We start from the raw sequence: 57,671 nt of genomic DNA, 5'->3' as shown, positions 1-57,671 counted from the left end.
GACGAACTCCATGAGCCCCGGGCAGGACAGGGTCTCTATCTCAGCTACATGGCGAAAGCGCTCACAGAGCAGGTGGAGCTTTCCCAGACGAACCGTCATCGGCGTCGCCATGACTAAGACCTTCCCACCCGGATTCTCCATACAGGCAGGCTTAACCGCAGGCTCAATTCCCACGATCGGAAAATTCGGGTACATCTCTCTTAGCTTGCGAACCGCTGCGGAAGTCGCTGTGTTGCAGGCCACTGCGACAGCCTTGCATCCCCGATTCATCAGATGCTGAATATTTCTGATCGTCAGTTCCTGAATCTCCGGAAGCTCCCGCGTGCCATAAGGCGCATTCTTCGAATCGCCGAAATAGAGAAAGTCCTCCCTGGGCATGAGCTTGACCAGTTCCCTTAAGACGCTGATCCCCCCCATCCCCGAATCAAAGACTGCAATTGGCGCATTTTTCTCTCGAACCATAACATCTCCATCCGCACAGAAGCGTCTCTGTTTTAATGATCCATCAAGAAGACGCTCTTCGCACCTGACACCTGCAAGAAAAAGGCGCATCTCCCTGTGTCAGAAGATACGCCATGAGAGCGGGTGATGGGAATCGAACCCACGTATCCAGCTTGGAAGGCTGGTGTTCTACCATTGAACTACACCCGCATGTGCCCAGTTCCGGAATCGAACCAGAGACACGCGGATTTTCAGTCCGCTGCTCTACCAACTGAGCTAACTGGGCCCTGTGCTTGGCACATGCTCCATATTGTATGAGATGACTGACCCGGTGTCAATCAAAAGGGAACGGTTCCATTCTCAGCGGGCATACGGCTGGGATGGCAGGTCAGGTAGATCAGCTGGCGCCGGCCGGCGATCTGTCCGAGAAAGGCCAGCGCTCTTTTCACCTTGTCCTGATCAAGATTATTGAAGGGGTCATCTAAAATCACCATGGGCTGGTCCTTGGAGAAAATTGTGTCAACCAGGGCAAAACGCGCGGCAAGGGCAATCAGATCATGATAGCCTGCGGAGAGGAATTCTCCCCGCTTCTGCTGTTCCTTGTAGATCAACTTTGGATTCAGATCAATGTCCAGGGTGAAGCGCTCCGGCCGCTCTGCCATAGCCCTGCCTCCCAGGATCTCGAGATAGCCCTGCATATTGTCCTGCAGGGGACCCATATAGCGGGCCAGATAAGATTCTCTGGCCCTGTTCAGGTAATCTCTTGTCAGCTCCAGGATGCGGACATTATCCAGCATTACCGTCTCCTGCTCTCTTAAGTCGCGGGCCTCATCTCCGGCCTCCTCATAATCCTGCAGTTCCTCCAGCAGATTGGTCCAGTCATCCTTCAGCTCACTGATAACCTGAGTCAGTTCGACCACTGACGCGTCCAAAAGAGCCTGTTCTCTCTGCATCTCTTCTACGGACTGCCCTTCGCTGACTTGTATCACTTCCCCCTCTTCCTCGCTCACCTCCTTGCGCAGCTCTTCCACGCGATCGGTGAGGTCTGCCAGGCGGTCCATATTGCGGCGGATCTGGGCGATGCGCTCATGCCGGCTCTTCTCTGTCAGGGGGTAATCCGCCAGAAAATCACCGATAGATTTGCGCCATCCCATCACCTGTTCCTCCAGATTCTCCACCTGTCCCCTGGCAGTCACATAATCCCGGTAGGCCTGGGCATCCTCCTGAAGTCGCTGCAGCAGAGCCTCTTCATTAAATTCATGGTAGAGATCCATTTCATAAGAATCCGCATAGGGCTGCAGCTGCGTATAGAGCCGCATGGAGGCATTGGCCAGCTCCTCCACGGCCCCGGCCGAATTATCGATGGCCCTGGCCTCCGCGGCCGTCAATCGGTCAAAATTCTCCTTCTTGATCCGAATCTCGGTCAGATGCTGCTGCATGCTTTGCTCGTCCTCCGGAAAGAGAGACAGAAAATCAATGCAGATCTTGCGTGAGGCATCCCTTCGTTTGACTGCTTCCTGCCTCTCCTCCCTGGCCTGCTCAATCTCCTGATCCAAATCAGACAAAACCTGCTGATAAGCGCTCTGCCGTCTCCTCTGACCGCTGAAGCCGCCAACTGCGACGACAACTGCCGCCCCTACAAACACAAGCCCTAAGATCTGGCGGAGGAAGCCTCCATCGGATGCGTAGAGCGTCAAAAAGGCCCCCCCTCCCAGGACCAGAACCAGAGCAATCAGGCCTGTAACCAGGCTGAGACCGAAGCCCGACTCCGAGTGTCGATCCGCAATCTTCTCCTCTCTGCTCCGCTCCAGCTCCTCCGACTGTTTCGTCAACTCGCTGACCCGGCCGGTGCAGCTTGCAAGATTGTTGATTTCGCTGGAAATCAGATCCAGCTCCTCACGGCTGGGGTTCTTGACCAAAAAGTATTCGCGCAGCTCTGCCAATTGTTCCCGATCTTCCTCCGACATGACGGCATAGGACTGCTGTATGCGCAAGTCTTTCAGGTGTGCCGCCTCCCGGCTCCATGCCGCGAACTGCCCCGGCGTCGGTATTTCCTCCGGAAAGAGCTTCATGAGGTCCGTGACGTAAGCCTCCTTCGGCACTTTCGCCCGCAGCTCCTCCAGTTCCTTCCCCCGCACAGCCAGCTGGTGATCCGCATCCGTGACCTCTTCCATGGTCTCCGGACTTGGAATCCCCTTTGCAAAAAAGGTCTGATATTTCTCCAGCTCCTTCTCACTCTCTGCCAGCTGCTGCCGCTTCTGACGGAAAGCTCCCAGGGCCTGCTCTCTTTTTACCTGCTCTGTCACTCTGTCATTTAAGGCCTTCTTCTGTTCCTCCAGCTGATGCAGCTGACTCTTCTTCTCAAGCAGCCTCCCCTCAGCGGCGCGGGCAGCCTCCTGGGTCGCGGGAATCCGATCCGCCAGTTCCTGCTTGAGAGAGATCTTTTGCTGGAGAAGGCGCAGTCTGCCGGTATTGGTCTTGGAATTGCGATTGTAATCCCGGATCTGATTTTCGATACTGGCGATCGCCTCCTCGAAATGTGTGACGTCATCCCGGTTCACGCGGCTTCCCCTGCCCATATGCGCGTTCATCGAATCTGTAATTCCGGTATCCAGGGCATTTTGCGGGACGAAAATAGATTTCTCGAAGGATTCCCGGTCAACGGAAAAAAGCTCCTCCCCGATCTGATCGGAAAAATCGCTGGATTGCTGATTGGTGGAGAGATCAATCAAAGAAAAGCGGTCTGACTTGTCCGTGCGACCGAAGCTGCGCTCGATTCGGTACTCCTTTCCCCCCGTCGCAAAGACCAGGGATCCCCCGTAGCTTCCCCCGTCCCAGGGCTCATACTTCTGCCTCTCATGCAGTGTCTTCGTCCCCTTGGAATATTCCATCCCATAGAACATAGCCTTGAGGAAAACGCAAAATGTCGTCTTCCCCCAGCCATTTTCTTCCAGAATCGCATTGAGACCGGGCTTAAATATGAAGTTTCGATCCCGGATGGTTCCAAACCCGGCAATATAACAGGAAATCAACCTCATTCTTCAAGCTCCTCTCCGATCAACGCTTTCATTCCAAGGCGGGTTACCCTCTCCTTATCCTCCTCTGACAGGTCGCTCTTTCGCATGAGGCGGACAAACTCCCCCTTAATGGTGCGGTCATTGAGGTAGGATTCGAAATCAATCTGCGTTCTGGTCTGATCCACGGCCTTGATGAAAAAAAAGCGACTGACAAAACGCCTCAGGACCCGGTCCGTATCCAGCTCCAGATCCATACTGATATGACCGGTGAAGACCAGCTTGACCAGATCCTTCTCCGGGATATTCCTCAGGGCCCTGTCACTCTTGGACATAACCTGCAGCATGCTGTCCTCAGGCGCCAGCTCCACCACAATCTCATGCAGTTGCCTTCTGGCAAATGGAATAAAATCGCTCGTCAGTTTCCCATCCGAGATCTCAATGAGGACAAAGCCCTTGGGGCCGCACTCGTCAAAGCCTCTGCCCTCCAGGCAACCGCTGTAGCAGTAAATGCCGCGCTCATCCAGTTGTCCCTGACGAAAGCTGTGAATGTGCCCCAGCGCCAGATAGTCAATTCCCTTGCCCCGATAGGCCGGAAGAAGGACCTCCTCGGCAGGATTGGTCCCCTGATAGTCCTGGGTCTGTCCATGGAGCATAACGATATTGATCTTCCCGGGATCTAACTCCAGACGCGCTGGCATCGATCTGACATTTTCTGCGGACAGCTCTGCTCCGCTGATGACCAGATCTCCATATTCATAGCTTCTCCAGCCCTTGTCCGTAAAGATCTTAAGATTGGCCGGGATCTCCTCTTCATCCAGGCCTGCCAGGAAATCTGAATTGTCGTGGTTGCCCCGCAGATAGAAAAAATCAATATCGGGATGTGACTCCATCGGCTCCAGCACCCGGTTGCGTACGGCCCGCCGCAGATGCGCCCGGTCAAACATGTCCCCCGCGATCAGAATGGCTCGCGCCCCCTCTTTTTCGGCATAGTCCACCATGCCCTCATAAGAGGCAAAGAGCTCCTCTCTCCTCTGCCTGGCCTTCTCGCTGTCTAAATTGGTCTCCATCCTGGAATCCAGGTGGAGGTCTGAACAATGAATGATCTTCATAAAAAGTTCCCGGCACTGCCCGCCACATCAGTTCTTCGGTAAAGATATCCTATTTTAGCATAAGAGAGCAGACTGTGTTTATATCACGGTCCCGGCACTGCGTTTGAATTGCATCCCCGGTACTGTGCTTGAATCATGGTCCCGGCTCCCGGCGTGAATATCTTGCCGAAAATCTTACCGTGAAAATCCCTGAAGAATCCCTGACTTCCCCAACGAAACGAAAAACACACGCGCTACACGCCTTCCACAGTCATAGACGAGAGAAAAGCTGACCGCCTCCTGTCACACCTGCCCCGCGGCATAAATGTGAAACAAAACGGTCAGCTCTCCCTCTCCGGAATCTCAGCTGCTTTAGCTTCTGCCTGCCAATTTCCTCTCACTCCCCGAATACATCTGTGTACTCTCTGGCAAATTTGGCGATCCCGGCATCCGTCAGCGGATGACAAACCATCTGCATCAGAACCTTATAGGGCACCGTGGCGATATCCGCCCCCAGCAGAGCGCAGTCATGAACATGCATCGGTGTGCGAATCGACGCGGCGATGACCTGCGTCGCATAGCTGTAATTCTCGAAGATGGTCTGTATGTCTTCGATCAGGCGGACGCCCGGCTCGGAGATATCATCTAACCTCCCCAGGAAGGGGGAGACATAGGCCGCCCCTGCCTCGGCAGCTAAAAGAGCCTGGTTCGCCGTAAAGATCAGGGTACAATTGGTCGCAATCCCCTCGGAGGACAGGACACGGATCGCCTTAAGTCCCTCTGCCGTCATAGGAATCTTGACCACCATATTCTTATGAATCGCAGCAATCTCTCTGCCTTCTTGGATCATTCCCTCCGCATCCGTGGTCGTGGCCTTGACCTCACCGGAAATCGGCCCGTCCACGATCCCGCAGATCTCCCGCAGGGTTTCTCTGTAGTCCCTGCCCTCTTTGGCGATCAGAGAGGGGTTAGTCGTGACTCCGTGGATGATTCCCATTTCCTCAGCTCTTCTGATCTCGTCTACATTGGCGGTGTCGATAAAGAATTTCATGATCCCTCCTTTTACATGTCTTCTCCAGGGGTGAAGTTTGCTCGCATATTCCCCCTCAGGCACGGCATATGATTCTCCCCAGAACTCTCTTTGCTGCCTTGCTCCCTCGGATAAATCTCTGTCTGTGCATAATCCTGCCTGATCCTATTTTACCGCAGGCTTCATCCTGTATGCGAAGGGATTTTCTCCCGGATATGGGAGGTCTTTGGGATGATTATAATCCACTTCTCCGGCTGCAAGACCAAGATAGCGAAAGGCGGCAAAGAGCTCCCTGCCATAGTGGCCGAAGGCCACTGCCCCATGATGGGGATAGTTCTTGCCAATCAGAACATTGCGGTAGAAACGGCCCATTTCCTCAATGGCAAATACACCGATGCCGCCGAAGGATCTGGTGGCTATGGGGAGAACCTCTCCCTGAGCCACATAGGCTCTGAGCTTGTTGTCAGCTGTGGACTGCAAGCGGTAGAAGGTGATGTCTCCCGGCATGATATCCCCCTCAATGGTTCCGTCACACCACTCTTTTGGATGTGTGGACGCCATAATCCTCTGATAGGACAGATGGGGATTCACGACACGGGTCGAGCAGGTGTTGCCGCAGTGGAAGCCCATGAAGGTATCCGTATGCCGGTAGTCGAACTTGCCCTCAATGGACTCCCTGTACATATCCTTGGGGACAGAATTGTTGATATCGAGAAGAGTCACCTCCTGTTGGCTGACGCAAAGGCCGATATACTCGGACAGGGTTCCGTAAATGTCCACTTCGCAGGAGACGGGAATTCCCTGCCGCATAAGCCGGCTGTTGACATAGCAGGGGACGAAGCGAAACATATCTTGAAAGGCCGGCCAGCACTTGGTAGTTAAAGCGACAAACTCCCGGTAGCCCCTGTGATCATTAACCCAGTCTAAGAGGGTCAGCTCGTACTGAGCCAGCCTGGCCAGCATCTCGGGCTTCTGATCAGACCGGTAACCCATCTCCCGCGCCATATCGTCAGAGACGGACGCGATGCGCTGATCTCCCTCATGCTTTAAGAAGGCCTCGTAGAGATCCAGCTCTGACTCCTCTTCGATCTCGACGCCCAGATTATAGAGCTGCTTGATAGGAGCATTGCAGGCCAGGAAATTAGCCGGGCGGGGCCCGAAGGAGATAATCTTCAGATGCTCCAGTCCGTACTTGACGCGGGCAACAGGCAGAAAGTCATGAATCATGTCCGCGCAGTCCCCGGCATCTCCCACGGGATAATCGGGGATATAGGCCCGGATATTCCGCAGAGCCAGATTGTAAGAAGCATTGAGCATGCCGCAGTATGCGTCCCCCCGCCCGGATTCCATCAGCCGGTCCTGGGATTCCTCCGCGGCCGCGCAAAACATCACAGGTCCGTCGAAATGCCTGGCCAGAAGGGTCTCGGAAATCTCCGGCCCAAAATTGCCCAGATAGACGCAGAGGGCATTACAGCCATGTACCTTGACGTCATCTAAGGCCTTGACCATGTCGGTCTCGGATTCCACGATGGTGATCGGACACTCGTAAATGTCCTCCGCGTCATATTTCGTCGCATAGGCCTTTGCCAGAGCCCTGCGCCGGTTGACTGCCAGGGGCGCCGGAAAACAGTCACGGCTGACTGCTACCAGTCCCAGCTTGATCTTCGGAATGTTGTTCATCGTCTTCTCTCCTTTGCTTGACTGACCGCGCGCCTGCCTCAGTGGCCGCATGCCGTTTTCACACGGCGGGCCAGGCGCCCGTCCTACCATAGATGTCTTATCCTGTTAACAACTCATTTATCACAACTCATTTATCCCACAAGTGCCCGAAAGGTCCCCTTCAAGGCGGGATAAATCCCGGAGAATTTTTCATACTGCCTCTGGTACTTAGCCGCCAGATCCGGATCCGGCGCAATGGTCTTCTTAACTCTGACAATGGCACGGGCCGCCTCTTTGGGGTCAGGATATTCTCCGCAGGCGACAGCCGCCAGCATGGCCGCGCCGAGTGACGGCCCTTCTTCCGTCTCCAGAAGGTCTAATTTGAGGTTTAAAACATTGGCCAGGATCTTCTGCCAGAGACCGGATTTCGCTCCTCCGCCCACAAGCCTTGAGCGGTCGATGACCATCCCCTGTTTCCTCGCCGTCTCCAGCATGTCCCTGCAGGCAAAGGCCACTCCCTCCAGAACTGCCTGGGTCAAGTCTGCCTGTCCGCTATCCATGGTCATACCCACAAAACAGGCTCTGGCATAGGGATCATTGAGAGGGGAGCGCTCCCCCATCAAATAGGGCAGATAGAAAACCGGATTCTCTCCCAGGCGCTTCTCGTCGACCCGACTCTGCACTCCGGCATAGTCAGTCTCTCCCAGAATCTCCTCCATCCACCACTTGTTGCAGGAGGCCGCCGAGAGCATGCAGCCCATCAGATGGTAACGGCCGGAAGCGTCACAAAAGGAGTGAAGAGCATTGCTTTCATCCAGGTGAAAATGGTCTGAAGAGATAAAAAGGGTACCGGATGTCCCCAGGGAGAGATTGCACTTTCCCTCTCCAACCGTTCCCGTGGCAAGAGCGGATGCTGCATTATCTCCGGCGCCCGCTGCCACTCTCACATTCTCGGACAGTCCCAACTCCTTTGCGATATCCGGCCTGATTTTCCCGATGCAGTCATAAGACTCATAGAGTCTTGGAAGCATGTTCTCCCTGATTCCGCAGATGGCAAGCATCTCTTTTGACCAGGTTCGGTTCCTCACATCCAAAAGGAGCGTGCCGGAAGCATCCGATACATCCGTCGCGTGAACACCGGTCATCCGATAGACCAGATAGTCCTTTGGCAGCATAATCCTGTGGATTCTGGCGAAGTTCTCCGGCTCGCGCTTCTTCATCCAGAGAATCTTCGGGGCGGTAAAGCCGGCGAAGGCAATGTTGCCCGTGTGCCCAGACAGAAAATCCCGGCCCACCTCCTCATTGAGATACTCCGTCTCCTCTGTGGTCCTGGAATCGTTCCAGAGAATCGCCGGTCGAATCACCTGATCTTCACGGTCCAGAACGGCCAGCCCGTGCATCTGTCCGCCGAAGCTGATCCCGCCGACAAGTCCCCTGTCGTAATCCCGCAGCAGATCTCTGATCCCCTCTCTGGTCTGCTGCCACCAGTCCTCCGGCTTCTGCTCTGACCAGGATGGGCGGGGAAAGGAAATCGGATATTCACGGGACACCATATTGAGGATTCTGCCGTCTTCCTCCATGAGAAGAAGCTTGACCGCGGATGTCCCCAAATCAACTCCTATATAGTACATGGCTTTCTCTCTCTCATAATTCATAAATCGCGGAAAGCGTGCACGTGCACGATCTGTTTTTATCTTATGCCTCCTCGCCCCGATTCACAAGCAACATTTTTGCCAATATTTCCCTCTTCTTTTCTAGCATATTGCCCAATTCACTTTCCATCGCTCAATTTACTCCCCACCGCCCGATTCACCTCCCGTCGCTCAATTTACCTCCCATTGCCCAGTTTACCTCCCGTCGCTCAATTTACCTCCCATTGCCCAATTTACTTCCCATTACCCAATTTACTTCCCACCGCCCATTCACCTCCCGTCGCTCAATTTACTTCCCTCCGCCCGATTCATTCCCTATCTCCCAGGACTTCCCCTAGTTTTTCCAAGCCTTCCCAAGTTTATTTAAGATGGGAAGCGTGCACATGCACGCATTGACTTCTCTTCGACGTCGTGCAACAATGTACGCATAAGCACGGTGCACGGTCGATTATGGCGCGGTTGAATCGCGGTGCGCAGTCGAATTCAGATCAAATAAGAAAAAGAGGAAAGACACATGGCAACGATGAAGGAAATCGCAGAGCTCGCAGGGGTCTCCCGCGGAACTGTCGACCGGGTTTTAAACCGCAGGGGCTCTGTCAGCCCTCTGACCAAAAAGAAGATTCTTGAGATTGTGGAGATGTTAGACTACAAGCCCAATAAGGCCGGCATCGCCCTGTCCGTCCAAAAGAAGAGCCTGACCATCGGCGTCATCCTCTTTGGCGCGGGAAACGCCTTCTTTGACGATGTCATTGAAGGCGTTGAGAGCAAGCTGGGAGATCTGAGTATCTATGGAATTCATCTGATCACCAGGCGCATTCCCTTCGGCCTTGACGAGGAATTGGGCGCCATTGATCAGCTGCTGGCAGACGGAATCAACGGCCTGGTTCTCTCTCCCTACAACGACGACAGCATCCGGGCTAAGATTGACCGGCTCTGGGACGAGGGAATTCCTGTGGTAACTACAAATACCGACATTCCTGAGTCCCGGCGGATCGCCTATGTGGGATCAGACTTCTATAGCTGCGGGCAGACGGCTGCTGCCCTCTTCCACCGCTTTGCCCCCCGTCCGCTCAAACTAGCCATTGTCACCGGCTCTGACCGGATCCTCTGCCATAAAGATCGCATCCGCGGTTTTCTCGACTACTGCAGGGATCTCAAGCCCTCGATTGAGATTGCCGAAGTGATCGAAGCCCATGACGACGATTACGAGAGCTACGAGGCTGTGACGCAGCTCCTTGCCAGATATCCCGATTTAGACGGTCTCTACTACACTGCCAGCGGCATGTACGGGGGCTGCCGGGGACTCATGCATGCGCGCAAAATGCAGTCCTCTCCCGATGACTCCGATCTCTGCATTCGAAACAAGAAGGGAAACCCCTTCCTTGTGATTGGCTTTGACTCCGTCCCCTCCACCAGAGAAATGCTTCAAAAGGGACTGATCACCGCGACCATCACCCAGCAGCCCCAGCTGCAGGGTTCCCTCTCTGTCAGCATTCTTCAGGACTATCTGGTCAGCGGGAAGCTGCCCGACCGGGAAATTTATCACACGGAGTTATCTGTAAAATTAAGAGAAAATCTATGAATATATTCGCAATCAATGACAGACGATCAATGGTCTGTTCCCCAGTGACATAGCTTCAAAAACCCCAGGCTCAGATCAAATGCCAATTTTGCTTTCCGTTTTTTCTGGCCTGGATCATATAGAAACGCATGAAATGAATTCCTGTCATCACCGTCGTAACTGTCCCAATAACAATGACAAGGGTCGGTGTTCCCGACATGAGCAGAGCAAATATGGATCCCAGAGCAAATAATACCGCCTGTGTCATGCAGAAAGATTTCGTATAACGTAAATAATCTTTGTTGTAGCGTCCGTTGGCCAGAACAGCTGCTTGAAACATACCGATGCCTGCAAGGAAGAAAGCTGTCACAAATAAGTGGTTAGCGCTGGAATCAACCAAAAACCCCATAGAAACAGTCACCATAAACAATGAGATAAAAATAGGGTAGTGGCTGTAGATGAGGAAAAGGCCCTTGGTATTAGTTCTCTCATCAATGGCATGGTCAAACTGCGCGAAGTAAAAGAGAAAAAGCATAACCATCATAACAAAATAGAGGACGGACGAAAGAGAGATAGGGTCAGAGCCCCTACTGCTATACAAAAATAGTGGAAGTAGTCACTCCAATCCCTGGTCATCATGTTAGACATGAAGAGCATCATAGCCATATTGATAAACATGATGACATGCGTTTCCCTCTCTGAATTTTTCACACTGCCTTATAACAAATAGCAGACCTGAAACAACAGACTTAAAACCAGCCCCTGTCCTGTCCTGATTGTAACTTCTCAACTTGCTTGCTAAACTAATAGACAGATGAAGACTCTGTGTCTGCCCCGGAAAGGAGGCATCTATGTTCGACTATTCTGTCCTGTGTTCTGATGTTGACGCCGCGAAGAGAAATCAGGTTGTAAGTCTTCTCTCCGAGAACGACATCGGCTACAAGCTCACATCACAGATGCCCTTTCAGATGCGCGCCAAAGAAAGCGAAGACGGCGCGGCGGATCAAAAGGCCAGGCCATCTTCTGCCAGCCGGCAGGTTCGCTATACCATCTCTGTCAAGGAAAGAGACTTTGCTTACGCCCTTCAACTGATCAGAGACATTTAAATCCTCGTTATGATATTTGAATTCCCGTCGAGACATTTGAACTCTCTTCAGATCGCGGATCCCCAAACTCACAGCTTCTCAAAATGAAACTGACTCTTTTTACAGATCCTCAAAGTGAAAATGGCTCTTTCCCGACGCGTAATCGCCCACAATCTGTCCATGGCCGATCAGCTGGTACTTGTAGGTGACCAGACCCTCAAGCCCGACCGGCCCTCTGGCGTGAAGCTTGGACGTGGAGATTCCGACCTCCGCCCCAAAGCCATAGCGGAAGCCATCCGCGAAACGGGTGGAGCAGTTGCGATAGACGCCGGCAGAATCCACCATCTGCAGGAAGTAGTCTGCTGTCAGGTCATTTTCTGTCAGAATACAGTCGGTGTGGTGGCTTCCGAAGCGGTTGATATGGGCGCAGGCCTCCTTGACACCGTCCACCAGCTTAACAGAAGCGCACAGGGTCAGGTATTCGGTGGCATAACCGGTCTCAGTCAGATCCCTGATCTCTATGGCGGACTGCTTCTCCTTCGCGCGGGAGGTCTCTCCCTGCTCACGCAGGGCATTTTTCAGGCAGTCCTGCACCTCTTGATCTCCCCTCAGGACGACCCCCGCCTCTTTCATGGCAAAGGCAAACCGGGGAAGAAAGTCGGCCGCAATCGCCCGATCCAGCAGGATGGTCTCCACCGCATTGCAGGCGGCCGTGTACTGGGTCTTGGCGTCAAGCAGAATGGGAATGGCCCGGGACTGATCGGCATCCCTGTCCACATAGATATGGCAGATGCCGTCCGCATGCCCCATAACGGGAATTTTCGTGTGATCCATAATATAGCGGACAAACGCGTTGGATCCTCTCGGAATCAACAGATCCACATCTCTCTCACAGGTCAGAAGCTCATCGATCTCCGTATGGACCTCCGCCTGACGCAGCATGCCTGCCGGAAGCCCTGCTCCCGTCACTGCCTGATTGATGATCTCAAAGAGGATCCGATTACTTTTAGCGGTCTCCCTGCCCCCTTTTAAGATGGCGCAATTCCCCGACTTGATGCAAAGCGCGGAAATCTGAACCAGAGCATCCGGCCTGGCCTCAAAAATAACCCCGATCACTCCGATGGGCACCGTGATTCGATGCAGTTCCAATCCCCGATCCAATTGACGATCAAGAAGGTGAACCCCTGTGGGATCCGGAAGATCAATCAACTGCCTGATCCCGGCCAGGACATCCTCCAGCTTATCCTCACGAAAGGTAAGCCTCTTTAAGACCGCCGGCGCCACATCCTTTGCCTCCTCCAGGTCCCTGGCGTTCGCGTCGAAGATCTCTGCGGCATGCTCGCGAAGGGCAGCGGCAACTGCCTCCAGAGCCCGATTCCTCAGCTCGATGGAACTGGCTGCCACTGTCGGAGAGAGCATTTTCATCTGGTGTACATCTTCGCGAATCCCCATGGTTACTCCTCTCATACGTATTGAAAACTTTGGCCTATTCTACCACATTTCTTTTAAATCAAATGATTATCTCAAAAAATCCCCAGTTTACGGGCATTTCCGCAAGACAGCAGCTTGAATTTACTACCCATTTACTACTTACGGATTGAGCCTTGATATGCTTTGAAGCTCTTGCGGATAGACCAAACAGGCAGCGCACACCAGTATTGACCTACCATAGATTGAAAAATTTCATACAGCACCGTACAAGCGGCGTTTCCCACTCCCTACACAGGGAGAACAGGAACGCCGCTTTTTTCATGCCCTTGTTACGCAGTAGGGGCAGAAAAAGCCTTGCTACAAGCGGTTTTGCGGGCGCGTATCTGGCGCGGCAAGGGATTTATACCTTATCCCCCGAAACCGCGCTTCTACTGCGTAACAAATCCACAGCAAAAGGAGTGATTTACTATGGCAGTTTTCCGGGTGGAACGAAACAAGGGCTACACCGTAATGAGCAACCACCACCTACGCAACAAGGAGCTTTCCTTAAAGGCAAAGGGGCTGTTGTCGCAAATGCTGTCACTCCCCGAAGATTGGGACTACACCTTGAAAGGCTTATCCCTTATCAACCGGGAGAAGATAGACGCTATCCGCGAAGCCATACGGGAGCTTGAACGCGCCGGGTATATCGTCCGTTCAAGGGAGCGCGACGAGAAAGGACGCTTGCGGGGCGCGGACTATGTGATATTCGAGCAGCCGCAGCCGCCTACGCCGGATTTACCTACATTGGAAAATCCAACATTGGATAATCCAACACAGGAAAAACCAACATTGGAAAAACCTACGTTGGAAAATCCAACGCAATTAAATAAAGATATACAAAGAACTGACTTACCAAAAAAAGAAAAATCAAATACGGATTTATCAAGTACCCATTCCATTCCTATCCTTTCCCCTAACCCCTCACCTTGCGGGGAAGCGGCTACGCCGCCGGAACGGAAAGGAACGGAAGCGGCAGCACAGAGCGCAGTAGAGATATACCGGGAAATCATCAAGGACAATATCGACTACGACATTCTCAAACAGGACATGAGATTTGACGGTGACAGGCTTGACGAGATTGTAGACCTCATGCTTGAAACAGTATGCACCGCAAGGAAGCGGGTGCGGATTGCGGGGGACGACTACCCGGCAGAGCTTGTGAAGTCAAAGTTTATGAAGCTGGACGGCGAGCATATCCGCTTTGTGCTTGACTGTATGCGGGAGAACACAACCAAAATCCGCAACATCAAGCAATATCTGAAAGCAGCCCTTTTCAATGCCCCGTCCACTATCGGCAACTACTACACTTCCCTTGTCGCCCATGACATGGCAAGCGGCGCACTGGCACCGAAGAAGCCGCAGTACGGCGACCCGGACTATTATTCATTCAAACCGGGCGAAAGCCTGTAAACAACAAAAGGAGGATTTTTTATGGCACAGAGAACAGGAGCATTGGTATTTGACGAGCGCACCGACCGTTACGACATCCGCTTTGACCTCAACACTTACTACGGGGGCTTGCATTGCGGCGAGTGCTTTGACGTGTTCGTGCGGGGCAAGTGGAAGCCTACCCGGATTGAGTACGGCGACAACTGGTATCTTGTGGGTATCAGAGCCGAGGACTTGAACGGGCTGCGGGTGCGTATCTGACCGCCGCCCCATAAAGAAACGCGAAAGGAGGACGCGAGAAATTGCAGGACGAAGTAAACGAAAAGACCATAGCCCTTTACATCAAGACCGGGAAGCTGACCGCGCAGACGCTCCAAAAGGCAATGAAAGCCATTCTCTCAAAGGGCAAGAAAGAGCTTTCCAAACCGCCACAGGGCAAGCAGAGCTTAAAGCAGCTTATGAAGCAGAACGCGGGCGTTTCCAACATTGAGATTACAAAAGACAATATCAAGGCTTTTGAGAGTACCGCAAAAAAATATGGTATCGACTTTGCGCTGAAAAAGGACACGACGGAAACCCCGCCCCGTTACCTTGTTTTCTTCAAGGGGCGGGACGCGGACGCGCTGACCGCAGCCTTTAAGGAATTTTCCGCAAAGAAGCTGACACAGGATAGGAAGCCCTCAATCCGAAAGCTGCTCTCAACCCTTAAAGAAGCCGCACAGGGCAGAAACGCGGAACGGGCAAAAGTCAAGAACAAGGACAGGGAGGTATCGCTATGAAGCCGGAAATCAAGAAGCTGCTTATCCTCAATCTCCCGTATCTGCTCTTTGTGTGGCTCTTTGATAAAGTGGGTGCGGCTGTCCGGCTCTCCCCCGGCGCGGACGCGAGCGCAAAGCTGCTACATCTTGGGGACGGTTTTAGTGCCGCCTTTTCCAGTATCGCGCCGAGCTTCCACCCGGCAGATTTACTTATCGGCATTGCCGGGGCGGTCATTGTCCGGCTGATTATCTACGTCAAGGGCAAGAACGCGAAGAAGTACAGGAAAGGCATGGAGTACGGCAGCGCACGTTGGGGGACAGCCGAGGACATAAAGCCATACACAGACCCAGTATTTGAGAACAATATCCCCCTCACGCAGACGGAACGGCTTACCATGAACAGCCGCCCGAAGCAGCCGAAATATGCCCGCAACAAGAACATTCTTGTAATCGGCGGTTCCGGCAGCGGCAAGACAAGGTTTTTCGTCAAACCGTCGCTTATGCAAATGCACAGCAGCTATGTTGTCACAGACCCGAAAGGCACCGTCTTAATCGAGTGCGGGAAGCTCTTACAGCGGGGCGGCTACCAGATTAAAGTGCTGAATACGATTAACTTCAAGAAATCCATGAAATACAATCCCTTTGCCTATCTGCGGAGCGAAAAGGACATTTTGAAGTTGGTCAATACCATTATCGCCAACACAAAAGGCGACGGGGAGAAATCCGGCGAGGATTTTTGGGTGAAAGCGGAAAAGCTCTACTACACCGCGCTAATCGGCTATATCTGGTATGAAGCCCCGGACGAGGAAAAGAACTTCACGACGCTGCTTGAAATGATAAATGCGTCGGAAGCCCGCGAGGACGACGAGGACTTCCAGAACCCGGTTGACCTCATGTTTGAACGTCTGGAAGAAAAAGACCCGGAGCATTTCGCGGTCAAGCAGTACCGCAAATACAAACTTGCGGCGGGCAAAACGGCGAAGTCGATTTTAATTAGCTGCGGCGCGAGGTTAGCACCCTTTGACATCAAGGAGCTGCGCGAGCTTATGGAAACCGACGAAATGCAGCTTGACACCATAGGCGACAGAAAGACCGCCCTTTTCGTCATTATCAGCGACACAGACGACACCTTTAACTTTGTCGTGAGTATTCTCTACACACAGCTATTCAACTTGCTTTGCGACAAGGCAGATGATGAATACGGCGGGCGGCTTCCCGTCCATGTGCGCTGCCTGTTAGACGAGTTTGCGAATATCGGGCAGATACCGAAGTTTGAAAAGCTCATAGCCACCATAAGGAGCCGGGAAATATCCGCTTCAATCATCTTGCAGAGCCAGTCACAGCTAAAAGCCATTTACAAGGACAACGCCGATACCATAGTCGGCAACTGCGACACCACGCTTTTTCTTGGCGGCAAGGAGAAAACGACGCTCAAAGAAATATCGGAGATTTTAGGGAAAGAAACCATTGACAGCTTCAACACGTCCGAAACCAGAGGGCGGGAGCTTTCGCATGGGCTGAACTATCAGAAATTGGGAAAGCAGCTTATGACGGAAGATGAAATCGCGGTCATGGACGGAGGGAAATGTATCTTGCAGCTACGCGGGGTGCGCCCGTTCTTTTCGGACAAATTCGACATAACGAAGCACCCGAAATACAAGTACCTTTCCGACGCAGACCCGAAGAACGCCTTTGACATGGAGAAGCACTTGCGCCGCCGCCCCGCTATCGTCAAGCCCGATGAAGTCTTTGACTATTACGAGATTGACGCGGCAGATTTACAGGAGGACGCAGACAATGAATGAGCGTTCCCCAAAGGAGAAGCCGCGCCTTGTGCTGATTATGGGCGGGCGCATGGAGCAGCAGCGCGAGGAAGCGAAACGGCGGGCTGAAATCCGGGAATTTATCGCAGCTTGTGAACGGCTCTACGAAAAGAACCGCCAGAGAGAAAGGAGGGATTGCGATTAAAGGAAGAAATACAGGCTATGAGATACGCGCCCCTTGCGTCATGGAAATGTGGATAACAGGCTATTCCGCTATGGAAAACGCCATTCACAGCACATGGAAAAGCAAAGGGCAGCTTTCCCACGTCCTGCAAACAGCGTTTCCCACAGCTCCATAAGACAGCCAGTTACCCACATTCCCACAACGCCGACGACTACGGAAGCCCAACCTATCCTACCTGTCATTCAAAAAGAGATTTTTTAAGGAGCTGACCTAACATCAAGAACGTAAACACAGGCTACATGATACGCGCCCCCACTTTTCCGGCGCAGCACACAGCGGCAAGAGCCGCGCCCCTTACAACTGAATACCGCCGCGCCGCAGACACTTAGGCGGCGTGGGGAACCCGCCCAACCCGGCGGGCTTATGACCGCGGCAGTTATCAAAACTGACCGCCGTTTTTTATGCCCTTTTTCGGGCAGCCGCACACGCGGCAAGAAAGGAGAACTTTATGGCATTTTTTAATTCGGCAGTAGGCGTTTTGCAGACCCTTGTTGTAGCTCTGGGAGCCGGGCTTGGTATCTGGGGCGTGATTAACCTCATGGAGGGCTACGGCAACGACAATCCCGGCGCGAAAAGCCAGGGCATGAAGCAGCTCATGGCGGGCGGCGGTGTCGCCCTTATCGGCATGACCCTTGTACCGCTACTTTCCGGCTTGTTCGGTTAAGAAGCGCGGGTAAAGGCTTATGCAGAGCATACTTGACGCGATTAACGAATGGATAAAGGAAATCCTCATAGGAGCCATAAACGGTAATCTGTCAACTATGTTCGGGGACGTGAACGAGAAAGTCGGCACTATCGCCGCCGAGGTAGGGCAGACCCCGCAAGGGTGGAACGCGGGTATCTTCTCCATGATACGGACGTTATCGGAGAATGTAATCGTACCCATTGCGGGGCTTGTCATTACCTACGTCCTATGCTATGAGCTTATCAGCATGGTAACGGAAAAGAACAATATGCACGACGTTGACACTTCCATGTTCTTCAAGTGGGTGTTCAAGGCTTACGTCGCAGTCTACCTTGTGACGCATACCTTTGACATCACTATGGCGGTGTTCGATATGGCGCAGCACGTTGTTTCCGGCGCGGCGGGGGTTATCGGCGGCAGCACGAACATTGATGTTGCCGCCGCCCTTGCTTCCATGCAGAGCGGGCTTGACGCTATGGAAATCCCCGAACTGCTCTTACTTGTCATGGAAACAAGCCTTGTGAGCTTGTGCATGAAGATAATGTCCGTACTGATAACCGTTATCCTCTACGGGCGCATGATAGAAATTTACCTTTACTGTTCGGTATCGCCTATCCCGTTCGCAACAATGACTAACCGGGAATGGGGACAGATAGGGAACAACTACCTAAAATCCCTGTTCGCGCTTGGCTTTCAAGGCTTCCTCATAATGATATGCGTCGGCATTTACGCCGTACTGGTGAACAACATGATAATAGCGGACAATCTGCACAGCGCGATTTTCTCCCTTGCAGCCTATACCGTTATCCTCTGTTTCTCCCTGTTCAAATCCGGCGCACTGGCGAAGTCGATTTTCTCCGCGCATTAGCGGCGTGTCAAGGGCAGGGTGGAGATTTTCAGAGCGAAGCGGCGAAAATACTACCCGACCTTGACGCGGGAGAACCCCATAGAATAGGGACGGGCAAAGGGCATAGATTGACCTTTGCCTTGATTACCCCTATGGGAACTTACAGCAGCAAAAAAACCAGAGAAAGGAGGTTTCCACTTGGCGTATGTACCCGTACCCAAAGACTTATCCAAAGTCAAGACAAAAGTAGCTTTCAACCTTACCAAACGGCAGATTGTATGTTTCGCGGTAGCCCTCATTTTGGGCTTGCCGCTTTTCTTTCTGCTCAAAGACAGCACAGGCACAAGCCTTGCGTCTATGGCTATGATTGCCGTCATGCTGCCCTGTTTCCTCTTTGCCATGTATGAGAAGCATGGACAGCCCCTTGAAGTGGTGATAAAAAACATCATTCAGACAAAATTCATAGCCCCCAAAGAACGACCATACAGGACAGACAACCTTTATTCCGTCTTAGAACGGCAGAGAAAACTTGAAAAGGAGGTATCAGCGATTGCAAAAGGAAACACGAAGAAACAGCGCGGCGGGAAACGCACACGCAAAGGCTAACCCGCCCCGCAAGCTCACCCGCGCCGAGAAGAAGCAGATTGCGGAAATCATCAGACAGGCAAAGGGCGACGGGAAAGCGCATACCGCGCAGCAGACAATCCCCTATATCCAGATGTACCCGGACGGTATCTGCAAGGTTACGGAACGTAAATACTCAAAGACCGTCGCCTTTGAAGATATTAACTATCAGCTTGCACAGGCAGACGACAAGACCGCCATTTTTGAGAACTGGTGCGACTTCCTCAACTACTTTGACGCTTCCGTTTCGGTGCAGCTCTCTTTCATCAATCAAGGGACGCAGCGGGGCGAAGCGGAAAAGGCGGTCAATATCCCGGCACAGGACGACGCTTTCAACTCTATCCGCAGCGAATACGGGGATATGCTGCAAAACCAGCTTGCAAAGGGCAACAACGGGCTTGTCAAAGCAAAATACATCACCTTTGCCATTGAAGCCGACAGTCTGGGCGCGGCGAAATCCCGCCTTGCCCGTATCGAAACGGACGTACTTAACAATTTTAAGCTCTTGGGCGTAGCCGCCCGCCCCATGACAGGCTATGAACGGCTCAAAATGCTGCATGGCATTTTCCACCCGGAGTGCGGGCAGTTTGCCTTTGATTTTTCATGGCTTGCCCCGTCCGGGCTTTCCACAAAGGACTTTATCGCCCCGTCCTCTTTCCGTTTTGGCGAGGGGCGTTACTTCCGCATGGGGCGCAAAATCGGCGCGGTTTCATTCCTTGAAATCCTTGCCCCGGAATTAAACGACCGTATCTTATCGGATATTCTGGACTTGGAAACGGGCGTTATCGTCAATCTGCATATCCACAGTATCGACCAGACCGAAGCCATAAAGACAATCAAGCGGAAAATCACCGACCTTGACAAAATGAAAATCGAGGAACAGAAAAAGGCGGTACGCAGCGGCTATGACATGGATATTATACCGTCCGACCTTGCCACTTTCGGCAGCGAAGCGAAGAACCTCTTACAGGACTTGCAGAGCCGCAACGAGCGTATGTTTCTGCTCACGTTCCTTGTGGTGAACATGGCAGACACAAAAAGGAAACTGGAAAATGACGTGTTCGCGGCGGCGGGCATTGCACAGAAGAACAACTGCGCCCTCACCCGCCTTGACTACCAACAGGAAGCGGGGCTTATGTCCTCTGTACCGCTTGGGGAGAACCTTATCGCCATTCAAAGGGGGCTGACGACTTCAAGCACAGCTATCTTTATCCCCTTTATCACACAGGAGCTTTTCCAGACGGGCGCGGCTTTATACTACGGCTTGAACGCCCTTTCTAACAACATGATACTCTGCGACCGCAAGCAGCTCAAAAACCCCAACGGCTTAATCTTGGGTACGCCGGGAAGCGGGAAATCCTTTGCGGCAAAGCGGGAAATGACAAACGCTTTCCTCATTACGGACGACGATATTATCATCTGCGACCCGGAAGCGGAGTATTTTTCCCTTGTGCAGCGGCTTGACGGGCAAGTGATACGGTTATCCCCTACGGGCAAGGGCATTGACGGGAAGCCCCAGTATGTGAACCCTATGGATATTAACCTCAATTACAGCGAGGACGACAGCCCCCTTGCGCTGAAATCCGACTTTATCCTCTCCCTCTGCGAGCTTGTAATCGGCGGCAAGGAGGGCTTGCAGCCCGTCGATAAGACCGTCATTGACCGCGCCGTTCGGAACGTGTACCGTCCGTTCCTTGCAGACCCCGACCCGGAGAAAATGCCTATTCTGGGCGACCTCTACGACGAGCTTTTGAAGCAGCCGGAGCCGGAAGCGGCGCGTATCGCGGCGGCGTTGGAGCTTTACGTTTCCGGGAGCCTTAACGTGTTCAACCACCGTACCAACGTGGAGCTGAACAACCGCCTTGTCTGCTTTGACATCAAGCAGCTTGGGAAGCAGCTCAAAAAGTTAGGTATGCTCATTGTGCAGGACCAGGTATGGAACCGCGTCACCGTCAACCGGGCAGAAAGGAAATCCACCCGCTACTACATGGACGAATTTCATCTTCTCTTGAAAGAGGAACAGACCGCCGCGTACAGCGTGGAGATTTGGAAGCGTTTCCGTAAATGGGGCGGCATACCCACAGCCATTACGCAGAACGTCAAAGATTTGCTTGCTTCCCGCGAAGTGGAGAATATCTTTGAAAACTCTGATTTTGTCCTCATGCTCAATCAAGCGGCGGGCGACCGGGCTATCCTTGCGAAGCAGCTCAACATTTCCCCGCAGCAGATGAAGTATGTCACCCACACCGAAGCGGGCGAGGGGCTTATCTTCTATGGAAACGTGGTGCTGCCCTTTGTAGACCGCTTCCCGAAAGACACCGAGCTTTACCGGGTAATGACGACGAAGCCGGAGGAAGTGGGCAAAGCATGAACGGGCTGAAAACTGACACAATCATCAACCGGGACGCGCTCTATGCCTTGCGGGAGCTTCCAGAGGAAAGCGTACACTGTTGCGTCACAAGCCCGCCCTACTATGCACTTAGGGATTACGGGCTTGACGCGCAGATTGGGCGGGAGGACACGCCGGAGCAGTACATTGACAGGCTGACCGAGGTTTTCCGCGAGCTGCGCCGGGTACTGCGTTCTGACGGTACTTTCTGGCTGAACATTGCGGACACCTACTGCGGCACAGGAAATAAGGGCTACCATGCAGACCCGAAGAACCCCAAAGGGAGGAACGGGCAAGCCGTATCAATCGCAAGACAGGCGGCGGGCTGCAAGCAAAAGGATTTAATCGGTATCCCTTGGCTCTTGGCTTTTGCCCTACGCGCTGACGGGTGGTATTTAAGGAGCGATATTATCTGGCAGAAAGAAAACCCCATGCCGGAGAGCGTGAAAGACCGCCCTACCCGCTGTTATGAACATATCTTTCTGCTTACAAAGTCAAAGAAGTATTTCTATGACGCAGCCGCCATAGCCGAGCCGTTGGCACCTACAACGGCGGCGCGGTACCGCACCGGGCGCAGCGCGGGACAGAAATATGCGGAGGAAGTACCCGGACAGGGGAACATACAGGGATTGAACCGGGCGAGAAGCGGCAGCTACTACGACGAAGCCCTCATGCCGACCATGCGGAACAGGCGGGACGTGTGGCTAATCAATACCGTACCCTACAAGGGCGGGCATTTCGCCGCGTTCCCGCCAAAACTTGCCGAAACCTGTATCAAGGCGGGCTGTCCGAAAGGCGGCATTGTGCTTGACCCCTTTTTCGGCAGCGGCACGACGGGGGCAGCCGCAAGGCAGCTTCACAGGCATTATATAGGCATTGAGATAAACGCCGAGTATTGCGCCCTTGCAAGGGCGCGGATTGGAGGGACAGACAAATAAAACAGTATAAAGCGCGTGAGAAAGTCACGCAGAAAATGACCCGCGAGGGAGCCGTTGAGGTAAACGCCGCCACAGGCAAGAAAAAGCGTATCAGCAACCGCATAAGGGACGCTGACCTTACCAGAAAGGAAGCCGCCCCGCAGCAGCCGGAACAGGCAGCGCAGCCCATACCGGGCGGCGCAGCTCCCGCGCCCGCAGCCGACGCGCCGCCGCTTCCCCATGCGCCGGGGGCAGAACGGAAACAGGACACCGCAGCAGCCGAGCGCGTCTTGGAGCATATCGACGGGGCGCACACCAGAAAGGCGAGCAAAAAGGCGGCGAGGAAAGCACAGGCAGAAGCAGAAGCCCGCGCCCACACTTCCCGCTTGCAGTTTACCGACGAGGAACGGGCAACGCCGGAGCTTGAAAGGTATATCCGAAAATCGGACAAAGCAGCCGACCGTCTGGACGCGGCAAGGGCGGCTATCCCCAAAGAAAAGAAACTTGTGCGGGAGCGCACCTTTGACGAAGCCACCGGGAAAGGCAAGACCCGCCTACATTTTGAGGAACGGGAAAAACCCATAGGAAAAGAAAAGCCCCACAACAACCCGCTATCCCGCCCCGCACAGGAAGCGGGTATTTTCGTCCACAACAAGATACATTCCGTTGAAAAGGACAATTCCGGCGTTGAGGGGGCGCATAAATCCGAAGAACTGGCAGAGCGCGGCGCAAAGTACGGGGCGCGGAAAGTCAAGGAGGGCTACCGCAGCCACAAGCTCAAACCCTACCGGGCGGCGGCAAAGGCAGAGAAAGCGGCGTTCAAGGCGAATGTGGATTTCCAGTACCACAAAGCCTTGCATGATAACCCGCAGATTGCGGGCAATCCCCTTTCCCGCTTCATGCAGAAGCAGCAAATCAAGCGGCAGTATGCAAAGGCGGCAAGGAAAAACGGCGCGAAAACGGCACAGAAAGCCGCAGAGAACACCCGCAAGGCAGCGAAAAAAACAGCCGAGGAAACAAAGAAAGCGGCGGCGTTTGTGGCAAGGCACCCGGCGGGCGTATGTATCGCCGTTGCCGCGCTGCTCTTATTCATTATGATTTCGGCGGGGCTATCTTCTTGCGGTTCTATGTTCTCCGGCTTGATGAACGGCATTGTCGGGACTTCCTACACGTCGGAGGACAGCGACCTTGTGGCGACGGAAAACAACTACGCCGCAAAGGAAAACGAGCTTCAGCAGAAAATTGACAATATCGAGCGCGATTATCCGGGCTATGACGAATACCGCTATGACCTTGACAGTATCGGGCATAACCCCCATGAATTAGCGTCCTACCTCACCGCCCTTTTCCAGACCTACACCCCACAGAGCGCACAGGCAGAAATAAACCGCGTCTTTGCCATGCAGTACACCTTGACGCTGACGGAAGAAATTGAAGTGCGCCACAGGACGGAAACCCGCACAGGAACGCGCACCGTCACCGACCCGGAAACAGGGGAAACCTCTACGGAAACCTACGAATACGAGGTTGAAGTCGCCTACAATTATTACATTCTGAACGTGAAGCTGACGAACAAGCCTGTTTCCGAGATTGCGGAGGAACTTCTAACGCCGGAGCAGCTTGAAATGTACCGCGTCTATCTGGAAACAAGCGGCAACAAGCCGCTGATTTTCGGCGGCGGCTCACCAGACACAGGGGCGTCCGAGGATTTAAGCGGCGTACAGCTTGTGAACGGCACACGCCCCGGCAATACCGCCATTGTAGAGCTTGCGAAGCGGCAAGCCGGAAACGTGGGCGGGCGCACCTTTTGGAGCTGGTACGGCTTCAACAGCCGCGTGGAATGGTGCGCCTGTTTCGTTTCATGGTGCTACGGACAGGCGGGGCTGTCCGAGCCGCGCTTTGCCGGGTGCCAGTCACAGGGCGTACCCTGGTTCCAGTCACGCGGGCAATGGGGCGCAAGGGGCTATGCGAATATCGCCCCCGGCGACGCTATCTTTTTTGACTGGGACGGGGACGGGAGCGCAGACCATGTAGGGCTTGTCATCGGGACGGACGGGGAGCGCGTCTATACCGTCGAGGGCAATTCCGGCGACGCTTGCAAGATAAAGAGCTACCCCGTTAATTATTCCTGTATCAAAGGATATGGGCTGATGAACTGGAACTGAAAACAAACATAACACTGAAAATCTGAAAGGAGAAATTGATTTATGGCTATGAACAGGATTGAACGTATCGACAAGGAGATTGCAAAGACCCGCGAGAAAATCACCGAGTACCAGAACAGGCTGCGGGGGCTTGAAGCGCAGAAAACCGAAGCGGAAAACCTGCAAATCGTACAGCTTGTGCGCTCCATGCGGCTTTCCCCGCATGAGCTTTCCGCTATGCTTTCCGGCGGCGGTATTCCGGGCATGGAAGCCGCGCCGGGCTACCCCGCAGAACCCGCAGACCACGACACCGAAGAAATGGAGGACACCGAGAATGAATAAGAAAATCCTTAGAACCTTGACCGCACTCTGCGCCGCCCTCATGCTGACGGGCGGCTTTTCCGTCACCGCCTTTGCACAGACCCCGGAGGGACAGGACGCGACCGACGACAGCGGCGTTGTCTATGAGGAACCCGAAAAGGAAGAACCCCTTACCCCGGACGGGAACGCGACCCTTGTAGACGATTTCGGCGGCAACAAGCAGCTTATCACAGTGACGACCAAAAACGGCAATTACTTTTATATCCTTATCGACCGGGACGACGAGGGCGAGAACACCGTACATTTCCTTAATCAAGTGGACGAAGCCGACCTTATGGCACTCATGGAGGACGGAAGCACCGAGGCAGCCCCGCCCGCCGTTTGCAGTTGTACCGAGAAATGCGAAGCCGGGAAAGTGAATGTGAGCTGCCCCGTCTGCAAGGACAACATGACCGCTTGCAGCGGCAAGGAAGCGGAGCCGGAAACCGAGGAACCGCCGGAGCAGCCCAAAGAGAAAGGCAATGCGGGCGGGCTTGTGCTTTTCCTTGTCGTGGCACTTCTTGGCGGCGGGGGCGCACTCTACTACTTTAAGTTTATGAAGCCGAAGCAGAGCGTCAAGGGCGATACCGACCTTGAAGATTTCGACTTTGACGACTACGGCGAGGACGAGCCGGACGACGGGGAGGGCTTGGACGTTCCCGAAGATGAAGAAGCGGAGGACGGGGACGCATGACGCTTTTCACCGAAAACCCGTTAGAAAAAATGATGGTACAAAGACCCACCGGGCGGCGTGACAATGCGCCGCCCGTTCCAAAATCCCCGGCGTGTATGCGCTGCCCTTATAAGGCGCAATCCCCCTGTATCGGCTATTGTCTGAAACAGGCACAGGAGAAGAAGCATACCGCGCCGGAAGGCTGAAAGGAGGATTTTTTTCATGGCACTTAGACTTGTGATTGCAGAAAAGCCGAGCGTGGCGCAGACTATCGCCGCCGCGCTTGGCGTTAAGGGAAAACAGGACGGATATATCGAGGGCGGCGGCTACCTCATTTCATGGTGCGTCGGGCATTTGGTACAGCTTGCGGAAGCTGCCGCCTACGGGGAGCAGTACAGGAAATGGCAGCTTGACAGCCTACCCATTCTGCCGGAGGAATGGCAATACGCCGTTGACCCGGACAAGGGAAAGCAGTTTGCGACCTTAAAGGAGCTTATGCACCGCGCCGACGTTTCGGAAGTGATAAATGCGTGTGACGCGGGGCGCGAGGGGGAGCTGATTTTCCGCTTTGTCTACGAAGTGGCGGGCTGCAAGAAGCCCATGCGCCGCTTGTGGATTTCCTCAATGGAGGACGGGGCAATCAAGGCGGGCTTTGCTTCCCTCAAAGACGGGCGGGAATATGACGCGCTCTTTGCGTCTGCCCTCTGCCGCGCAAAGGCTGACTGGCTTATCGGCATTAACGCCACCCGGCTTTTCTCATGCCTGTATGGAAAGACCTTGAACGTGGGGCGCGTCCAGACCCCGACCCTTAAAATGCTCACTGACCGGGACGCGGCTATCTCCCATTTCCAGAAAGAAAAATACTACCATGTGCGCTTATGTCTATCCGGCGCGGAAGCGGCAAGCGGGAGGATTTCAGACAAGGCAGAAGCCGACGCGCTGAAAGGGGCTTGCGAAGCGGGGAAAGCGGTATGTGTTTCCGTCACCAGAGAGAAAAAGAGCGCAGCCCCGCCGAAGCTCTTTGACCTTACCTCTTTGCAGCGGGAAGCAAACCGCATTTTCGGCTACACCGCGAAGCAGACCCTTGACCTTGCACAAGCCCTTTATGAAAAGCGGCTCTTGACTTATCCGAGGACGGACAGCAGCTACCTCACCGACGACATGGGCGGCACCGCAGCGGGCATTATCGCGCTGCTCTGCGAAAAGCTCCCCTTTATGGCGGGCGCAGACTTCACGCCGGATATTGCAAAGGTAACAGACAGTAAAAAAGTATCAGACCACCACGCAATCATTCCCACTATGGAGCTTGCAAAGGCTGACCCGGACGCGCTGCCGGAAAGTGAGAGAAATATCATCACCCTTGCGGGGGCGCGTCTGCTCTTTGCCACCGCCGAGCCGCATATCTTTGAAGCGGTTACGGCGGTTTTCTCATGCGCTGATACGGAGTTTACGGCGCGGGGAAAGACGGTTCTTTCTGACGGGTGGAAAGAGATTGAACGCAGATACCGGGCGACATTGAAACAGAAGCCCGACCCGGAGGACGGGGAAATCGAGGGCGTGACGCTGCCGGAGCTTTCCGAGGGACAGGGCTTTGAAAACCCCGCCGCAAAGGTAACGGAGCATACCACGACCCCGCCGAAGCCCCACAGCGAAGCGTCGCTTCTCTCTGCTATGGAGCGAGCCGGGAACGGGGACACCGACCCGGACGCGGAACGCCGGGGGCTTGGCACCCCCGCCACCCGCGCCGCCGTCATTGAAAAACTGGTAAAGGGCAGCTTTGCGGAGCGCAAGGGCAAGCAGCTTATCCCCACGCAGAACGGAGCCGCCCTTATATCAGTGCTGCCGGATATGCTGACTTCCCCGCAGCTTACCGCAGAATGGGAAAACAATCTGACGCAGATAGCAAAGGGAGCCGCAGACCCCGGCGAATTTCTGTCCGGCATTGAAGCTATGGCGCGGGAGCTTGTGCAGACACACGCCGCCGTACAGGAGGACAAAAAGAGCTTGTTCAGAGAGGAAAAGCCCTCTATCGGCAAATGCCCCCGGTGCGGTTCCCCCGTCCATGAGGGGAAGAAAAGCTACTATTGCAGCAACAGGGAATGTGCCTTTGTGATGTGGAAGAACGACCGTTTCTTTGAGGAACGCAAGACCGCTTTTTCCCCGAAGATTGCCGCCGCGCTCCTTAAATCCGGCAAGGCGAATGTGAAGAAGCTCTATTCCCCGAAAACAGGCAAGACCTACGACGGAACTGTCGTTTTGGCTGACACTGGCGGGAAATACGTCAACTACCGTATCGAAGTGCGGAAGAACTAAAAACTGGAATAGCAAGCATAGGAAGCGGGTACCCACTTCCGTAAATCCCCGTTGCGACGCTGCCGCAGAGAAAGGAGGTTTTTCACTATGGCAAGTTTACGGGACACCGTAAAGGACTATCAAGACGAGCTTAGGGACGGTATCGCATGGGTGGCGTTCTGGAAACAGGGGCGTTCATGGAACGCGGAATATTTTCATCTTGATATGGACGATACGCTCTACCCGGAGGACAGGAGCCGGTTAGAGGAAATCAAAAGCACCGACCCCGCCGCCGTTATCTTAAACGGCTACTACTGCGGGCATTTAGGCGGGGACATGAGCCTTGACGAGCTGACCGCCGGAGTGCGCTACCACTACGAAAACAGCATGAACGACATTGACGCTTTTATCGGGGCGCATGACGACAGGCTTCCCCCGGAGGTTATCGAGGAAGCGAGGGCAGCCGCCCATGAAGCGGGGCTTCCCTTTTCCGAAAAGCCCTACCGGGACGGGGCGGATTTTAACCCCTATGTATTTGACGGGAGCATGAGCATTGAAGATTTTGAGCTTATGCACCGCATGATTGAAAAAGAAAGGAGCGAACAAATGGCAGAACCGATTTTAAGCGGCTATCTTTCCAATCTTGGAAAGTACACCGAGGGCAGACCCGCGGGCGAATGGGTGACGTTCCCCACGACTGCCGAACATCTGAAAGAAGTCTTTGACCGTATCGGGATTGACTTCAAGCACTATGAGGAATGGCATTTCACAGAATTTCAATCCACTATCCCCGGCTTGACGGAACATTTAAGCGAGTATTCCCACCCCGACGAGCTGAACTATTTAGGGAAGCTCTTGGAAATGCAGTTTGACGACGACAGGGAAAAATTCATTGCAGCCATTGAATACGGCGACCATGCCGACAGCTTACAGGACATTATCAACCTTGCACAAAACCTTGACTGCTACTGGATTTATCCGTCCGTCCACAATGAAGAAGAATACGGGCATTATCTGGTTGATGAACTGGAAGAACCGGAGCTATCCGACGAAGTGAAACGGTATTTCATGTATGAGGAATACGGGCGCGACGCTTCCATTAACGACGACGGTATGTTTACCGAAAAGGGCTATATCTACAACAACCGCAACACCTTTACAGAATGGTACGACGGGCGCGACGTTCCACAGGAATACAGGGTAACGCCGCAGCCCCCGCAGCCGGAAAGACCCGACCCGTCAAAGGTAGAAATGGACGCAGCCGCGCCGGGGCAGAGAATGACACCGACCGCAGAGCAGCCACAGGAGCCGCGTCCGGTTATCCCTATCGTGCTGACGAGCGAGAAGCCCGCCGAAAAGCTCAAAGAGATTACCGACCGTCTGGAACAGGGCATTGCGGAACTCTTTGACAGCGAGCGTTACCGGGAATATCTGAAAGTCATGTCAAAATTCCATAATTACAGCTTCAACAATACGCTGCTTATCGCCATGCAGAAGCCGGACGCTTCCCTTGTGGCGGGCTTTTCCGCTTGGAAGAATAATTTCGGGCGTAACGTGATGAAAGGGCAAAAGGGAATTAAAATCATTGCCCCGTCGCCGTTCAAAATCAGACAGGAAGTGGAGAAGATAGACCCACACACGCAGAAGCCCATAATCGGCAAGGACGGGAAGCCCGTCACCGAGGAAAAGGAAGTCAAGATACCCGCCTACAAGGTGGTATCTGTCTTTGACGTTTCCCAGACCGAGGGAAAGGAGCTGCCGGACATTGCGGTGGACGAGCTGACGGGCGACGTTGACCGCTACAAGGATTTTTTCGCAGCCCTTGAAAAGACTTCTCCCGTTCCTATCGCCTTTGAGAATATCGGGGGCGGCTCTCATGGCTACTACCACTTGGAGGACAAGCGCATTGCTATCAACGAGGGCATGAGCGAATTGCAGACCTTAAAGACCGCCATTCACGAAATCGCCCATGCGAAGCTGCACGACATTGACCTCAACGCACCAAAGGACGAGCAGCCCCGCGTTGACCGCCGCACCCGCGAAGTCGAAGCGGAAAGCGTCGCCTATACCGTCTGCCAACATTACGGGCTTGACACGTCGGACTACTCTTTCGGCTATGTCGCCGGGTGGAGCAGCGGGCGGGAGCTTTCCGAGCTGAAAAGTTCCCTTGAAACAATCCGCAGCGCAGCCGCCGAGATTATCAATTCCATAGACGAGAACTTAGCGGAGCTGCAAAAGGCACAGGACAAGGAGCAGACCGCCGGACAGGAGCAGACCACCAGAGAGGGACAGGAAGCCGCACCGCAGCCGGAAGCCCCGGCAAAGGCAGATACAGCCGGGAAAGAGCAGCCGGAAGCAGCCGCACCGGGAAAATCCGGCGCACAGGAAAAGGCGGGCGCAGCCCCGAAAGAAGCCTTTACCCCGGAAACGATTTACAGAGTGCGCCGGAACCCTTACAGCGACAGCCGGGAAAACAGCCACCTCTTGCAAGCCTATGTGACACAGGAGAACGGGCGGGCGAAAATGGGCGACGTGCTTTATACGGGAACGCCGGAGAAATGCCGCGAGCTTATGGGGCAGCTCAAAGGCGGCGAGCTGACCGAGGGCGACGTAAAGCAGCTTTACGCAAAGGCACAGGAAACGGCGCAGACCGCCGGACAGGACAAGGACACCTTTTCCATTTACCAGATAAAGGGCGGGGACGAAACAAGGGACTTCCGCTTTGAGCCTTACGACCGCCTGCAGGCGGCGGGGAATGTGGTTGACAGGGCGAACTATGAGCTTGTCTATACCGCGCCCCTTGCGCCGGAAACTTCCCTTGAAGATATTTACACCCGTTTCAATATCGACCACCCCAAAGACTTTAAGGGACACAGCCTTTCCGTTTCGGACGTGGTAGTGCTTCATCAGAACGGACAGGACGCGGCGCATTTCGTTGACAGCGTAGGCTTCCGGCAAGTGCCGGAGTTTTTACAGGAGCAGAAGCAGCTTACCCCGGACGACTTGGAAACGGGCGAAACTATCAAGACACCGAGGGGGACTTTCCATGTAACCGCCATGAGCCGGGAGCAGATAGAAACCGCCGGATATGGCTTTCACCACCAGTCGGACGACGGAAAGTATCTGATTATGGGGAACGGGACGCGGGCGTTTGCCGTTGCCGCAGAGCAGCCGGAAAAGGAAAACCCGTTGAAGTACGTCGAGGACACCGTAGAGCAGAACGACAACAGCTTTGACGGTATCATCAACAACACCCCTACCGTTGACGAACTGGAAGCAAAGGTTAAGGCGGGAGAAACAATTTCCCTTGTTGACCTGGCTAACGCGGTCAAAGCCGACAGGGAGCGCGGCAAGGAAGCGAAGCCGGAAAAGAAGCCCTCTATCCGGGCGCAGCTTAGGGCTGACAAGGAAAAGGCGCAGAAGAAAAACGCAAAGCAGAAATCACAGGATTTGGAAAGGAGCTGACCCATGCCGGAACAGAGTAAATTTGAGGACGTGGATTTGTTCGCTTCCCTCAATGCGGTTATGAAGCAGAACACAGGCTTTTACCAGAGCGACTTGGAGATTGACAAGGAGATTATCGCAAAGGCGGCGGCAAGCCCCCGCAAGGAGGACAAGACCCTTTTGTGGTTCTGCCGCCCGTCCGGGACGCATTGCTTTAGGGAGCGCGACGTTTTCCTCAAAGACACCGCGCCCCACAACACATGGCGTTTCTACATGGAGCAGACGAGCGACCGCGTCCTTGCCTATGCAATCGAGCTGACGGGAACGGAGCGCGGGAAAATCAAGGGCAATCTGTACGAACTGGACTACGCTAAACACTATGAGCGCGTCAAGGAAAAGGAGCTGCCCGCCGATACGGTGAAGCTGATTTATGAGCATGGGGAACGGGAGATACCCGCCGGACAGTTTTTCAACGGCAATCCCGATTATGAGCTTGGGAAGTTTGAACGCTTTGAAGCCGTACCAAACGACCCGGACGCGCTGCAATCGCTCTTACAGGAAGAACGGCGCAGCCGGGAGCAGCTTCCACAGGGGGATTTCAAGGCGCATATCGCCGCATTGCGGGACGGGCTGATTGAAACGGAAGCGCGACGCATTGTGCGGGAAATGAAGCGGCACTATGAGCCGAACAGCCCCAACAAGACCCATTTCATGGTGGAGCTTTCCCCGGCGTTCATGCAGCTTGCAGCCACAAAGGACACTGACCGCCTTTTCTCCATGCTGCCTTACAAGACCCTTTCCTTTTCCAAAATCGAGGGCAGACATGGGACGTATGCGCTGATTGGCAAGGGGGAGAACCGGGACAGGGAGATAAGGAAGCCCCGCCCCTCTGTCCGGGCGCAGCTTAAAACAGACAAGGCAAAGACCGCCCCGAAAAAGGCGGCGGCGAAAACAAAAAATCACGATTTGGAGGTGTGAACATGACAAAACTGACCGTAGAGGAAACAAACCTTTTGAGCATTTACAAGACCGGGAGCCGACAGGGGCTTATCGTCGCCATGAACGCCGCGCTGCCCTTTATGGACGGGGAAATGCGGGGCTTTGCCGCCCGTACCCTTGCCAAAGTGGAGCGCATGGGCGAAGCGGAGTTTGCGGAGCTTCCCATTTACGCCGCTGATGAAGCATGAGCGAGATTAAGCGGCTGACGCCGCCCCAGAGCCGGAAAGTAAATGCGCTTGTGCGCCGGACGTGCTGCAACTGCGATAACGGGAACTGTATCTTACTGGACGACGGGGACGAGTGCGTATGTCCGCAGCTTATTTCCTATTCGCTTCTCTGCAAGTGGTTCCGGGTTGCGGTGCTTCCCGCCGACAAGTTGCTCTATGCGGAGCTTTACCAGACCGGGGACAGGAAGAAGTGTACCGAGTGCGGCGCGTTCTTTGCGTCAAGCTCCAACAGCGTCAAATACTGCCCCGACTGCCGGAAGCGTATCACCCGCAGACAAGCCGCCGAGCGCATGAGGAAAAGACGCGCCCCTGTTACGCAGTAGGCGCGGAAAATCCCTTGATTTACAGGGCTTTCCGGGCGTGAAAATCAGATAGGCGGTACTTTATACCTTTACCCCCGAAAATGGCGTTCTACTGCGTAACATTCACAAAAAAAGCACCCATAAAAAGACAGGGCGCGGAAGTCATATACTGGCTTTCCGCGCCCTGTTCTTTTTTTGCCCTTATCCGCGCTCTGTTCCCTTTTCCCGTTCCGGCTGCCTGTCTGCCTGTAAAATGCTGTCAATGTTCTGCTTGATTATATCGTATTCCCGGACTTTCTTTTTCAGCTTCCCATAGTCGGCGTAAAGGGCTTCTTTCTGCGCTTGGAGGGCTTCATATTCCGATTGCAGCGCGGCGAGGTTCGGGAGCTTCGCAATGCCCGACGCTTTCAGCGACCTTGCGGCGGCTTCATGTAGGATAATCGCCTGTTCCTGTCCGGCGCGGTACTTCTCCCTGTTCCTTGCCTTGCGGTATGCGTCATAGACGGGCTTTGTCTTTTGGTAGGTGGAAACATTCTTGATAAGCACCGCCATGTCCGCAAGCCGCTTTTCCGCGTTCTTCAATGCGTCTGCCGCCTGTCCGCTTTCCGCTGCCATTTCCTCAATCCGGCTGACTAAATCCGCGTACTGTTCAATCTTGTGTTCCGTCAAGAAATTCATGGTCTTTGCCGCCTGTTTCAGATTGTGGATTTTCGCCCATTGTTCGTAGCCCTTACTCTGCGCCGCCTTGATACTGTTCTCAATGTCGATAAGCAGCGAAACGCCGCGCTGCTCTCCGGGGGCTTTCGCCGCCTTTGCCCGTCTGCCCGCTATCCGTTCCCTTATGGCTTCCTCTGTATAGTCTGCGCCGAGGGTTTTTAGGCGGGTGAAGCGTTCCTGTCCGGGGGCGCGGCATGATACATATTTCCCCGGCTTTATCTCATAGCCCGCCGCCTGTAACCGCTGCAACAATTCCTCAAAACTGGAAACTTGGGGGATAAGCGCGTCAACGGCAATCTTTAGCTTGCCTTTCCAACTTGTACCCGTCTTTTCCGCTTGATATTCCGCATAGCTCTTTCCCTTGCTTCCCTTGCCGGGGACGACGACGGACAAGCCATTCTCCCGGCACAGCTTGTCGCTCATGTTCCGTATGCCGTAATAGCTCCTTTTGTTGGAATTGTACTTGTGGTGGTCTACAAAATTCACCGCGCAGAAAATAATGTGGTTATGGATATGCCCCTTATCAATGTGCGTCGTCACAACATATTCATGCTGCCCCTTTGTCACCGCGTCGGCAAGCTGTTTTCCGATTTCATGGGCTTTCTCATAGTCTACCTCTCCCGGCGCAAAGGACTGTATCAAGTGAAAGGCTAAATTGTTGCCCTTATCCAGTGCTTGCGAGAGGGTATAGCCGAACTCAATATCTGCCGTTTCATAGGAGCAGCCGAAAGAGGATATGAGCATTTTCCCGTCCGTTTTGTCCGGGTTTTCGATATAGTCAAGGGCTTTGCTTAGGGTGCTTTTAACAGGCTTAATCTTTGTAACCGCCATATCTCCGCAAGCACCCCCTTTATTTCCTCTATGTCCTCTTGGTATGCGTTCCCCGTCGCGTTCACGCGGCGGGCTATCTGGTTGACGTTGACACCGATTTTCTGTATCTCTGCGGTCATTGCCTTTATATCGGCGTGGTCTATCTGAATGATATACCCGTCAATGGCAATCTTCCGCAGATATGCCGCCATGTTCCGGGTGGGAACGAGCTTCATTTTTTCCAGTATTAAATCCCGTTCCGCTTCCGTCACTCTGAATTTGATTTGCACCGTCCTTTTCCGTCCGTCCATTGCTTCGCTCCTTTCCTTTCCGTTCCGAGGGTTTGGGACACTTCCCAACAAGCAATTTTCAACCGACGCGCCGCAGCGCGGGAGGGGGAAAATACGGAAGTGGGTACCCGCTTCCTATGCTTGCTATGAATATTTTTATCCCTTATGCCCTTATGCCTTACTACGGAGCTATGCCCGGTTTTGCCAAACTTACGCAAAAGAAAAACGCTGCAATCCTCAAAAAAGATTACAACGCTCTCTATACCCTGTTCACTTGTGACGGACACCTCTTATCTGCCCTCTGTTTCGACTTCCGCTATCTCCTTTGCCGTTGCGCTCACAATCCGTATGCCCTTATCGCTCATACCGTCAAGGAGCGCGTCAAGCTGCCGCCGCTGCGTGTTATTTTCCGGCGGCGTTTCCAAAAGGAACTGGTCTACGGATATATTGTAGCGGAGCATAAGCTCAAAGAAAATCTGTAAACTTGGGTGCTGCCCCTTGTTCTCAATGTTCGCAAGGTAGCGCGGCGAGATAAACATTTCGTCGCTCACTTTCTTGCGGCTCTCCTTGCGCCCTGTCCGCGCCGCCTTTATCGCTGCCCCAAAAGCCTTGAAGTCGTATTTTGGTACTGGTCTTTTTGCCATAATTATTCACCCTATTACATTTTACTGTTCACCTTTCTTCTTGGATATGTCTACACTGTTCTATTAGTTAGCCAAAATAATTCATATGTATATGTTGACAACTATCCGCTTTTTTTGTATAGTATTATTAAAAGGGGGAAATGTTTATGTTACATAGCATGCGTATTCGATAAGCATTGAAATCAAAAAAGATTTTTCCCATTTTCAATATGGGCTTTTTTGTCATGCTTATTTTGCGTATGCTATACAACAAAACTAACGATGTATAGACATAGTATAAAAACTATGCCTTAATTTTGTTGTAGTGTTATATGTATAAATGCAGGTCAATGCTCATGTTGAGAATTGACCTGTATTTTTTTGCGCAAAAGGAGAAATATTATGCTTGAAAAATATTGGATAAAATGTCCAATTTGTAACGGAAAGACGAGGGTTCAAGTATTTTATAATACGGTATTAAGAAATTTTCCTCTTTTCTGCCCTAAATGTAAATTAACACATATCGTTGATGTTGAAAAATTAGAAATCATAATCAAAAACTCTGAAAAACAAACTTTTTAATTTTGAAAAGGAAGGATATTAAATGAAACACTTACCTAAAAGTACACCTACGGAAATATTGAATGACCCATACGGATTTACTTACAAAGAAATGTCGGAAGTAATTGGAGAGGATAAAGCAAGAGCCTTATATACGGAATTATATAAACAGCCATTTCACAAAAAAAATCTATCAATATCAACAAAAAAAGTCTATAAAAGTAGCGATACTGAAAAGTATGTTTATGAATTGAAAGACAACAGGTATATCGAAACGGTTTTTATTAAACGGCGAGATGGTGGGACTGTTTGCGTAAGTACGCAAGTTGGTTGTTCTGTTGGCTGTATTTTTTGTGAGTCCGGACGCAATGGTTTTGTTCGTAATCTAACACCGTCTGAAATTGTGCAGCAGGTCATATTGATACGTCAAAAAGTAAATCGTATCGTTTTTATGGGAATGGGAGAACCTTTATTCAATTACGACAACTTGATTGCAGCAATCCATATTCTTCGAGATAGAAATGGACTTAACTTTCCAACCGACGGCATTACCGTATCAACAGTTGGTCCAGTTAATCAATTAAAAAAATTGCGCGAAGAACATCTAAAAATTCAGTTGACAATATCTTTACATGCAGCAACACAGGCTGCGAGAAACTGTATCATTCCTCATATGCACATGTACGCTATTGAAGATGTTGTTAAGCAAGCATTGTCCTATTCACAAAGGCATAATCGAAAAGTGGTATTTGCGTATTTACTTTTACCAGGTATAAATGACCGTTCCTCAGATATAAGGCAACTTGCAAAATGGTTTAAGGGCAAAAATGTTATGATTAACGTGCTGCAATACAACCCGACGAGTAATTCAAAAATTAGAGCACCACAAAAACAAGAAATGGTTGCGTTCAAACATCAATTAGAGCAAACAGGACTTGAAGTTACCATGAGAGTTTCTCATGGTAGAGAGATTAAAGCAGCTTGTGGACAATTAGCTAATACATATAATAAAGCCAAAAAACAACAAAAATAATTTAATTAAAAGAGCCAGACGCACAGACGCAGAGCCGATAATATGCAGTTTGAAATACTGCTGTTATCGGCTCTTTTTTGATTTTAATTTGTGCCCCCAATAACCATATTGGAGCAAAATCAGAACTGTTGCTTGTCGTTCTTTGATTTCCGCAGCAGCTTTGAAAAATCAAAGCCGCCGTTTCTTTTTATTTTCTGATGAAATGACGCGGTATCACTGTTAAAAGCGGCGGCTAAAGGAGGTAGCCGCCATGAAGCACATACCCTATCGACAAAATCCGACGGTCATTGACTTATCAAAAAAAGCCCGACCACCGTCGGGAACCTCTCCACCCTTGAATATGAACTGTCTAATCATCTAAATACTACTTACAATACCTATACGCCTGTCCGGGCTTTTCGGACAGGCGTATTTTGCTGCTCAAAAAATTTTTTGAAAAAAATCCGAAAATCTTCGGCGTTTTTTTCAAAAGGCAGTATTGCCCCGCGAAAAGGGGGAAGCACCACCAACTTTCCAACGAGAAAGGGGGTGAGAATGTGGAACCTAATCGCAGGGAGTTTATAAAACAGTGCGCTTTCCAGAAGTTTTGCAATACGGTACTGCACAATGAAGCGTGTGACGCTCACAAAGAGCTGCACAGGCATAAGGCAAAGGAGATTACCTTTTCCGACTTGACCTTAGAAGAAGCGCGGCAGCTTCATACCTTTGATGAATATTTCAAAGGGGAAACCGCCTTTGAAAGAGCCGGGAAGAAAATCACGCCGAAGCTGCTTCTTGAAGCAATCCGTACTTTGCCGGAAGAAAAGCGCAAAGCCGTACTCCTGTACTATTTCGAGGGAATGAACGACACCGAGATTGCGGAGCTGTTCGATACGTCGAGAAGCACGATACAGTACAGGCGGACAAGCTCTTTTGAGCTACTAAAAAAATATCTGGAGGAAAATGCTGATGAATGGGACGAATGGTAACGAACCCGGCTACCCGGAAAAAGCCCTTGTTCCCTATCCTGTCATTTTGGCAGCGACAAAGGGCGACCCGGACGCTATGAAGATTGTCTTGCAGCATTTCAGCGGCTACATAGCCCGCCTCTCCATGCGGAAGCTGTACGACGAGCGCGGGAACGTCTATTTTGGCGTAGACCACGACATTCGGGAACGGCTGCAAGCAAAACTGATGATGGCTGTCCTCACCTTTAAGGCAGAGGAATAAACCGCAGCGGCGGCGGGACGCTTTCTCTCTCCCCCTTTTCCGTTCCGCTGCTGACGCGGCAGCAAAGCCATTCTGAACCTTGACAAAGAAAGCGGCGCAAGATAACGGCGGCGCAGCATAGGGCAAATCGGATACGTTCCTTTTGCGCCGAGCCATACGGCGGGTGCGCCATGACGCTATCCGGGTGAGGTTATCCCCACCCGGACAGCCGAGCGACCAACACCGCGCCGGAAAGCAAGTGTAGCGGCTTGCGGGCGACGACACGCAAAATATACAATGATACTTCCTTACAGCCACAGTCCGAGCGTTAAGAGCGTCGCAGGCAATGGGTAGGGCTGCATGAGAACCATGCGGGGGTGCAATTCCCATGAGGTTATGCTAATAACCGTCCGATTAAAGCTCTCTTTCTACTTTTGAAACTATTGTACTCTATTGAAAGGGGGACATTTTAATGAATATTACTGATGTGCCTATCTGGGAGAAGTACACGCTCACCATTGAGGAAGCGTCAAAATATTTCCGTATCGGGGAAAACAAGCTGCGTAAATTAGCGGAAGAAAACCCGGCTGCCGGGTGGGTGATTATGAACGGCAACCGTATTCAAATCAAGCGAAAACAGTTTGAAAAATTCATTGACACTTTGGAAGTTATATAGTGAAATCGAGCCTTGAATGTGGTATAATAGATACAAGCATATCAAGGCTCTTTCCGTCATGGAAAGGAGCATGACGAACAATGTCGGAGAAAAGACGAGATAACAGGAACCGCATTTTACGCACAGGAGAGAGCCAGAGAAAAGACGGAAGATATGCTTACAAATATATAGATACCTTTGGGAACCCGCAATTTGTTTACGCTTGGAAGTTAGTACCTACCGACAAGACCCCGGCGGGAAAACGTGAAGATATTTCGCTTCGGGAAAAGGAAAAAGAGATACAGAAAGACCTTGACGACGGGATTGACACGTTGGGAAAGAAAATGACTGTCTGCCAACTCTACGCAAAGCAGATAAGGCACCGGGCAAATGTACGGCATGGCACAAAACAGGGGCGCAAGCAGCTTATGAGGATTTTGGAAGAAGATAGTCTTGGAGCTTGCAGCATTGAGAGCGTGAAGCTGTCCGACGCGAAAGAATGGGCTTTACGCATGAAAGATAAGGGCTATTCATTCAAGACAATCAACAATCACAAGCGTTCTCTGAAAGCTGCCTTTTACACAGCCATACAGGACGATTGCATTAGGAAAAATCCCTTTGACTTCCAGTTGAACACCGTTTTAGAAGATAACACCGAACCAAAGGTACCTCTATCCCCAACACAGGAAGCGTCTTTCCTGTCCTTTGTGCAGAGTGATAAAGTCTATCAGAAGTATTACGACGAGATTATCATACTGTTAGGAACAGGGCTTCGCATTTCTGAACTCTGCGGACTGACTGAAAGCGATATTGACTTTGAGCATAAGCTAATCAACGTAGACCACCAGCTTTTGAAAGTATCGGGAGTTGGGTATCATGTTGAAACGCCAAAGACAAAAAGCGGTATCAGACAAATTCCAATGAGTACCAAAGTCTATGAAGCGTTCAAGCGTGTGCTGAATGACAGGGGACGGGCAGACAATTTTATTGTCGGCGGTTACAGCAGATTTTTATTCCTTAACCGGAACGGGCTACCGAAAGTAGCAGTCAACTTTGAAACCATGTTCCGGGGGCTTGTGAAGAAGTACAACAAAAGCCATGAGGAAGCCTTACCGAAAGTGACAACGCCCCATACCCTACGCCATACGTTCTGTACCAATTTAGCAAACGCCGGAATGAACCCGAAAGCATTGCAGTATATCATGGGACATTCCAACATCAACATGACGCTGAACTATTACGCCCATGCTACCTCTGATAGTGCAATGGCAGAAATGGAACGGCTGATTGCTTAGTAGTAGATAGAGGTTTTACTACTTGATTTACTACTTTTGGACGCGAAAACATGAGGGGAAATGAGAATATATAAGAGCTTCTTCCGATTTGAAAAATGCCGGAAAGCCTGTAAATACAGGCTATACCGGCTTATGAGAACTTATAAAGAGATAGTCAAAAACTATATTTTGATTTCTTTTAAATCAAAGTGATAGGACAAATCTCAAATCTTGCCTTCCTCCGAATCATTGCAATGTGCATCATCGGAATGATTGCAATGTATATCGCGATTTTCAATTTACCCGACAAAGAGAGTTGCTAAAGCTGCGCGGGATGCAAAAGGACGGAAAAGGCGCGCTAATATATAAAATGCTCGGCTTGCGCAAGGACAAAAAAGCAATTTAAAAAGGTCCCGCAAAAACGCCCCCGCGGCTGCGGGGGCGTTTTGTTGGAATTGCCGCCAGACGACCTGGCAAACATGATGTCAGCCTTTCTCAGAAAACCCTACTGGCCTGCATAGGGGATGACAGACTGTCCGTACTTCTCTGTGATCCACTTCTTGGTCTCATCAGACTTGAGGATCTTAACCAGCTTCTGAATGGCCTCATCATTCTGCCTGCCATCCTTGACAGCGATCACATTGACATAGTTCTTAGCCGCCTCACCGTCATTCTTCTCGACGGCGATGGGATCCTTGGAGGGATCTAATCCGGCCTGCTTGGCGTAGTTTCCATTCAAGACAACGAAAGCGACTTCTCCCTTGACGCGGCTGACCTGGGCTGCCTCCAGCTCCTGAATCTTCAGGTCCTTGGGATTGGCCGTGATGTCCTGGACGGTAGCCTTAATTCCGGCCCCCTCCTTTAAAGTGATCAATCCCTGCTCCTGAAGCAGAAGAAGAGCTCTTGCCTCATTGGTCGTATCATTGGGGACGGCAATGGTATCTCCCTCGGCCAGCTCGGACAGCTGCTTCTTGGTTCCGGCGTAAATGCCGAAGGGCTCATAGTGAATCTTTCCCGCGTCGACCAGGTGGGTTCCCTTCTCCTGGTTGAAGTTATCCAGATACACCACATGCTGGAAGTAATTGGCGTCGAAGTCACCGGACTCCACGACATTGTTGGGCTGTACGTAATCGCTGAATTCCTTGACCTGCAGATCGACGCCTTCCTTGGCCAGTTCGGACTTCACATGCTCTAAAATCTCGGCATGAGGAGTTGCGGAGGCAGCTACCTTAAGGGTCGTCCTGGCATTTGTGCCATCAGACTTGGAATCGTTCCCCTTGGCTGCACCGCAGCCTGCAAATGCGCCCACAGCCAAAGCTGCTGCCAAAACAGCGGATAAAATTTTCTTTTTCATATCTTACCTCTTTTCTAATCTCTTTGATTCTCCAACTTCCGATCTCCCATGAGATCCGGCTCACAGTTTCCTCTTGTCCATCCTGTTGGCGATGAAGGTTCCCAGCAGCTGAAAGAGCTGCATAAGGATGATAAGAAGGACAACCGTGACAATCATGATATCCGCCTGATAACGGTAGTATCCGTATCGAATGGCGATATCCCCCAGTCCGCCGCCGCCGATGACGCCGGCCATGGCAGAGTAACCCAGAATCGTTCCAACAGAGATGGTCGCCCCCGCAATCAGGGAGACCCGGGATTCCACAAGAAGGACTCTGCTGATAATCTTTCCGTTGGAGCAGCCCATGGATTGTGCCGCCTCGATGACACCGGGATCCACCTCATTGAGGGAGGACTCGACCATGCGGGCAATCATGGGAGCCGCGGAAATAGTCAGCGGAACAACGGTCGCCGTTGACCCATAGCTCTTCCCTAGAAGAAGAGTGGTCAGGGGCATGAGCAGAATCAGCATGATGAGGAAGGGAACGCTTCGCATAATACTGCTGGCGACATCAAGAATCCGATAGATGACCCTGTTGGGGCGGATCCCCTCTTTCCCGGTCACCGTCAGCGCAATTCCCCAGGGGAGACCCAGAAGATAGCCGAAGACAGAGGAGAGAACCGTCATATAGAGCGTCTCGCCGATCCCTTTGATAATCATTAAAATTACATCACTGGACATGATCGCTCACCTCCTCGACTGACAGGCCATGCTCCTTCAGATAAGAAATCACAGCCGCCTGTGCTGTCTCTTCCTCCGGAAGCCCCAGGATCATCTGCCCCTTGGCGACGCCTCCGACATCCCGGGTATCCGCCAACAGGATATTGACCGCATGCCCTGTGGTCAGAATCATATTGGAAATGACAGGTTCATAGGAGGAATTCCCTGAGAAGACGATGCGAATCTTACGGTCCGTCTTAATCTCCTCCCGGGTTCGGCTGACACCGTCAGTCCAGGACTCCGGGTCCTTGCCCTCAATGATCAGAAGCCTGGCCGCTCTGGATTTTGGATGGTTGAAGATCTCCTCAACCTGTCCCTTTTCCGCGATCCGACCCTGGTCAATAATCGCCACATGCTGACAGACCTCCTGTACAACGGACATCTGGTGGGTAATGATCACAATGGTGATTCCCAGCTTTTGATTGATCTCCTTTAGAAGCTGCAGGATGGAATTGGTCGTCTTGGGGTCCAGGGCGGAGGTTGCCTCGTCACAGAGCAGGATCTTAGGATCAGAAGCCAGAGCCCTGGCAATCGCCACCCTCTGTCTCTGACCACCGGAGAGCTGCGCCGGATAGGCCCTGGCCTTATCCTCCAGTTCAACCGTCTTGAGAAGCTCCAGGGCCTTGGCTCTGGCCTCTTTTTTAGGAAGACCGTGGACGGTCAGGGGAAAGCAGATATTGTCTAAAACATTCTTCTGCATCAGGAGATTGTAGCTCTGGAAAATCATACCGATACGAGTGCGCTCCCTGCGAAGCTCCTTGGCTGACAACTTCGCCAGCTCCCTGCCCTCGATAATCACGGTTCCCTCCGTCGGAACCTCCAAAAAATTCAGACATCGCACCAGGGTCGATTTCCCGGCGCCGGAGAGACCTATGATTCCATAAATATCACCCTCTTCAATATCCAGATTGATATCGGAAAGAGCGCTGACCTCCCGATCCGCCAGAGCAAAGCGTTTGCTCAGCTTTTTTACCTCAATGATATTTGCCATGTAATTATTCCTCGAAAGGGTTTTGTACATCAGAAAAGGGGTTTGCACATCAGAAATTCAATTCTAAAAAAGCATCCCCGCAGAGCTCTGTCTGCCCCTGTCACTGCTACAGGCCATAATTTATCATATCCCTGGGTTCCTGTATAGAATATAATTTTTATCATTCGCTATAGTTGCATTCTATGTCTATTCCCTTATTTTCATATTCTCATATATTCCGGTCGCCTAATATTCCGGTGCCCTATATCCCGGTGCCCTGTGTTCCAATCGTCTTATGTTCCGGTGCCCTATATCCCGGCGCCCTGTGTTCCAATCGCCTTATGTTCCGGTGACCTCATTCCATGGCGCTCTTTCCTATTGCCATTTCTCCTCAGCCCCATGCGTGCCTCGTATTTTACTGATGATGTTTTCGCACTCTCGTCCTGAGTGCGCCAGCCCCCATACATACTCGTATGTTTGCCGGCGCTTGATCCGGCGAGTTTTCGACTAGGACATTCATTTATGCTAGAATGGTGTCAAGACAGCAATGAGCACCTGCCCGATCAGCGGCGAGGAGAATTCATGAGAATTTATGACGAGCGCAATGTATCCATGATGATGGATCTCTATGAGATGACCATGGCCAACGGCTACTATCTCCTGGAGAACCAGGATACCCATGTGGCATTTGACGTCTTCTACCGGAGAAATCCCGACTCGGCCGGTTTTGCCATCTTCACCGGTCTCGAACAGATTGTGGAATATCTTGAAGGACTTCACTTTGATCCTGAGGATATCGACTATTTTCGCTCCCTGGGGCAGTTTGATGAGAGCTTTCTCTCTTATCTGGCTGATTTTTGCTTCAGCGGAGACCTCTACGCCTTCCCTGAGGGAACCATCATGTACCCCAATGAGCCTGTCATCACGGTCGTCGCTCCCCTGGTGGAGGCCCAGCTGATTGAGACAGAGCTTCTGACCCAGATCAACCATCAGTCCCTGATCGCCACCAAGGCCCGCCGGATCGTCCGGTCCGCGGAGGGCCGCCCGGTCTCCGACTTCGGCGCCAGGAGAGCCCATAATAATGACGCCGCTATCTACGGGGCCCGCGCCGCCTATATCGGCGGTGTCGCAGCCACTGCCACCGTCTCCTCCGGCCAGCATTTCGGTATCCCCGTCAGCGGCACCATGGCCCACTCCTGGGTTATGTTCTATAAGAACGAACTGGAATCCTTCCGCAAATTCGCCTCGATTTATCCTGACAACTGCATTCTCCTTGTGGACACATATGATGTCCTCCACCAGGGTCTTCCCAACGCTATCCAGGTCTTCACCGAGATGCGCGACAAGGGAATCGCCTCCAAAAACTACGGAATCCGCATCGACTCTGGCGACCTGGCCTATCTGACCGCCCGCTCCAGGAAGATGCTGGATGAAGCCGGTTTTACCGATGCAAAGATCATCATCTCCAACAGCCTTGATGAGTACACCATCCGATCCATCTTAGACCAGGGCGGACAGGTCGATGCCTTCGGCGTCGGTGAGCGCCTGATCACATCCCGGTCCGAGCCCGTCTTTGGGGCCGTCTATAAGCTCTGCGCCGTCGAGGAGGACGGTCAGATGATCCCCCGCATCAAGCTGTCAGAGACACCCGAGAAGATCACCAATCCGGGACTCAAGGATGTCTACCGGATCTATGACGCCGACGGACACGCCGTGGCTGACCTGATCACCAGGCAGGGGGAGGAGCTTGACCTGTCCAGCCGCTACGATTTCGTCGATCCCATCAAGCCTTGGAAGCGCCGCGCCTTCGAGAACTGCACCGCAAAAAAGCTGCAGGTCAAGATCATTGAGGCCGGCAAGAGAACCAGTCAGCTTCCCTCGGCCAAGGAGATCGCCTCTTATGTCGACCGGCAGCTGCGGGAGGAAATCTGGGACACGGAGCAGCGCTTCGAGAACCCTCACATCCACTATCTGGATATGTCCCCCGCCTACTACGAGATGAAGATGGATATGCTGGAGACCAATCGCTAAATGATCTCCAATTTCAAAAGCCTGCAGCTGTGAAGGGCTTTCCTTCCTCAGCTACAGGCTTCTTATAAATGCCGCAATCATTTCATTTACGATTTCCGGCTGATCATCGTTGGCATTGTGCGCCGCGTTTGCGACCCATTGCAGTGGAAATCCCATTTTCTTTGACCAGGCCCGGTTATACTGTCTCACCTTCCCGGTGATATCTTTTTCTCCCACAATCAAAAGAACCGGACATTTGATAGCTATGTCCGAATTATCATCCAAAAAGCTCTCATAAGCTCTTCCCATCAAATGGCACAGCTCTTTTTCCCCGTAAGGGGCAAGCATTTCCAGCATGTGCTCGCGCGCGTGCTGGCTTGCTGTGCTTCGCTTCGCAATCTCCCTTCGCAGCATTTGACTGGGGTATAATTTTGACAGGCGCTCCGTTTGCCTTAACCACCACTGATCTGATTTGGAATAATAACCCTCTCCGTATGGCGAGCTGTCGATTGCGACAAGGGCGCGGACCAGGTCAGGGAATCTCTTGATCACAGACTGTGCGACATATCCTCCCATGGACTGACCGATGAAAACGGCATCTTTGATCTTCCTCTCAAGAAAAATCCGCCTGACGATCTCCCCGGCCTTTTCCATGGAAAAATCCGAAAAAGGGCGTGACTTTCCATGGCCCGGCATATCCCACACGAGCACGTTGTAGTTATCCTCAAAGTATGGGATCTGGCCCTCAAAAAGGCGATGATCCGCTGTCAGGCCATGGAGGAAAAAAAGGGTCTGTTTCTCCGCGGTGGGATTTTCTGACATCCAATAACAGACCCTTCCCCATTCCGAATGAAAAATACATTCTATCATAGCAATTGCATAATAAGAGATGATAAGGAGCATCCTTGAAAGCGAAAACAAAGCTGTCTTCTGCTGATGCCCGCGAAACCGATCTCTACAGATTCTCCTTGAAGAAGGCCTCCATCTCATTGGCCGCCTTGTCTTCATCGGGGCCCTCAACATCTACCCTGATCGTATCGCCCTGCTTAACTCCCAGGCTCATAATGGCCATCATACGGCCGGAATCTGCTGACTTATCGCCGAAATGGATGGTCACCTTGCTCTCATACTCCTTGGCCTTCTTGACCAGAAGTCCTGCCGGGCGGGCGTGCATGCCGGCGGCGTCCTGAACCTCGAACTCAAATGATTTCATTGTCTGATCCTCCTCTGCCTGTCAGTCTGTCGTAATAATTCTTGTAGATCATAGAATACATGCATTCTATACCATAAAACTATTGTATCCCCTGCTTTCCCTGTGTCAAGCCGGGGTGTTTCCGCTGTCATCTGCGCTGTCAGCGAAACCATTTGCTCCTACTCATCTTTCATCCCGCTTGTGTTTCTCGTCACTTGCGACTGTCAACGGAAGCCCATTTGTTCCTGCTCCTGTTTCATCCCGCTTGCGTTCTCGCCCTTACTTGCGGCTGTCGATGGAGCGGATCTTGTCCCTGACCCGAAGAACCATGGAGGGGCTGACAGATAACTCGTCCACCCCCATTTTAATAAAGGTCTCTGTCAGACTGGTGTCAGCGCCCAGTTCTCCACAGATCCCGGCCCAGGCTCCGTACTTGTGGGCATTTTCGATCACCATGGCAATCAGGCGAAGAATCGCCGGATGGTGGGGATCATTAAAGGCCTCCAGCTTGGGATTCTGCCGGTCAATCGCCAGGGTATACTGGGTCAAGTCATTGGTTCCGATCGAGAAGAAATCAACCTCCTTGGCCAATTCGTCCGACATAATGGCGGCCGCCGGCGTCTCAATCATGATACCCAGCTCCACGTCTCCATAGGGGAGCCCCAGTTCCTCCAGCTCGGACTTGACTTCCTCGGCGATGGCCTTGGCCCTTCTGACCTCATCGACAGAGATGATCATGGGAAACATAATGGAGATGGTTCCGAAATGACTGGCCCTGTAAATCGCCCGCAGCTGGGTCTTGAAGATCTCCGGCCGGGTCAGGCAGATGCGGATGGCCCGGTAGCCGAGCGCCGGATTGTCCTCCTGGTCCAGATGGAAGTAGTCCACCTTCTTGTCCGCGCCGATGTCCAGGGTGCGAATGATCACCTTCTTGCCCGCCATATTCTCGGCGACGGTCTTATAGGCCTGGAACTGCTCCTCCTCTGTGGGAAAATCCTTTGCCTCCAGATAGAGGAACTCTGAGCGGAAGAGGCCGATGCCCTGCGCGTCATTGGCATGCACACTGGCCACATCCCCCACACCGCCGATATTGGCATAGAGATGGATATGCCTGCCGTCCAGGGTGACGTCTTCCTTGCCCTTGAGCTCCTGGAGGAGTCTGGCCTTCTCGGCGTCCTCGGACTGCTTCATCTGATAGCCCGACAGGGTATCCTGGTCCGGGTCAATAATGATTTTGCCGCTGTAGCCGTCCACCACAGCCATCCTGCCCTGCATGTCATCCCGGTAGTCCACGCCGATCAGGGCGGGAATATTCATGGTTCTGGCCAGGATAGAGGTGTGAGAATTGGTTGACCCGTGTCTGGTTACAAATGAGAGCACCTTGGACTTATCCAGCTGCACGGTCTGCGAGGGAGCGAGATCATCCGCCAGCAAAATGCTGGGGACGTCCCCATGGTCCCCGCTCTCCGCGGCCCCCGCCAGAACCTTAACCAGACGGTCAGAGACATCGCGGACGTCCGCCGCTCTCTCCTTCATGTAGTCGTCATCCATGGCGGCAAACATATTGGAGAAGTTATCCCCCGTGGTCGCCACGGCATACTCCGCGTTTAAGCCCTGGTTTCTGATGATATTCTCCACGGAGTCTACATAGTCCAGATCCTCAAGGAGCATCTGATGCACATCGAAAATAGCCGCAGAGGCCTCGCCGACCTCCTTAACCGCCTTTTGATAGAGCTCCTGCAGCTGCCTCTTGGCCTCTTCTGTGGCCTGGTGGTAGCGCCTGACCTCAGCTTCCACGTCAGAGACCTTCTGCCGTTTTACCAGAACCTCATCCTGTCTGAACACAGACAGGGGACCGATGGCTATTCCTCCAAAAACACTCTTACCTTGTAAAATCTCCATTTATTCCTCCGCATTCTTCTTCAGCAATCCCAGGAGCAGGCAGGTGACAATCGAGCCCACGAACCAGGCGATAATATAGAAGAGAGGGTTCCCGACAGTTGCAAAGACGAAGATTCCGCCGTGAGGAGCCATCAGGGTACAGCCGAAGAGGGCTGACAGACCGCCGGCAATGGCAGACCCAACCAGGGTCGCGGGGATGGTGTGCAGGGGGTCAGCCGCCGCAAAGGGAATGGCCGCCTCTGTGATAAAAGACGCTCCCATGACGAAGAGGGAGACCTTGGTATCTCTCTGGGTCTTGGAGAATTTCCTGGGGAAGAAAATGGTCGCCAGAGCGATCCCGATCGGGGGAACCATACCGCCGGCCATCACAGCCGCCATAGCGACATAGCAGGCGATGACAGCGGGATCCGTTGCGGAAGCCCCCTTGTCCATCAGTTCCGCTGCTGTTGACAGCATGCCGGTACCGAAGACATAAGCGGCCTTATTGATGGGACCTCCCATATCAATGGCCATCATGCCGCCCAGGATTAGCCCCATGACAACAAGGAGATTGGCATCAGCCAGAGCGGTCAGCATAGAGGACAAACCGGCATTGATCAGACCGATCAGGGGATTGAAGATGAAGCACATCAGAAGGCTGATGATAAAGATTCCACCCAGAGGATAAATCAGCGTGGGACGGATCCCGTCCAGGCTGGCGGGGAGCTTGGAGGTCAGCTTCTTGAGCCAGAGAACCACAAATCCTGCCACAAAGCCGGCGGCAATACCGCCCAGGAATCCAGACACTGTGGAACCGCCGTTGGCTCCCTGGAAGGCAAAATTCGCGATGAAGCTGTTAAAAGCACCCAGGTTCGTCCAGTTGTAACTGGCAAAGAGAGCATTTCCGGATGTGGCTAAAAGACCGCCGGTAAAGCCGACCGCCAGGCCGGGACGATCCGCAATGGAATAGGCAATGTAACCGGCCAGCACGGGAACCATCATGCTCATGGCCAGACCGCCCGCGTATTTAAAGAAGGCGGACAGGGGAAGCATAGTACCAAAAGCGGAACCTGTAGAAGCAGAACCGGCGGAGGCTCCATAGCCCGCGATGGTATCAATCAAAAAGGCCAGCGCCACCATAATACCGCCGCCAATGACAAAGGGAAGCATGTGGGAGACCCCGCTCATCAGATGCGTGTAAGCCTGGTGACCGATGGAATCCGTCTCTTTATCCTTGTCATCCTCCTCTTCTCCTCCATCACCGCTTGCGTGATAGATCGGAGCGTCTGAGACGGAAGCCCTCGTCACCAGCTCCTCGGCCTTGTGAATCCCGTCGGCCACCTTGCACTCGATCAGATGCTTGCCGTCGAAGCGGTCCATGGGCACCTTGGCGTCGCAGGCGACCACAACTCCGGCCGCTCTTTGAATGTCCTCAGCGGTCAGGATGTTCTTGGGTCCTGAGGAACCGCGCGTCTCCACCTTGACAGGAATCCCAAGCTTTTCTCCCGCCTTCTCTATGGCCTCAGCCGCCATATAGGTGTGGGCGATTCCGGTCGGGCAGGCAGTCACCGCAATGACATAGCCCTTATCGGAGCCTGCCCCATTGGCCTGCTCGTCAGAAGCTTCTTCCCTTGCGGCTTCTTTGGCGGCCTCCTTCTGGGCCTTGGCATTCTCCGCCTTCTCGATGATATCCAAAAACTCCTCGGGGCTCTTAGCCGCCTTGAGAGCTCTTGTGAAGTCCTCGTCCATGAGCAGCATGGACAGGTTGGAGAGAACCTCCAGATGCACATTGTCCTTGGTATTGGGAGCGGCAATCAGGAAAATCAGGTCGACGGGCTCATCATCCAGAGCTTCGTAATCGACGCCTCCCGGAACAACCATGGCAGCCAGTCCCGGCGCACTGACAGCATCAGACTTGCAGTGGGGAATGGCGATTCCCTCGCCGACACCGGTCGTCCCCTCTTCTTCTCTCGCGAAGACTCCGGTACGATAGGTATCGATGTCCCTGATATTGCCCCGCTTCTCCATGAGGGCGACCATCTGCTCAATGGCCTCCTTCTTGTTTGCGGGCGCCCCATTGAGTTCGACGCTCTGAGGGGCAAGTAAATCTCTAACTCTCATTTGCTGTCCTTTCCTGACCTGGCATTCCTGCTCTTGTCACTGCTGATACCTGCCTGTTTTTTATCGTCCAAGACTCCTGAGCAGGGTCTCGACCTCGTTTCTCTCTGCCAGTTCTTCGGAGAAGGCGGAGGCGGATCCGGTGCAAAGTCCCATATAGAAGGCATTTTCATAGTCAGCTGTCTCAATATAGCCGGTCAAAAAACCTGCCACCATAGAGTCTCCGGCTCCGACGGAATTAACAATCCTGCCCTTGGGAGGCATAGAAGCAAATGTCTGTCCATCCTCCGTAATCAGAAGGCCCCCATCGCCGGCCATGGAGATCATGACATTCTTCGCGCCCATCTCCTGCAGCTTCTTCGCATAGGGGATGACCTCCTCCTTGGTCGACAGCGATACATCGAAGATCTCGCCCAGCTCGTGGTTGTTTGGTTTGATCAAAAAGGGATGGTACTTCAAAACGTTGACCAGAAGATCCCTGGTGGCGTCTACCACAATGTGAACGCCTCTTCCCTCCAGGCGCGCCATGATATCCTCATAGCTGGAGGCAGGCATGACATCCGGGATCGACCCTGCCAGGACCAGAAAATCCCCCTCCCCCAGCTGATCGAGCTTATCATAGAGCTTTGCAATGTCGGAAGCCTTGATGGCAGGTCCCTGCCCGTTGATCTCAGATTCCTGGTCGCTGCGCAGCTTGACATTGATCCGGGACATTCCCTCTGCCACATCGATAAAGTCGCTCTCAACCTGGCTGACAGCTAACAGGCGCTCAATCTCTCTCCCGGTAAAGCCCGCCATAAAACCGAGCGCCCTGCTCTCATGGCCCATATTCTTGAGCACAATGGAGACGTTGATCCCCTTGCCGCCGGGCAGGACATGCTCTCCTGTCGTGCGGTTGACCATGCCGGTCTGAAAATGATCCACGTCGACAATATAGTCGATGGACGGATTAAAGGTTACGGTATAGATCATTCGCTCACCTCCCAAATGTTCTCGTAGCTGCGGTACCTGTCATCAAGCTGTCCCGCTACCAGGACGCGGGCCTCGGCGAAGCTTCCGAACGAAATCGGAGCTACACGGCCGAACTTACTGGCGTCCGCCAGGATATAGACCTGTCGGCTGGCCGCCATTGCCTGCTGCTTGATATAGGCTTCCTTGAGTTCCGGAGTTGTAAAGCCCGCCTGGAGATCGACGCCATTCGCTCCCAAAAACGCCCTGGAAAAGTTATACTTGCGCACGGATAAGCTTGCCTCTTCACCGACAATCGCCTCTGTCACGGACTTGAACTGACCTCCCAGAATATAGCAGGTGTAGCCCCTCTGTCCCAATCGCCTGGCGTGACTGATGGCGTTGGTTACAAAGGTCAGGTTCTTGCCATGGATAAAATCGATCATTAGCTCTGTCGTCGTCCCCGCGTCCAGATAGATCAGCTCCCCGTCCCGAATCAGTCCGGCAGCCTCCCTGGCAATCGCCAGCTTCTCCATCCGATGGCGCTGCTGGCGAAGCGTGACGGCATCATCCTGATCACCGGGCAGGCTCTCCGGAAGAATCGCTCCTCCATGCACTCTCTGGCAACGGCCTTCCTTCGCCAGGCGGCTGATATCGCGACGGATTGTGGACTCGGAAGCTTCCAGCTCCCGCATCAGCTCTGTATTCAGAACAGACCCCTTCTCCCTGAGTTCTTCCAATATGAACTTGTGTCGCTCAGCGGTCAACATACTTTCTCCTCCTTACAACTTCTTGTTTATTATAGGTTGGATAAACCTTCGATACAATCATTTTCCTTCAAAAACATTCACAAACGGTCAACTCTCTTTTTGTCTATTTTCACCAGTCCTCTTTAAAAAATATTGGAGCGGGCTCCCCAAGGATCCCGCCCCAATATTTGACATAGAGACAAAAAAGAAAGGGCTGCCACACATGAGTGCGACAGCTCCTTTCTGATCGTCATATGTTATTGACCAAAGGGAATCGAACCGCTGTCATGCGCGTGTTCGATAATCTCAAAGACAATTACTCAATGATCTCAGTAACACGGCCTGAACCAACCGTACGGCCACCCTCACGGATCGCGAAGGTAAGACCCTGCTCCATAGCTACGTTATGGATCAGCTCGATGGTCATCTCAACGTTATCGCCGGGCATGCACATCTCGACGCCGTCGGGAAGCTGGGTGATGCCGGTTACATCAGTCGTTCTGAAATAGAACTGAGGACGATAGTTTGAGAAGAAGGGGGTATGACGACCGCCCTCGTCCTTGGTCAGTACGTATACCTGCGCCTTGAACTTCTTATGGCAGGTAACCGTGCCGGGCTTAGCAAGAACCTGGCCGCGCACGATCTGATCACGGTTCACGCCGCGAAGCAGAGCGCCGATGTTGTCACCGGCCATAGCCTCGTCAAGCTGCTTACGGAACATCTCAATACCGGTACATACGGTCTTTCCAACAGTGTCCTTCACGCCGAGGATCTCAAGCTCCTCGTTGAGGTGAAGGGTACCACGCTCTACACGACCGGTAGCAACGGTACCGCGGCCGGTGATGGTGAATACATCCTCGACAGGCATAAGGAAGGGCTTATCAGTATCACGCTGAGGAGTAGGAATATACTCGTCAACTGTGTTCATCAGCTCCATGATGCAATCGCCCCAGTTCTTGTCGGGGTTGGAAGGATCAAGGGGCTCGCCGTTAGCAAATACTGCCTTGCCCTCAGCATCCTGCAGAGCCTGATAAGCAGAGCCCTTGATAATGGGGCAGTCATCAAAGCCATACTCAGACAGCTGATCAGAAACCTCCATCTCAACCAGCTCAAGGAGCTCAGGGTCATCGATCATATCGCACTTGTTCAGGAATACGATGATGTAGGGAACGCCTACCTGACGGGCAAGGAGGATGTGCTCCTTGGTCTGGGCCATAACGCCGTCGGTAGCGGCTACAACCAGGATAGAACCATCCATCTGTGCGGCGCCGGTGATCATATTCTTAACATAGTCGGCATGTCCCGGGCAGTCTACGTGAGCGTAGTGACGCTTCTCGGTCTGATACTCAACGTGAGCGGTAGAGATGGTAATACCACGCTCTCTCTCCTCGGGAGCCTTGTCGATGTCCTCAAAAGCCTCCATCTTGTTACCAGCGACGCGCTGTGCAAGAACGGTGGTAATAGCAGCCGTAAGAGTGGTCTTACCATGATCGACATGACCGATGGTACCGATGTTTACGTGCGGCTTGGTGCGGTCAAAATGCTCTTTTGCCATTGTGAAATTCCTCCTTAAATCTCCCCCTCGCGGGGTATGTTACCTTATAAAATCTCAGCTAAAGCCCATTATATGAAATTCAGCTGAGTATTTCAACTATATTGCCGGGCAAATGCCCTTTCAAAGCAAGAATTACTTGCGCTCAGCGATTACCTTCTCCTGGACGGACTTGGGAGCCTGCTCATATCTGTTGAAGAACATGGAGTAGTTCCCGCGGCCCTGGGTGATGGAACGCAGGTTGGTCGCATAGCCAAACATCTCGGCCAGAGGTACATAGCCAACGACGATCTTGCCGTTGCCCACATCGTCCATCTTCTCAATGCGCCCGCGCCGTGAGTTCAGATCTCCGATGACATCGCCCAGATAGTCCTCAGGCATGGTGACCTCGACCTTCATAATCGGCTCTAAGAGCGCGGGAGCAGCCTTGGCCATAGCCTCCTTGAAGCACATGGATCCTGCAATGTGGAAGGCCATCTCCGAGGAATCGACCTCGTGGTAAGATCCATCGTAGAGGGTGGCCTTGATACCAAGAACAGGGAAGCCTGCCAGAATACCTGACTGGGCAGCCTCTTCAATACCCTCGCCGACGGGAGCGATGTACTCCTTGGGAATGGATCCTCCGACAACAGCGTTCTCGAACTTGAACAATTCCTCTCCATTGGCGTCCATCGGCTCGAAGCGAACCTTGACGTGACCGTACTGGCCGCGACCGCCGGACTGCTTGGCGTACTTGTACTCCTGGTCGACAGACTTGGTGAAGGTCTCCTTGTAAGCGACCTGGGGCGCGCCGATGTTGGCCTCGACAGAGAACTCTCTGAGCAGACGGTCAACCGTGATCTCCAGATGCAGCTCGCCCATACCTGCCAGAATGGTCTGGCCGGTCTCCTCGTCCGTGTGAACGTGGAGGGTGGGATCCTCCTCGACGAGCTTGGCCAGGGCCTCTCCCATCTTCTGCTGTCCGGCCTTGGTCTTGGGCTCAACAGCGACCTGGATAACGGGATCCGGGAACTCCATGGACTCCAGAATTACAGGATGCTGGTCATCACAGAGGGTATCGCCGGTCGTCGTATTCTTCAGACCTACGATCGCGCAGATATCACCGGAGAACATCTCGTCGAGCTCCTGGCGCTTATTGGCATGCATGAGAAGGATACGGCCCACGCGCTCCTTCTTGTCCTTGGTGGAATTCAAAACGTAGGAGCCGGAATTGCAGTGACCTGAATACACGCGGGTAAAGGCCAGCTTACCTACATAGGGATCGGTCATAATCTTGAAGGCCAGAGCGGAGAAGGGCTCATCGTCGGAAGAGCGGCGAACGACTTCCTCCCCGTCCATATCCGTACCCTTGATGTCGGGGACATCAACCGGGGCGGGCATGAACTCAATCACGCCGTCAAGGAGCTTCTGGATTCCCTTGTTCTGATGGGCAGAACCGCAGAAGACTGGAACGCCCTCAGAATGAATGGTGGCCTTGCGGAGAGCTGCCTTGAGCTGATCAATGGAAGGCTCTTCCCCTTCCAGATACATCATCATCAGATCCTCGTCGAAGTCGCAGCACTGCTCAACCAGTTTAGCGTGATACTCCTCTGCCTGCTCCTTGAGCTCATCGCGGATATCGACGATCTCAATCTCCTGTCCCGCGGCGTCCTTGTAGAGGTATTCCTTCATCTCGAAGAGATCGATCACTCCCTCGAAATAGTCCTCCTTGCCGATGGGCAGCTGTACGCAGACAGCATTCTTACCAAGCTTGGTTCCGATTTCCTTAACGGTATTGAAGAAGTCGGCTCCCATGATGTCCATCTTGTTGACAAAGGCCATACGGGGAACCCCGTAAGTATCCGCCTGACGCCATACGTTCTCGGACTGGGGCTCAACACCGCCCTTGGCATCGAAGACGCCGATGGCGCCGTCCAGGACGCGAAGAGACCGCTCTACCTCAACGGTAAAGTCGACGTGTCCCGGGGTGTCGATGATATTGATCCGGTGCTCAAGCGCGCCCTCCTTCAGCTGGGCCTTCTCCTGAAGGGTCCAGTGGCAGGTGGTCGCCGCCGAAGTAATGGTGATTCCCCTCTCCTGCTCCTGCTCCATCCAGTCCATGGTGGCAGTTCCCTCGTAGGTCTCACCGATCTTATAATTTACACCAGTGTAATACAGAATACGCTCCGTCAGCGTGGTCTTACCAGCATCAATGTGAGCCATGATTCCGATATTCCTGGTTCTCTCAAGTGGGTATTCTCTTGTAGCCAAGATATATTTCCTCCATACTTATTCGAATTGCCCGCCTCTCTTAATGAGTCACAGAGACTTGCACGAGAAATGTGTCGGTCAGGGGCATTTGCCCGGGCCGCCGCCAAAACAGTCTCTGCCTCCCTGACGCGGACTCTTCGATCAGAGATCCTGCAGTAAAATGCCTGTCCCGCAGACATTCTGCTGCCATAAACAATTGAGTGCCCTGCTTGCGGGCATTTGCCGCTATCAACAACAGCATACGCCCCGCAGGCATCCGATTGTCCTGAAATCAGAAGCGATAGTGCGCGAACGCCTTGTTGGCGTCTGCCATTCTATGCATCTCTTCCTTACGTTTTACTGCAGCTCCGGTATTATTGGCTGCATCCATGATCTCATTGGCCAGTCTCTCCTCCATGGTCTTCTCGCTTCTGTTGCGAGAGAACAGGGTGAGCCAGCGAAGTCCCAGGGCCTGACGGCGATCCGGGCGAACCTCAATCGGCACCTGATAGGTGGCGCCGCCGACACGTCTTGCCTTAACCTCAAGTACAGGCATAACGTTATTCATCGCCTCCTCAAAGACCTCGAGCGCAGGCTTGCCGGACTTCTCCTCGACGCGGCTGAAAGCGCCGTAGACGATCTTCTGGGCAATGCCCTTCTTGCCGTCTAACATGATGTTGTTCACGAGCTTGGTTACGATCTTGCTGTTATAGATCGGATCTGCAAGCACGTCTCTCTTGATATTGTGACTCTTACGTGGCACGTTACTTCCCTCCTTAATCATTGATAGGATTAATTCATCGGTACTCACATAGACATTATGTGTTCATGTCCCATTTATCGCCGGGCGGCCTTAGCCTTCCGGCTTAGCAAACTATGGAATACACGCTTTGCGAGCACTCCGTAGCCGTAACAATAAAATACACGCTTCGCATGCATTTCACTGTCAAGAATAAATGCCAACATTAACCATATTGTTGTGAATGTTTCGAAATGATCTTACCGATTACTTCTTCGGCTTCTTGGCGCCGTACTTGGAACGGCCCTGCATGCGGTTTGCTACGCCTGCCGTATCCAAAGTGCCTCTGACTACGTGGTAACGTGTACCGGGAAGATCCTTGACACGGCCGCCGCGAACCAGGACAACGCTATGCTCCTGAAGATTGTGCCCCTCGCCGGGAATGTAGCTGGTCACTTCAATCCCGTTGGAGAGACGGACTCTGGCAATCTTACGCAGAGCTGAGTTAGGCTTCTTGGGAGTAGCAGTCTTAACAGCGGTGCACACGCCGCGCTTCTGGGGAGAAGCCGTGGCAACAGAGCGCTTCTTAAGAGAGTTAAAGCTTCTCTGAAGAGCAGGGGCGGTAGACTTCTTTGCAGCAGTCTGTCTTCCCTTTCTAACTAACTGGTTAAATGTTGGCATTTCCTTTACCTCCTGTATTATTTGCTCATGCCCACATTTCCAGGCATGCCTTTTAATTCTATTGATAGGGCTATCGTTTGTCAAGTTCACATGAAAAACCGGGTTGACAGCTCACATGAAAAATCGGGTCATAGCCTCATGAACTGCCACATGCAAAAAACAGATTGACAGTCACACACAAAAACTGGGTTGACAGTCACATGTGAAATTCGGGCGAAATCGGATTGACAGCCACATGTGAAATTCGGGCGAAATCGGATTGACAGCCACATGTG

The 57,671-nt window shown here is 52.7% G+C and carries 52 protein-coding genes and 2 tRNA genes (1 of these 54 running past the window's edge); 28 read left to right on the top strand and 26 right to left on the bottom strand.

Annotated elements, in window-relative coordinates; genetic code table 11:
• From murI to xylB, 8 genes are all read right to left on the bottom strand, one after another.
• Positions 1-462, bottom strand: the 5' portion of a protein-coding gene (gene murI, locus HMPREF1508_RS05675; RefSeq protein ID WP_044960235.1) for a glutamate racemase. It extends 315 nt beyond the left edge of the window; the window shows 462 of its 777 coding nt (coding positions 1-462); the start codon lies at positions 460-462; its stop codon lies beyond the left edge, outside the window.
• Positions 463-580: 118 nt separating this feature from the next.
• Positions 581-651: transfer RNA gene (locus tag HMPREF1508_RS05670), tRNA-Gly, on the bottom strand.
• A gap of 3 nt (positions 652-654) precedes the next feature.
• A tRNA-Phe gene (locus HMPREF1508_RS05665) sits at positions 655-727 on the bottom strand.
• 52 nt (positions 728-779) lie between these two features.
• Positions 780-3,479 carry an AAA family ATPase gene (locus HMPREF1508_RS05660; protein ID WP_044960233.1) on the bottom strand — a complete coding sequence of 900 codons (2,700 nt, stop codon included), beginning with the start codon at positions 3,477-3,479 and terminating at the stop codon, positions 780-782.
• Complete coding sequence (locus HMPREF1508_RS05655) at positions 3,476-4,567, bottom strand: metallophosphoesterase family protein (RefSeq protein ID WP_044960231.1); 1,092 nt, start codon at positions 4,565-4,567, stop codon at positions 3,476-3,478. The genes HMPREF1508_RS05660 and HMPREF1508_RS05655 overlap by 4 nt, the downstream gene beginning before the upstream one ends.
• Positions 4,568-4,943: 376 nt before the next feature.
• Positions 4,944-5,597, bottom strand: a complete 654-nt coding sequence (gene fsa, locus HMPREF1508_RS05650) for a fructose-6-phosphate aldolase (protein ID WP_044960229.1) — start codon at positions 5,595-5,597, stop codon at positions 4,944-4,946.
• A gap of 144 nt (positions 5,598-5,741) precedes the next feature.
• Positions 5,742-7,256 (bottom strand): L-fucose/L-arabinose isomerase family protein, encoded by a 1,515-nt coding sequence (locus tag HMPREF1508_RS05645; RefSeq protein WP_044960227.1) that lies wholly within the window; start codon positions 7,254-7,256, stop codon positions 5,742-5,744.
• Between the two features lie 131 nt (positions 7,257-7,387).
• Positions 7,388-8,866 (bottom strand): xylulokinase, encoded by a 1,479-nt coding sequence (gene xylB / locus HMPREF1508_RS05640; RefSeq protein ID WP_044960241.1) that lies wholly within the window; start codon positions 8,864-8,866, stop codon positions 7,388-7,390.
• Positions 8,867-9,401: 535 nt separating this feature from the next.
• Between xylB and HMPREF1508_RS05635 the strand changes: the two genes are divergently transcribed.
• Positions 9,402-10,469, top strand: a complete 1,068-nt coding sequence (locus HMPREF1508_RS05635; protein WP_006907270.1) for a LacI family DNA-binding transcriptional regulator — start codon at positions 9,402-9,404, stop codon at positions 10,467-10,469.
• A 70-nt stretch (positions 10,470-10,539) separates the two neighbouring features.
• On the opposite strand, the gene HMPREF1508_RS05630 is transcribed toward HMPREF1508_RS05635, so the two are convergent.
• Positions 10,540-11,049 carry a low temperature requirement protein A gene (locus HMPREF1508_RS05630; RefSeq protein ID WP_278244581.1) on the bottom strand — a complete coding sequence of 170 codons (510 nt, stop codon included), beginning with the start codon at positions 11,047-11,049 and terminating at the stop codon, positions 10,540-10,542.
• 250 nt (positions 11,050-11,299) lie between these two features.
• Here HMPREF1508_RS05630 and HMPREF1508_RS05625 point away from each other — a divergent pair, with 250 nt between their 5' ends.
• Positions 11,300-11,554, top strand: coding sequence for a hypothetical protein (locus HMPREF1508_RS05625; RefSeq protein WP_044960225.1), 255 nt, complete (start codon positions 11,300-11,302; stop codon positions 11,552-11,554).
• 99 nt (positions 11,555-11,653) lie between these two features.
• On the opposite strand, the gene HMPREF1508_RS05620 is transcribed toward HMPREF1508_RS05625, so the two are convergent.
• A complete protein-coding gene (locus HMPREF1508_RS05620) occupies positions 11,654-13,000 on the bottom strand; it encodes a glutamate-5-semialdehyde dehydrogenase (RefSeq protein WP_006907265.1) in 1,347 nt (448 codons plus the stop codon).
• Between the two features lie 432 nt (positions 13,001-13,432).
• On the opposite strand from HMPREF1508_RS05620, the gene HMPREF1508_RS05615 reads away from it, so the two are divergent.
• The 19 genes from HMPREF1508_RS05615 to HMPREF1508_RS05530 all read left to right on the top strand — a co-directional run bounded on the left by HMPREF1508_RS05615 (position 13,433) and on the right by HMPREF1508_RS05530 (position 33,084).
• Positions 13,433-14,416 carry a DUF6017 domain-containing protein gene (locus HMPREF1508_RS05615; RefSeq protein WP_002590557.1) on the top strand — a complete coding sequence of 328 codons (984 nt, stop codon included), beginning with the start codon at positions 13,433-13,435 and terminating at the stop codon, positions 14,414-14,416.
• A gap of 21 nt (positions 14,417-14,437) precedes the next feature.
• Positions 14,438-14,656: a DUF5348 domain-containing protein gene (locus tag HMPREF1508_RS05610; RefSeq protein ID WP_002590558.1), complete on the top strand. Its 219-nt coding sequence runs from the start codon at positions 14,438-14,440 to the stop codon at positions 14,654-14,656.
• 41 nt (positions 14,657-14,697) lie between these two features.
• Complete coding sequence (locus HMPREF1508_RS05605) at positions 14,698-15,174, top strand: PcfB family protein (RefSeq protein ID WP_002590559.1); 477 nt, start codon at positions 14,698-14,700, stop codon at positions 15,172-15,174.
• The gene (locus HMPREF1508_RS05600) at positions 15,171-16,958 is read left to right on the top strand and encodes a VirD4-like conjugal transfer protein, CD1115 family (protein WP_009530560.1); all 1,788 of its coding nucleotides are present in this window, start codon (positions 15,171-15,173) and stop codon (positions 16,956-16,958) included. Before HMPREF1508_RS05605 ends, HMPREF1508_RS05600 begins: the two co-directional genes overlap by 4 nt.
• A complete protein-coding gene (locus HMPREF1508_RS10375; protein WP_002590563.1) occupies positions 16,951-17,121 on the top strand; it encodes a hypothetical protein in 171 nt (56 codons plus the stop codon). Before HMPREF1508_RS05600 ends, HMPREF1508_RS10375 begins: the two co-directional genes overlap by 8 nt.
• 487 nt (positions 17,122-17,608) lie before the next feature.
• Positions 17,609-17,824, top strand: a complete 216-nt coding sequence (locus HMPREF1508_RS05595) for a Maff2 family mobile element protein (RefSeq protein ID WP_002590564.1) — start codon at positions 17,609-17,611, stop codon at positions 17,822-17,824.
• A 19-nt stretch (positions 17,825-17,843) separates the two neighbouring features.
• A complete protein-coding gene (locus tag HMPREF1508_RS05590) occupies positions 17,844-18,713 on the top strand; it encodes a VirB6/TrbL-like conjugal transfer protein, CD1112 family (RefSeq protein ID WP_002590565.1) in 870 nt (289 codons plus the stop codon).
• Positions 18,714-18,890: 177 nt separating this feature from the next.
• Complete coding sequence (locus HMPREF1508_RS05585; protein ID WP_002590566.1) at positions 18,891-19,298, top strand: PrgI family protein; 408 nt, start codon at positions 18,891-18,893, stop codon at positions 19,296-19,298.
• Positions 19,243-21,687, top strand: coding sequence for a VirB4-like conjugal transfer ATPase, CD1110 family (locus HMPREF1508_RS05580; protein WP_002590567.1), 2,445 nt, complete (start codon positions 19,243-19,245; stop codon positions 21,685-21,687). Before HMPREF1508_RS05585 ends, HMPREF1508_RS05580 begins: the two co-directional genes overlap by 56 nt.
• The gene (locus HMPREF1508_RS05575) at positions 21,684-22,643 is read left to right on the top strand and encodes a DNA-methyltransferase (RefSeq protein ID WP_002590568.1); all 960 of its coding nucleotides are present in this window, start codon (positions 21,684-21,686) and stop codon (positions 22,641-22,643) included. The genes HMPREF1508_RS05580 and HMPREF1508_RS05575 overlap by 4 nt, the downstream gene beginning before the upstream one ends.
• Positions 22,644-22,678: 35 nt before the next feature.
• Positions 22,679-24,787, top strand: a complete 2,109-nt coding sequence (locus tag HMPREF1508_RS05570) for a C40 family peptidase (RefSeq protein ID WP_044960220.1) — start codon at positions 22,679-22,681, stop codon at positions 24,785-24,787.
• Between the two features lie 42 nt (positions 24,788-24,829).
• Complete coding sequence (locus HMPREF1508_RS05565) at positions 24,830-25,108, top strand: DUF4315 family protein (RefSeq protein WP_002590570.1); 279 nt, start codon at positions 24,830-24,832, stop codon at positions 25,106-25,108.
• A complete protein-coding gene (locus tag HMPREF1508_RS05560) occupies positions 25,101-25,820 on the top strand; it encodes a DUF4366 domain-containing protein (protein WP_002590571.1) in 720 nt (239 codons plus the stop codon). The genes HMPREF1508_RS05565 and HMPREF1508_RS05560 overlap by 8 nt, the downstream gene beginning before the upstream one ends.
• On the top strand, positions 25,817-26,005 hold the full coding sequence (locus HMPREF1508_RS05555; protein ID WP_002590572.1) for a hypothetical protein: 189 nt from the start codon (positions 25,817-25,819) through the stop codon (positions 26,003-26,005). Before HMPREF1508_RS05560 ends, HMPREF1508_RS05555 begins: the two co-directional genes overlap by 4 nt.
• Before the next feature lie 16 nt (positions 26,006-26,021).
• On the top strand, positions 26,022-28,112 hold the full coding sequence (locus HMPREF1508_RS05550) for a DNA topoisomerase 3 (protein WP_002590573.1): 2,091 nt from the start codon (positions 26,022-26,024) through the stop codon (positions 28,110-28,112).
• An 87-nt stretch (positions 28,113-28,199) separates the two neighbouring features.
• A complete protein-coding gene (locus HMPREF1508_RS05545; protein WP_009003583.1) occupies positions 28,200-31,556 on the top strand; it encodes an antirestriction protein ArdA in 3,357 nt (1,118 codons plus the stop codon).
• A 3-nt stretch (positions 31,557-31,559) separates the two neighbouring features.
• Entirely contained in the window at positions 31,560-32,513 is a 954-nt protein-coding gene (locus tag HMPREF1508_RS05540; RefSeq protein ID WP_002590575.1) for a hypothetical protein, read from the top strand.
• A gap of 2 nt (positions 32,514-32,515) precedes the next feature.
• Positions 32,516-32,722, top strand: a complete 207-nt coding sequence (locus HMPREF1508_RS05535) for a transposon-transfer assisting family protein (RefSeq protein WP_002590576.1) — start codon at positions 32,516-32,518, stop codon at positions 32,720-32,722.
• Positions 32,719-33,084, top strand: coding sequence for a cysteine-rich VLP domain-containing protein (locus HMPREF1508_RS05530; protein WP_002590577.1), 366 nt, complete (start codon positions 32,719-32,721; stop codon positions 33,082-33,084). The genes HMPREF1508_RS05535 and HMPREF1508_RS05530 overlap by 4 nt, the downstream gene beginning before the upstream one ends.
• A gap of 180 nt (positions 33,085-33,264) precedes the next feature.
• On the opposite strand, the gene HMPREF1508_RS05525 is transcribed toward HMPREF1508_RS05530, so the two are convergent.
• The 3 genes from HMPREF1508_RS05525 to HMPREF1508_RS05515 all read right to left on the bottom strand — a co-directional run bounded on the left by HMPREF1508_RS05525 (position 33,265) and on the right by HMPREF1508_RS05515 (position 35,524).
• Complete coding sequence (locus HMPREF1508_RS05525) at positions 33,265-34,611, bottom strand: relaxase/mobilization nuclease domain-containing protein (RefSeq protein ID WP_002590578.1); 1,347 nt, start codon at positions 34,609-34,611, stop codon at positions 33,265-33,267.
• Positions 34,572-34,901: a plasmid mobilization protein gene (locus HMPREF1508_RS05520; protein WP_002590579.1), complete on the bottom strand. Its 330-nt coding sequence runs from the start codon at positions 34,899-34,901 to the stop codon at positions 34,572-34,574. Before HMPREF1508_RS05520 ends, HMPREF1508_RS05525 begins: the two co-directional genes overlap by 40 nt.
• A 269-nt stretch (positions 34,902-35,170) precedes the next feature.
• Entirely contained in the window at positions 35,171-35,524 is a 354-nt protein-coding gene (locus HMPREF1508_RS05515; RefSeq protein WP_044960216.1) for a helix-turn-helix transcriptional regulator, read from the bottom strand.
• A 381-nt stretch (positions 35,525-35,905) separates the two neighbouring features.
• Here HMPREF1508_RS05515 and HMPREF1508_RS05510 point away from each other — a divergent pair, with 381 nt between their 5' ends.
• From HMPREF1508_RS05510 to HMPREF1508_RS05485, 6 genes are all read left to right on the top strand, one after another.
• Positions 35,906-36,085, top strand: a complete 180-nt coding sequence (locus tag HMPREF1508_RS05510; protein WP_002588768.1) for a cysteine-rich KTR domain-containing protein — start codon at positions 35,906-35,908, stop codon at positions 36,083-36,085.
• 22 nt (positions 36,086-36,107) lie between these two features.
• On the top strand, positions 36,108-37,097 hold the full coding sequence (gene rlmN / locus HMPREF1508_RS05505) for a 23S rRNA (adenine(2503)-C(2))-methyltransferase RlmN (protein WP_002590581.1): 990 nt from the start codon (positions 36,108-36,110) through the stop codon (positions 37,095-37,097).
• Between the two features lie 536 nt (positions 37,098-37,633).
• On the top strand, positions 37,634-38,065 hold the full coding sequence (locus tag HMPREF1508_RS05500; protein WP_002590582.1) for an RNA polymerase sigma factor: 432 nt from the start codon (positions 37,634-37,636) through the stop codon (positions 38,063-38,065).
• Positions 38,046-38,306: a helix-turn-helix domain-containing protein gene (locus tag HMPREF1508_RS05495; RefSeq protein WP_002590583.1), complete on the top strand. Its 261-nt coding sequence runs from the start codon at positions 38,046-38,048 to the stop codon at positions 38,304-38,306. The genes HMPREF1508_RS05500 and HMPREF1508_RS05495 overlap by 20 nt, the downstream gene beginning before the upstream one ends.
• Positions 38,307-38,757: 451 nt before the next feature.
• Positions 38,758-38,961 carry an excisionase gene (locus HMPREF1508_RS05490; RefSeq protein WP_002590584.1) on the top strand — a complete coding sequence of 68 codons (204 nt, stop codon included), beginning with the start codon at positions 38,758-38,760 and terminating at the stop codon, positions 38,959-38,961.
• An 80-nt stretch (positions 38,962-39,041) separates the two neighbouring features.
• Positions 39,042-40,235, top strand: a complete 1,194-nt coding sequence (locus tag HMPREF1508_RS05485; RefSeq protein ID WP_002590585.1) for a site-specific integrase — start codon at positions 39,042-39,044, stop codon at positions 40,233-40,235.
• Between the two features lie 484 nt (positions 40,236-40,719).
• Here HMPREF1508_RS05485 and HMPREF1508_RS05480 read toward each other — a convergent pair whose 3' ends face one another.
• The 3 genes from HMPREF1508_RS05480 to HMPREF1508_RS05470 are packed head-to-tail and all read right to left on the bottom strand — an operon-like array spanning position 40,720 to position 43,318.
• Entirely contained in the window at positions 40,720-41,568 is an 849-nt protein-coding gene (locus HMPREF1508_RS05480) for a MetQ/NlpA family ABC transporter substrate-binding protein (protein WP_044960213.1), read from the bottom strand.
• A gap of 60 nt (positions 41,569-41,628) precedes the next feature.
• Positions 41,629-42,288: a methionine ABC transporter permease gene (locus HMPREF1508_RS05475; protein ID WP_006907262.1), complete on the bottom strand. Its 660-nt coding sequence runs from the start codon at positions 42,286-42,288 to the stop codon at positions 41,629-41,631.
• Positions 42,278-43,318 carry a methionine ABC transporter ATP-binding protein gene (locus HMPREF1508_RS05470; protein ID WP_049906910.1) on the bottom strand — a complete coding sequence of 347 codons (1,041 nt, stop codon included), beginning with the start codon at positions 43,316-43,318 and terminating at the stop codon, positions 42,278-42,280. The genes HMPREF1508_RS05475 and HMPREF1508_RS05470 overlap by 11 nt, the downstream gene beginning before the upstream one ends.
• A gap of 561 nt (positions 43,319-43,879) precedes the next feature.
• Here HMPREF1508_RS05470 and HMPREF1508_RS05465 point away from each other — a divergent pair.
• Entirely contained in the window at positions 43,880-45,328 is a 1,449-nt protein-coding gene (locus HMPREF1508_RS05465; protein WP_044960208.1) for a nicotinate phosphoribosyltransferase, read from the top strand.
• A gap of 51 nt (positions 45,329-45,379) precedes the next feature.
• On the opposite strand, the gene HMPREF1508_RS05460 is transcribed toward HMPREF1508_RS05465, so the two are convergent.
• The 10 genes from HMPREF1508_RS05460 to rpsL form a co-directional block, all read right to left on the bottom strand.
• Complete coding sequence (locus HMPREF1508_RS05460) at positions 45,380-46,129, bottom strand: alpha/beta fold hydrolase (RefSeq protein WP_198015585.1); 750 nt, start codon at positions 46,127-46,129, stop codon at positions 45,380-45,382.
• Positions 46,130-46,262: 133 nt separating this feature from the next.
• Complete coding sequence (locus HMPREF1508_RS05455; RefSeq protein WP_044960206.1) at positions 46,263-46,520, bottom strand: HPr family phosphocarrier protein; 258 nt, start codon at positions 46,518-46,520, stop codon at positions 46,263-46,265.
• 258 nt (positions 46,521-46,778) lie between these two features.
• A complete protein-coding gene (ptsP, locus tag HMPREF1508_RS05450) occupies positions 46,779-48,401 on the bottom strand; it encodes a phosphoenolpyruvate--protein phosphotransferase (protein WP_044960204.1) in 1,623 nt (540 codons plus the stop codon).
• Positions 48,402-50,501: a PTS fructose transporter subunit IIABC gene (locus HMPREF1508_RS05445; protein ID WP_044960202.1), complete on the bottom strand. Its 2,100-nt coding sequence runs from the start codon at positions 50,499-50,501 to the stop codon at positions 48,402-48,404.
• A 60-nt stretch (positions 50,502-50,561) separates the two neighbouring features.
• A complete protein-coding gene (gene pfkB / locus HMPREF1508_RS05440; RefSeq protein ID WP_044960201.1) occupies positions 50,562-51,470 on the bottom strand; it encodes a 1-phosphofructokinase in 909 nt (302 codons plus the stop codon).
• Entirely contained in the window at positions 51,467-52,216 is a 750-nt protein-coding gene (locus HMPREF1508_RS05435) for a DeoR/GlpR family DNA-binding transcription regulator (RefSeq protein ID WP_044960200.1), read from the bottom strand. Before HMPREF1508_RS05435 ends, pfkB begins: the two co-directional genes overlap by 4 nt.
• A gap of 295 nt (positions 52,217-52,511) precedes the next feature.
• A complete protein-coding gene (tuf, locus tag HMPREF1508_RS05430) occupies positions 52,512-53,750 on the bottom strand; it encodes an elongation factor Tu (protein ID WP_044960199.1) in 1,239 nt (412 codons plus the stop codon).
• Between the two features lie 132 nt (positions 53,751-53,882).
• Positions 53,883-55,997, bottom strand: coding sequence for an elongation factor G (fusA, locus tag HMPREF1508_RS05425; protein ID WP_044960198.1), 2,115 nt, complete (start codon positions 55,995-55,997; stop codon positions 53,883-53,885).
• A gap of 271 nt (positions 55,998-56,268) precedes the next feature.
• Complete coding sequence (gene rpsG / locus HMPREF1508_RS05420) at positions 56,269-56,739, bottom strand: 30S ribosomal protein S7 (protein ID WP_207635030.1); 471 nt, start codon at positions 56,737-56,739, stop codon at positions 56,269-56,271.
• 243 nt (positions 56,740-56,982) lie between these two features.
• Entirely contained in the window at positions 56,983-57,396 is a 414-nt protein-coding gene (gene rpsL, locus HMPREF1508_RS05415) for a 30S ribosomal protein S12 (RefSeq protein WP_044960197.1), read from the bottom strand.
• Positions 57,397-57,671: the final 275 nt, after the last annotated feature.

It is taken from the genome of Shuttleworthella sp. MSX8B, from assembly GCF_000524295.1.
Lineage (GTDB): Bacteria > Bacillota > Clostridia > Lachnospirales > Lachnospiraceae > Shuttleworthia > Shuttleworthia satelles.
Note: the sequence above shows the minus strand (reverse complement) of the source record. Positions and strands in the feature narration are given on the sequence as shown.

Excerpts from the sequence above, each read along its gene's own strand:
- HMPREF1508_RS05660 (WP_044960233.1), bottom strand. The coding sequence starts at position 3,479 with ATGAGGTTGATTTCCTGTTATATTGCCGGGTTTGGAACCATCCGGGAT.
- HMPREF1508_RS05655 (WP_044960231.1), bottom strand. The coding sequence starts at position 4,567 with ATGAAGATCATTCATTGTTCAGACCTCCACCTGGATTCCAGGATGGAG.
- fsa (WP_044960229.1), bottom strand. The coding sequence starts at position 5,597 with ATGAAATTCTTTATCGACACCGCCAATGTAGACGAGATCAGAAGAGCT.
- HMPREF1508_RS05645 (WP_044960227.1), bottom strand. The coding sequence starts at position 7,256 with ATGAACAACATTCCGAAGATCAAGCTGGGACTGGTAGCAGTCAGCCGT.
- xylB (WP_044960241.1), bottom strand. The coding sequence starts at position 8,866 with ATGTACTATATAGGAGTTGATTTGGGGACATCCGCGGTCAAGCTTCTT.
- HMPREF1508_RS05635 (WP_006907270.1), top strand. The coding sequence starts at position 9,402 with ATGGCAACGATGAAGGAAATCGCAGAGCTCGCAGGGGTCTCCCGCGGA.
- HMPREF1508_RS05625 (WP_044960225.1), top strand. The coding sequence starts at position 11,300 with ATGTTCGACTATTCTGTCCTGTGTTCTGATGTTGACGCCGCGAAGAGA.
- HMPREF1508_RS05620 (WP_006907265.1), bottom strand. The coding sequence starts at position 13,000 with ATGAGAGGAGTAACCATGGGGATTCGCGAAGATGTACACCAGATGAAA.
- HMPREF1508_RS05615 (WP_002590557.1), top strand. The coding sequence starts at position 13,433 with ATGGCAGTTTTCCGGGTGGAACGAAACAAGGGCTACACCGTAATGAGC.
- HMPREF1508_RS05610 (WP_002590558.1), top strand. The coding sequence starts at position 14,438 with ATGGCACAGAGAACAGGAGCATTGGTATTTGACGAGCGCACCGACCGT.
- HMPREF1508_RS05600 (WP_009530560.1), top strand. The coding sequence starts at position 15,171 with ATGAAGCCGGAAATCAAGAAGCTGCTTATCCTCAATCTCCCGTATCTG.
- HMPREF1508_RS10375 (WP_002590563.1), top strand. The coding sequence starts at position 16,951 with ATGAATGAGCGTTCCCCAAAGGAGAAGCCGCGCCTTGTGCTGATTATG.
- HMPREF1508_RS05595 (WP_002590564.1), top strand. The coding sequence starts at position 17,609 with ATGGCATTTTTTAATTCGGCAGTAGGCGTTTTGCAGACCCTTGTTGTA.
- HMPREF1508_RS05590 (WP_002590565.1), top strand. The coding sequence starts at position 17,844 with ATGCAGAGCATACTTGACGCGATTAACGAATGGATAAAGGAAATCCTC.
- HMPREF1508_RS05575 (WP_002590568.1), top strand. The coding sequence starts at position 21,684 with ATGAACGGGCTGAAAACTGACACAATCATCAACCGGGACGCGCTCTAT.
- HMPREF1508_RS05570 (WP_044960220.1), top strand. The coding sequence starts at position 22,679 with ATGACCCGCGAGGGAGCCGTTGAGGTAAACGCCGCCACAGGCAAGAAA.
- HMPREF1508_RS05565 (WP_002590570.1), top strand. The coding sequence starts at position 24,830 with ATGGCTATGAACAGGATTGAACGTATCGACAAGGAGATTGCAAAGACC.
- HMPREF1508_RS05560 (WP_002590571.1), top strand. The coding sequence starts at position 25,101 with ATGAATAAGAAAATCCTTAGAACCTTGACCGCACTCTGCGCCGCCCTC.
- HMPREF1508_RS05555 (WP_002590572.1), top strand. The coding sequence starts at position 25,817 with ATGACGCTTTTCACCGAAAACCCGTTAGAAAAAATGATGGTACAAAGA.
- HMPREF1508_RS05550 (WP_002590573.1), top strand. The coding sequence starts at position 26,022 with ATGGCACTTAGACTTGTGATTGCAGAAAAGCCGAGCGTGGCGCAGACT.
- HMPREF1508_RS05545 (WP_009003583.1), top strand. The coding sequence starts at position 28,200 with ATGGCAAGTTTACGGGACACCGTAAAGGACTATCAAGACGAGCTTAGG.
- HMPREF1508_RS05540 (WP_002590575.1), top strand. The coding sequence starts at position 31,560 with ATGCCGGAACAGAGTAAATTTGAGGACGTGGATTTGTTCGCTTCCCTC.
- HMPREF1508_RS05535 (WP_002590576.1), top strand. The coding sequence starts at position 32,516 with ATGACAAAACTGACCGTAGAGGAAACAAACCTTTTGAGCATTTACAAG.
- HMPREF1508_RS05530 (WP_002590577.1), top strand. The coding sequence starts at position 32,719 with ATGAGCGAGATTAAGCGGCTGACGCCGCCCCAGAGCCGGAAAGTAAAT.
- HMPREF1508_RS05525 (WP_002590578.1), bottom strand. The coding sequence starts at position 34,611 with ATGGCGGTTACAAAGATTAAGCCTGTTAAAAGCACCCTAAGCAAAGCC.
- HMPREF1508_RS05520 (WP_002590579.1), bottom strand. The coding sequence starts at position 34,901 with ATGGACGGACGGAAAAGGACGGTGCAAATCAAATTCAGAGTGACGGAA.
- HMPREF1508_RS05515 (WP_044960216.1), bottom strand. The coding sequence starts at position 35,524 with ATGGCAAAAAGACCAGTACCAAAATACGACTTCAAGGCTTTTGGGGCA.
- HMPREF1508_RS05510 (WP_002588768.1), top strand. The coding sequence starts at position 35,906 with ATGCTTGAAAAATATTGGATAAAATGTCCAATTTGTAACGGAAAGACG.
- rlmN (WP_002590581.1), top strand. The coding sequence starts at position 36,108 with ATGAAACACTTACCTAAAAGTACACCTACGGAAATATTGAATGACCCA.
- HMPREF1508_RS05495 (WP_002590583.1), top strand. The coding sequence starts at position 38,046 with ATGAATGGGACGAATGGTAACGAACCCGGCTACCCGGAAAAAGCCCTT.
- HMPREF1508_RS05490 (WP_002590584.1), top strand. The coding sequence starts at position 38,758 with ATGAATATTACTGATGTGCCTATCTGGGAGAAGTACACGCTCACCATT.
- HMPREF1508_RS05485 (WP_002590585.1), top strand. The coding sequence starts at position 39,042 with ATGTCGGAGAAAAGACGAGATAACAGGAACCGCATTTTACGCACAGGA.
- HMPREF1508_RS05480 (WP_044960213.1), bottom strand. The coding sequence starts at position 41,568 with ATGAAAAAGAAAATTTTATCCGCTGTTTTGGCAGCAGCTTTGGCTGTG.
- HMPREF1508_RS05475 (WP_006907262.1), bottom strand. The coding sequence starts at position 42,288 with ATGTCCAGTGATGTAATTTTAATGATTATCAAAGGGATCGGCGAGACG.
- HMPREF1508_RS05470 (WP_049906910.1), bottom strand. The coding sequence starts at position 43,318 with ATGGCAAATATCATTGAGGTAAAAAAGCTGAGCAAACGCTTTGCTCTG.
- HMPREF1508_RS05465 (WP_044960208.1), top strand. The coding sequence starts at position 43,880 with ATGAGAATTTATGACGAGCGCAATGTATCCATGATGATGGATCTCTAT.
- HMPREF1508_RS05460 (WP_198015585.1), bottom strand. The coding sequence starts at position 46,129 with ATGTCAGAAAATCCCACCGCGGAGAAACAGACCCTTTTTTTCCTCCAT.
- HMPREF1508_RS05455 (WP_044960206.1), bottom strand. The coding sequence starts at position 46,520 with ATGAAATCATTTGAGTTCGAGGTTCAGGACGCCGCCGGCATGCACGCC.
- ptsP (WP_044960204.1), bottom strand. The coding sequence starts at position 48,401 with ATGGAGATTTTACAAGGTAAGAGTGTTTTTGGAGGAATAGCCATCGGT.
- HMPREF1508_RS05445 (WP_044960202.1), bottom strand. The coding sequence starts at position 50,501 with ATGAGAGTTAGAGATTTACTTGCCCCTCAGAGCGTCGAACTCAATGGG.
- pfkB (WP_044960201.1), bottom strand. The coding sequence starts at position 51,470 with ATGATCTATACCGTAACCTTTAATCCGTCCATCGACTATATTGTCGAC.
- HMPREF1508_RS05435 (WP_044960200.1), bottom strand. The coding sequence starts at position 52,216 with ATGTTGACCGCTGAGCGACACAAGTTCATATTGGAAGAACTCAGGGAG.
- tuf (WP_044960199.1), bottom strand. The coding sequence starts at position 53,750 with ATGGCAAAAGAGCATTTTGACCGCACCAAGCCGCACGTAAACATCGGT.
- rpsL (WP_044960197.1), bottom strand. The coding sequence starts at position 57,396 with ATGCCAACATTTAACCAGTTAGTTAGAAAGGGAAGACAGACTGCTGCA.